The sequence below is a fragment of the Rhizobium sp. 57MFTsu3.2 genome (assembly GCF_012932765.1).
GTDB classification, from domain to species: Bacteria; Pseudomonadota; Alphaproteobacteria; order Rhizobiales; family Rhizobiaceae; genus Rhizobium; species Rhizobium altiplani.
Map to the genome: position 1 here is coordinate 1 of NZ_JDWI01000036.1, position 52,094 is coordinate 52,094.

The window sequence follows — 52,094 nt, forward strand, 5'->3', positions numbered from 1 at the left end:
GAGACTTACAGGCGTACAGAAGGACAAAGCGCAACAGTTTAATTTAGGAGATTGGCCATCACGGTGAGCAGGGACGTCACCGTGCTGAGCTGATGCTGTGAACTTGCAAGTGAAGAGCAGATGGTGCGATCGATCGATCCAAGACGCGTGACACTCCGTTAATTCCACTGGCCTTTTAAGGTCGTTACCGTGTTAGGAACGCGCGTTGCGGAAACCATCTTGGCCAGTGGTCATGTGCGACCACACACAAAGGCCGCACATATGGAAGCAAGCGATCCGATCAAAAATATCTGCAGAAAACACTTGCAACAGGGAGCCGTCCACATATGGAATTGCGCAATGCCCGCGATGCGTTACGTCAGGCTGCGACGAGCGCTGAGGACCGATTTGTATGCCTGAAAGGCGCCTGGTGCACAGCCACGCACGATAGCGGCTACTTCGTGACGATCGTCGAAAATCCCGCTTACTTCGGCGCTGCCTGCGATACGGCCGATATCGTCGTGACACCCGCTCGCCTCCGCACGACGGGGTGCCGGTCGGGCGCACTTTTGTTCACCGGCGAAACCTTGCGTCGCTTTGGTGCCGCTGAGGTAAGGATCGACGATCAAGGTAGCCCCGTCGAAACGACGGCCTATATACGAGGCTCGACCGCCCTTGGATCCGCCATCGGGCGTATAATTGGCGAAGCGGCACCTTTGACGGCGAGCCGCTTGCCTTCAATGATAGCGGCGAATGAGGCCGACAAGCTTGCCCTGGACCTTGACACGGTCAGGCCCGAAAATGCGCGTCTCGTAAGCCGGGTTTGCCGCCTCAAGTGCGATGGAGGCGCCTTTCCGGCGGAAGCGCTTGAGCGTCGCTTCCTCATCATCGACAAGCGCAACAACGATGTCGCCGGCATTGGCGGTGCTGCCGTTGCGGATGATTACCGTGTCGCCATCAAAGATGCCGGCCTCGATCATCGAGTCGCCCTTGACCTCAAGCGCATAGTGCTCGCCTGGGCCAAGCATGTCCGCCGGAACCGTGATGTCATGGGTATTGTTCTGAATTGCCGAAATCGGTACGCCGGCAGCAATCCGTCCCATGACCGGTACAGAGGCAGGACCGCCGTTGTCAGCCTGCGGCGCTGGCTTCGGCGCCACAACTGGCTGTGGTTTGCCGAGGCTGCCTTCGATAACGCTCGGCGAAAAACCGCGGCGGGGCTGCAGGCTCGGGTTATATGCCTCGGGCAGTTTGATGACTTCCAGAGCGCGGGCTCGATTCGGCAGTCGGCGAATGAAGCCCCGTTCCTCCAGCGCGGTAATCAGGCGGTGGATGCCTGACTTCGACGCGAGGTCCAAGGCATCCTTCATTTCATCAAAAGAAGGGGGGACACCGGACTCCTTCATTCGCTCGTGAATGAAGAGAAGAAGCTCCTGTTGCTTGCGCGTCAGCATCGAAGTTGAACCCCAGAGTCGTGAAACAAAGCCAGAACAGACACTATATGTTCCATATGTGTTCCGCAAGTACCTAAATTTTCGTAAAACTTGCCTGCAACTTGCTGAGTTTTTGCGTCTCATTTGACCGAAAGCGTAGAAGGGGGTTGCATTGTCCTGTTGCCCGGCGCACATCTTCGCAAATTCCGGAGAAGTTGCCATGAGCGAAGCACATCCGCTGGACCACATCGTGCTGCCGGTTCCAAATATCAGGCTCTCGCGCGAGCGTCTCGGAAAGCTGGGATTCACCGTCGCGCCCGACGCCCGGCACCCGTTTGGGACCGAGAATGCCTGCATATTCTTCGCCGACGAAACTTATCTGGAGCCTCTCGGGGTCGCCAATGCCGAACTGCATGAAGCTTCGGCGCAGAAAGGCAATGTCTTCACCGCGCGGGACCGTGCCTTTCGATTCCGATGTGGAGACGATGGGCTGTCTGCCGTGGTCTTTGCGACGGCAGATGCCGATCGCGACCATGCCCGGTTTCTGTCCGAAAAGATCAATGGCGGCGAGATGCTGCAGTTCGAGCGGCCGATGAAGATGCCCGATGGCTCGGAGGTGACGGCTGCATTTAAGCTCGCCTTTGCAGTTGACCTGCGCGCTCCAGATTTCTTTTTCTTCACATGCCAACGTGTCAACCCGCTGCCAGCCGACCGGAAAGCCCTGCAAGTGCATGCAAATGGGGTGGTTGGGATCGCAGAGATCGTGCTTGGGGCACCCGACCCCAAGGCGTTTGGACCATTCCTGCGCGCCGCCGCCCACAGCTTGGGAACGACCAATGAGGCCTTCGGTGTGAGTGTGACAACTCCGAATGCCAGAGTGAGTGTTCTCTCCCCGGATGGACTGGACGCCTACTTCGACATCCCTGCGCCTTCCGACGATCGCGGTCTGCGTGGTGTTGCCATCGTTTTCAAAGTAGGCGATCTCGCCGTGACAGAAGCGCAATTGGCTGCTAACGGGATGACCTATACGCGCAAGAACAATCGAATTCTGGTGAAGGCCGCGCCCGGACAGGGCGCTCTCTTCGCCTTCGAGGAGAAACGATGAGCCAGACAAATTCCGAAGTCGTGGTCGGCGAAGGCGCCGGCCGCGTCACCTTTTCGAATTCCGGCAAGCTGTCGCTGATTGCCGGGCCTTGTCAGATGGAGAGCCGTGAGCATGCCTTCATGGTCGCCGGTGTGCTGAAGGAACTCTGCGACAAGCTTGGTCTCGGCCTCGTCTACAAGTCCTCCTTTGACAAGGCGAACCGGACGTCGCTGTCAGCGCAGCGCGGTATCGGCCTCGAAACGGCGCTTGAAGTGTTCGCCGATCTCAAGAGGGAATACGGCTTTCCTGTCCTGACCGACATTCATACCGAAGAGCAGTGTGCCGAGGTGTCCACCGTCGTCGACATCCTGCAGATCCCAGCTTTCCTCAGCCGTCAGACCGACCTGCTCGTTGCCGCCGCCAAGACCGGCCGCGTCATCAACGTCAAGAAGGGGCAGTTCCTCGCGCCCTGGGACATGAAGAACGTCCTCAACAAGCTGAATTCGAGCGGAAATCCGAACATCTTGCTTTGCGAACGCGGTGCTTCCTTCGGCTACAATACGCTGGTCTCCGACATGCGATCGCTGCCTATCATGGCGGCGATGGGCGCCCCCGTGGTCTTCGACGCCACGCATTCGGTCCAGCAGCCGGGCGGGCAGGGCGGTTCGAGCGGAGGGCAGCGCGAGTTCGTGGAGACGCTCGCGCGTGCGGCGGTCGCCGTCGGCGTCGCTGGCGTATTCGTGGAAACCCACGAAGATCCTGACAATGCGCCTTCGGATGGTCCCAACATGGTCTATCTGCGGGATATGCCGCGGCTTCTCGAAAAGCTGCTGGCCTTCGATGCGATTGCCAAGGCGGGATAAATGGATGGACGTGCACGCCGTCAACCGGCGAGCGCCAACCTCGTCTTTGTGGGATATGCCGATCCTGCCGTCCTCTCCGTGCCTTCGAGAGCGAAGCGGGAGAGCAGGTGATTGAGGTGTAGCGCCTCGTTGCCAAGCTCGCGGCAGGCTGCGCTGGTTTCCTCCGCCATCGCGGCGTTTTGTTGGGTGACGCTGTCCATGGTGTTGACGGCGGCATTGACCTCGACGAGCGCGGTCGTCTGTTCCGAGGAAGAGCGCACGATCGCCTCGATCAGCGTCGTCACCTTCAGCACCTGCTGATCGATACTGTTCAAGGCTTCGCCGGTGCGGTTCACCAAGGCAACGCCGGTTGACACCTGACTGGACGAAGTCTCGACCAACTGCTTGATTTCCTTCGCCAGCTTGGCAGAGCGGCCGGCGAGGTCGCGCACTTCTTGCGCCACGACGGCAAAACCCTTTCCGGCCTCGCCGGCACGAGCGGCCTCAACACCAGCATTGAGCGCGAGCAAGTTGGTCTGGAAGGCGATCTCGTCGATGACGTTGATGATTTCGCCGATCTGCACGGATGATGCTTCGATCTTCTCCATCGCAGCTACGGCCTCGTGCACGACAGTTGCCGAATAGCTGGCGCTTTCCTTCGTCACCGTCATCATCGCGTTTGCTTCATGGGCGCGTTTCGACGAGTTTTTGACCGTAACCGTGATCTGATCTAGCGCCGAGGCTGCCTGCTCCAGCGATGCGGCCTGATGTTCCGTTCGCCGGGCCAGATCATCCGTGCTTGTTGCGATTTCGCTAGTGCCAGTCCTGACCGTAGTGGTTGCCGTCGCGATATCCCTCATTGTGCCGGAAAGCGTGCGGACGCTCGAATTGAACTGCTCGCGTAGCCTCTCGTAGTCCGGCGCGAACGCTTCGTTGAGCTGGACGGTGAGGTCGCCGCGGGAAAGACGGTCCAGGCCGCGGCTTAGGCTCACGATGATGCGTTCGCGGCCGGCATCCTCATCAGCCTTGGAGGCGGCCAGCGCCGCATCGCGCTGGGCTTGGGCCTGGCGCTCCGCATCCTGGTGTTCGCGGATTTTGTTCCGTTCTTGCGCCGATTCGCGAAACACGGTGACGGCGCGTGCCATTTCGCCAATTTCATCGACACGGTGGCTGAAGGGGACTTCCTTGGAATAGTCGCCGCCCGCTAGGATCGCCATGTAGTCGCGCATCGCCGAAAGTGGCACGATGGCGCGCCGGCGGAAGGCGTAGAGGCCGCCAAGAAGCAGGCAAAGCGAGACCGCCGCAGATGCAACCGTGATCGCCGAGAGAATGCTTGTCTGTTCGGCCGCGTCTTTTTCAGCCTTTGCCAGGAAGGCGTTCGCCATATCAACGAGCTCGTTGACCGCCGTTTCGTGGATATGAAAATTGGTCGCAAGCTTCTCGAAGGCTGTCGGGATGACCGCAGAGTCGTGGTTAAGGATGGCGGGCGCGAGTTCGTCCTGCATCACCTTCCAGAACGCATCGCCTTTGATGAGGACGTCGTTCAGAAGTTTTTCCTTGAGGTCTGCGCTGAGCGCGGTTGCCTGCCAATACTTGCGGCGATCCTCATAGGCGGGCTTCAGGACATTTTGAATGCGGTCGATGTTCTTTCCGGCGACCTCCGGGCGCTGCACCGCCTCGAGTGCAAGCATGTAGGATTCAACGACATAGAGGGGCGGCGGCAGAATATCGGCAACGAGATCCTTGCCGTAGACGATTTGCCGGTACATCTCGCCGTTCACGCGTAGCTTATTGAAGGCGTAGTTTTGTATGCCGATCGAAGCAATGAGCCCGGCGGCGACGACCACCGCGAAGATGGCAAGGCTTCGTGCAATATTGAGTTTCATCCTATGCCCCGTAAATAGTAAATAGTGAACGACGTCGTTTCTGAAACCATTGGAAATTTTCGAGCAGCAGCTATGGATCGTGACAGGCGGCTTGGCCGCATAAGGAAGCGCATCATGCAATAACGCCTGCCGAAGAAGGTGTTATTTCCTTTCGGCCGTTAACAAATATGATTGGTTACTGGTCGATAAATTTACAACCAGCTTGAAAGTCAAAATTTATATTTCCAAAACGTCAGGTTTTGAAAGTTGATAAGCGTTGTCTCCAACCAACGGCCGGGCGTGGCTTCAAAGGCCTGACATATTCACCCGTTAGGGCCGTGGCATGCCATCTGTCGTCAGTGTGGCATTGTAATTTGTGTGCCTTCGATTAAACAGGCTTCCAACGTTATCACCCACCGAGCAGGAAGAACCGATGACTGCAATTACCGACATTATCGCCCGCGAGATTCTCGACAGCCGTGGCAATCCGACCGTCGAAGTCGATGTCTATCTCGAAGACGGCAGCATGGGCCGTGCGGCGGTGCCGTCGGGCGCTTCCACCGGTGCTCACGAAGCTGTTGAAGTTCGCGATGGTGGCAATCGCTATCTCGGCAAGGGTGTTGAAAAGGCTGTCGAAGCCGCCAACACCGAAATCTTTGACGCGATCGGCGGCATTGATGCCGAAAACCAGATCCAGATCGACAACATCATGATCGAACTGGACGGCACGCCGAACAAGTCGCGCCTCGGCGCCAACGCCATCCTCGGCGTATCGCTCGCGGTTGCCAAGGCTGCTGCCCAGGCTGCCGGCCTGCCGCTCTACCGTTATGTCGGTGGCGCCAGCGCCCACCTGCTGCCGGTCCCGATGATGAACATCATCAACGGTGGCGCGCATGCCGACAACCCGATCGACTTCCAGGAGTTCATGATCCTGCCGGTCGGTGCCGATTCCATCCGCGAAGCCGTTCGCATGGGCTCGGAAGTATTCCACGTCCTCAAGAAGGAGCTGTCGGCTCAGGGCCACAACACCAACGTCGGCGATGAGGGTGGTTTCGCGCCGGGCCTGAAGAGCGCCCCTGAAGCCCTCGACTTCATCATGAAGTCGATCGAGAAAGCCGGCTACAAGCCGGGCGAAGACATCTACCTCGGCCTCGACTGCGCTGCGACCGAATTCTTCAAGGACGGCAAGTACGTTCTCGAAGGCGAAGGCCGCACGCTGGAATCGGGTGCCATGGCTGAATACCTTGCCCAGCTCGCCGCCCAGTATCCGATCATCTCCATCGAAGACGGTATGGCTGAAGACGATTGGGACGGCTGGAAGGCACTGACGGATCTGGCCGGCAAGAAGGTCCAGCTGGTCGGTGACGATCTATTCGTCACCAACTCGGCCCGCCTGCGTGATGGTATCCGCATGGGCGTTGCCAACTCGATCCTCGTCAAGGTCAACCAGATCGGCTCGCTGACGGAAACGCTCGACGCCGTCAACACTGCGCATAAGGCTGCCTACACCGCAGTCATGTCGCACCGTTCCGGTGAAACCGAAGATTCGACGATTGCCGATCTGGCGGTCGCCACCAACTGCGGTCAGATCAAGACCGGCTCGCTGTCGCGCTCGGATCGCCTGGCCAAGTACAACCAGCTGATCCGCATCGAAGAGGGCCTCGGCCCGCAGGCCCGCTACGCCGGCCGTTCGATCATCCGCGGCTGATCAATCGCGCCTGAATTGAGCGACTTGGACCCGCGTCTACGAAAGGCGCGGGTTTTTTCGTGCCTGATTTTTCATAGTCAACGGACAGTTAATCTCTGCCCGGTAGTCTTCAGCGCATCGAGGTAATGCGTTCGAGCGTGCGTTTATGTGGACAAAGCATCACAAGAAGAAAAAGATCGGTCGTTTCGTGGTTCCCGCGATGACGGTCGCGTTTCTCTCCTACTTCGGCTATCATTGCATTCATGGTGATTACGGTCTGCGGGCAACCGAGGGGTTCGAGCGCCAGCGGATAGCGCGCGAAAGGGAGTTGGCGGTTCTGAAAGGCAAGCGCGAGCATCTTGAAAAGCAGGTCGCGCTGCTGAGCGACGGTTCGATGGACAAGGACATGCTGGACGAGAAAGCGCGTCTTCAGCTTAATGTTTCTCGCGCTGACGAGATCGTCATATTCAATCACTATTCGAATTAACCGAAATTCAGTTAATCGAAATAAAGCGTTATTTATCAGTGCTTTAATGATGAATACGAGCCATGCATTTATGGCATTGCTGTGGCTAAATTTCTTCCCTATGGTGTGCGCCACCAAAGAACCGACAAACCCATAGGGAGGGTTGAATGGCGCCGCGAAAAACCGCGACCGTTTCCAGCCGTAAAACTAGCGCAAAGCCGGCAAACAAGGCCTCGAATGGTGGTCCTGTCGCTGATTTCACGCGCGACGAGGAGCTCAAGGCCTACCGCGAAATGCTGCTGATCCGCCGCTTCGAAGAGAAGGCCGGGCAGCTCTACGGCATGGGCTTCATTGGCGGTTTCTGTCACCTCTACATCGGTCAGGAAGCTGTCGTCGTCGGCATGCAGATGGCGCAGAAAGAAGGCGATCAGGTTATCACCGCCTATCGCGATCACGGCCATATGCTGGCGACCGGCATGAGCGCGCGTGGCGTCATGGCCGAACTGACCGGCCGCCGTAGCGGTTATTCGCGCGGCAAGGGCGGCTCGATGCACATGTTCTCGAAAGAGAAGCATTTTTACGGCGGTCACGGCATCGTCGGCGCCCAGGTTTCGCTTGGAACGGGTCTCGCTTTCGCCAATCGCTACCGCGGCAACGACAGCGTTTCCGTCGCTTACTTCGGTGACGGTGCTGCGAACCAGGGCCAGGTCTACGAGAGCTTCAACATGGCTGCTCTCTGGAAGCTCCCGATCATCTACATCGTCGAAAACAACCGTTACGCCATGGGCACCTCGACTGCCCGCGCGACCGCGCAGTCGAACTACTCCCTGCGTGGCTCCGGCTTCGGCATCCCCGGCATCCAGGTCGATGGCATGGATGTCCGCGCCGTAAAGGCCGCAGCCGACGAAGCCCTCGAGCATTGCCGCTCCGGCAAGGGTCCGATCATCCTCGAGATGCTGACCTACCGCTATCGCGGTCACTCGATGTCCGACCCGGCGAAGTACCGCACGAAGGAAGAAGTGCAGAAGATGCGCTCCGAGCAGGATCCGATCGAGCAGGTGCGAGCGCGCCTCCTTGAGAAGGGTTGGGCCTCGGAAGACGATCTGAAGGCGATCGACAAGGATGTCCGCGATGTCGTTGCCGACAGCGCCGACTTCGCCCAGTCCGATCCAGAGCCGGATGCATCCGAGCTCTACACTGACATTCTGCTCTAATCGGGGAGGGACGACCCATGCCAATCGATATTCTCATGCCCGCCCTCTCTCCGACGATGGAAGAAGGCACGCTTTCCAAATGGCTCAAGCAGGAAGGCGACACCGTCAAGTCTGGTGACGTGATCGCCGAAATCGAAACCGACAAGGCAACGATGGAAGTCGAAGCCGTCGATGAAGGCGTCATCGGCAAGCTCCTGGTTCCGGCCGGCACAGAAAATGTGAAGGTCAATGCCAAGATCGCGGTCCTGCTTCAGGACGGTGAATCGGCGTCCGACATCTCTGCCGCACCTGCCGCGCAGCCCGCACCTGCCGCTGTCGCTCCGCAGGCGGAAGAAAAGCCTGCTGCCGCTGCTGCTCCGGTTCCGGCGGAGCCGAAGGCTGCCGTGCCGAACGATCGGGAAATTCCGGCAGGTACGGAAATGGTCTCCATGACTGTTCGCGAAGCGCTTCGCGATGCCATGGCCGAAGAAATGCGCGCCGACGACAGCGTCTTCGTCATGGGCGAAGAAGTTGCCGAATACCAGGGCGCCTACAAGGTCACCCAGGGTCTTCTGCAGGAATTCGGCGCCCGCCGCGTCATCGACACCCCGATCACCGAGCACGGCTTTGCCGGCGTCGGCGTCGGTGCTGCCATGTCCGGTCTGAAGCCGATCGTCGAGTTCATGACCTTCAACTTCGCCATGCAGGCGATCGACCAGATCATCAACTCCGCCGCCAAGACGCTCTACATGTCCGGTGGCCAGATGGGTGCTCCGATCGTCTTCCGCGGCCCGAACGGTGCAGCTGCCCGCGTTGGTGCCCAGCACAGCCAGGACTACTCGGCATGGTACAGCCAGATCCCGGGCCTCAAGGTCGTCATGCCCTACACGGCATCCGACGCAAAGGGTCTGCTCAAGGCTGCCATCCGCGATCCGAACCCTGTTGTCTTCCTCGAGAACGAAATCCTCTACGGTCAGCATTTCGATGTGCCGAAGCTCGATAATTTCGTTCTCCCGATCGGCAAGGCTCGCATCCATCGTCCGGGCAGGGACGTCACGATCGTCTCCTTCGGCATCGGCATGACCTATGCCACCAAGGCCGTCGCGGAACTCGAAAAGATCGGCATCGATGCCGAGCTGATCGATCTGCGCACGCTGCGCCCGATGGACCTTCCGACCGTGATTGAATCGGTCAAGAAGACCGGCCGTCTGGTCACCGTCGAGGAAGGCTATCCGCAGAACTCGGTCGGCACCGAAATCGCTACCCGCGTCATGCAGCAGGCCTTTGACTACCTCGATGCGCCGGTTCTCACGATCGCCGGCAAGGACGTTCCGATGCCCTACGCCGCCAATCTCGAGAAGCTCGCACTGCCGAGCGTCGCCGAGGTCGTCGATGCCGTAAAGGCCGTTTGCTACAAGTAACATGGGGAGGGTATTTCGATGCCTATCAACATCACGATGCCTGCCCTCTCTCCGACGATGGAAGAAGGCAATCTGGCCAAGTGGCTCGTCAAGGAAGGCGACACGGTCAAGTCGGGCGACATCATTGCGGAAATCGAAACCGACAAGGCAACGATGGAAGTCGAAGCCGTCGATGAGGGCACGGTTGCCAAGATCGTCGTTCCTGCCGGCACGGAAGGCGTCAAGGTCAATGCCTTGATCGCCGTGCTTGCTGCCGATGGCGAAGATGTATCCGCTGCTGCAAGCGCTGCAGGCTCTGCCGCACCGGCGCCGAAGGCTGCTGAAGCCCCGAAGACGGAAGCAGCGCCGGCAGCACCGGCTCCGGCTGCTGCCGCACCGGTTCCGGCAGCGGCACCTGCAGCCGCTCCCGCGGGCGGAAATCGCACCTTCTCCTCGCCGCTTGCGCGTCGACTGGCCAAGGAATCCGGTATCGATCTCTCGGCCATATCAGGCTCCGGCCCTCACGGCCGCGTTGTCAAGAGCGATGTCGAGGCGGCCGTGTCAGGTCGTGGTGCAAAGGCTGCTCCGGCTGCTGCTGCTCCGCAGGCTGCCGCACCGGCTCCTGCTGCAGCCCCGAAGGGCGCATCGGACGAGAGCGTTCTCAAGCTGTTCGAACCGGGCTCTTACGAGCTCGTGCCGCATGATGGCATGCGCAAGGTCATCGCCAAGCGCCTCGTCGAGTCCAAGCAGACTGTGCCCCACTTCTACGTCACCGTGGATTGCGAGCTCGATGCACTGATGTCTCTGCGTGCCCAGCTGAACGATGCCGCTCCCCGCAAGGATGGTGCGCCGTCCTACAAGTTGTCGGTCAACGATATGGTCATCAAGGCTATGGCGCTGGCTCTGCGCGATGTTCCGGATGCGAACGTCTCCTGGACCGAAGCCAACATGGTCAAGCACAAGCACGCCGATGTCGGCGTTGCCGTCTCGATCCCTGGCGGCCTGATCACCCCGATCATCCGCAAGGCCGAGGAGAAGACCCTGTCGGCCATCTCCAACGAGATGCGTGATCTCGGCAAGCGCGCCAAGGATCGCAAGCTGAAGCCCGAAGAATACCAAGGCGGAACCAGCTCGGTCTCCAACATGGGCATGATGGGCGTCAAGCAGTTCGCAGCCGTCATCAACCCGCCGCATGCGACGATCCTCGCAGTCGGCGCAGGCGAGCAGCGCCCCGTCGTCAAGAACGGCCAGCTGGCTGTCGCAACCGTGATGACGGTCACGCTGTCGACCGACCATCGCTGCGTCGACGGCGCGCTTGGTGCGGAGCTGCTGCAGGCGTTCAAGGGCTACATCGAAAATCCGATGGGTATGCTCGTCTGAGACCGGAGCGGAGGCGGAAATGACGAAGACCGTTCTTTGCTATGGTGACTCGCTGACTTGGGGCTATGACGCCGACACGATCGGACGTCATGCCTACAAGGATCGTTGGCCAAGTGCGCTTCAGGCGGCACTCGGCAACGAAGTGCGGATCATCGCCGAAGGATTGAATGGGCGAACCACCGCCTTCGACGACCATCTCGCCGACTGCGACCGGAACGGCGCACGCATCCTTCCGACGATTCTGCAGAGCCATGCGCCGCTTGATCTCGTCATTTTGCTGCTTGGCACCAACGACATGAAGCCTGTCGTGGCGGGTTCGGCCTTTGCCGCCTGCCAGGGCATTGCCCGGCTGGTGCGTCTGATCCGCAATCATGCTTGGCCCTTCGAATTCGATGGGCCGGACATTCTGATCGTCGCGCCGCCGAAGGTGCGTGAGACGGCAAACGTGCCATTTGCGGCGTCGTTCGTCGGCGCCATCGAGGAGTCGGCGAAGCTTCCGACCCTTTATCGTGATCTCGCGGACGAACTCGGCTGCGGCTTCTTTGACGGCAATTCGGTGGCGAAGACGACACCGGTCGATGGCATTCACCTCGATGCGGACAATACCCGCGCTCTTGGGCGCGGCATGGAGTCGACTGTGCGGATGATGCTGGGGCTTTGAGCATGGGATCCTTCGCTTCGCTTCGTCCCGCGACGCGGGAGGATGCGACGGAGCTGGCTTTACTCACGGACATCGCTTCCCATGGTTTCGCCTCCTGGCTCTGGCTGGTGGAGCTTGGAAACGGTGGCGGCGATACGCCGATGGAGCGTGGACGGCAGAAGCTGCGTGGCGACCAGGGGCAAGGCAACTGGAGCGACGCCGTGATTGCCGAAGCCCATGGCGAGATCGCGGGAGCCGCGATCGGCTACGGTCTTGGCGAAGGCATACGGAATATCGAGGCGGATCGCCCGGCGCTGAAGCCGGTCATCGATCTGCAGAAAATGGTGTTGGGAAGCTGGTTTGTCGGAACGCTCGGTGTCTACAGCCATCTGCGTGGCATCGGGATCGGTCGAAGGCTTCTCATGGATCAGATTGAGCGTGCGGAAAATGCGCCGGTCAGCCTGATTACCGCAGGTTACAACGAGGCGGCTCTGTCGCTTTACAAGAAGAATGGATTTTCGGAGGCGGCGCGAACGAATGCCGTGGCCTTCTTCGAAAACGGCAGGAAACACGAGTGGGTGCTTCTCACCCGCGACGCCCGATAGCAAAGGCAGGGAAACATGGCTGAGAACTACGACGTCATCATCATCGGCTCCGGACCCGGGGGCTATGTCGCCGCTGTGCGCGCCACCCAGCTCGGTCTCAAGACCGCGATCGTCGAACGCGAGCATCTGGGCGGCATTTGCCTGAACTGGGGCTGCATTCCAACCAAGGCTCTGCTCCGCTCGGCCGAAATTCTCGACCATTCCAACCACCTGAAGGACTACGGTCTCGTGCTGGAAGGCAAGGTCAGCGCCGACGTGAAGGCGGTCGTTGCCCGCTCGCGCGCCGTCTCCGCACGCCTCAACGGAGGCGTCGGCTTCCTGATGAAGAAGAACAAGGTCGACGTGATCTGGGGCGAGGCCAAGATCACCAAGCCGGGTGAGATCGTCGTCGGCAAGTCGTCGAAGCCGGTCGTCGAGCCACAGCATCCCGTGCCGAAGGGCGTCAAGGGCGAGGGCACTTACACCGCCAAGCACATCATCGTTGCAACAGGTGCGCGTCCCCGCGCCCTGCCGGGCATCGAGCCGGACGGTAAGCTGATCTGGACCTATTTCGAAGCGCTGAAGCCGGATGTACTGCCGAAGTCGTTGATCGTCATGGGCTCGGGCGCGATCGGCATCGAATTCGCAAGCTTCTATCTGTCGATGGGCGTGGACGTGACGGTGGTCGAAGTCTTGCCTACCATCATGCCGGTCGAGGATGCGGAAGTTACTGCGATCGCCCGCAAGCAGATGGAAAAGCGCGGCATGAAGATCTTCACGAGCGCAAAGGTCGCGAAGGTCGAAAAATCCGCCAACAGCATCACCGCGCATGTCGAGACGTCGGATGGCAAGATACAGCAGATCACGGCGGATCGCATGATTTCGGCTGTCGGCGTGCAGGGCAACATCGAAAACCTCGGCCTTGAGGCTGTCGGCGTCAAGACGGATCGCGGCTGCGTCGTCATCGACGGTTACGGCAAGACCAACGTTCCTGGCATTTACGCGATCGGTGACGTCGCCGGCCCGCCGATGCTCGCTCACAAGGCGGAGCACGAAGGCGTCGTCTGCGTCGAGAAGATCGCCGGCCTGCCGAACGTTCATGCGACCGACAAGGGCAAGGTCCCGGGCTGCACCTACTGCAACCCGCAGGTTGCCTCCGTCGGTCTCACGGAAGCCAAGACCAAGGAATTGGGCCGCGACATCCGTGTCGGTCGCTTCTCGTTTGCCGCCAACGGCAAGGCGATCGCGCTTGGCGAAGATCAGGGTCTCTGCAAGGTCATCTTCGACAGGAAGACCGGCGAGCTGCTCGGCGCCCACATGGTTGGCGCTGAGGTCACCGAGCTCATCCAGGGCTTTGTCGTCGCAATGAACCTAGAGACCACGGAAGAGGAACTGATGCACACGATCTTCCCGCATCCGACGGTTTCCGAAACGATGAAGGAAGCGGTTCTGGATGCTTATGGTCGTGTCCTGAACGCTTGATCGTTTCTTCCCTATTGTCGAAGGTGGAAAAAGCAAAAGTCGATCATCATGTTTATGGTGTGTCGGCGCCATCATCGTGGTTCTGATCGCAAGGGCGATATCGTAAAGAGGCGAGGGCAGGATGGAAGGCGTAGGCTGGATCGCAGCGATCATCATCGGCGGCTTTGCGGGTTGGCTCGCGGGCAAGCTGATGGAGGTTCGCTACGGAGTATTGCTCAATATCGTGCTCGGCATCGTCGGCTCGGTGGTCGCAACCGCGATTCTGGCGCAATTTCATATAGAGGTGGCCGGCGGCAGGCTCGGTTACTTCGTCACGGGTTTTCTTGGTGCCTGCTTGCTGATATTCGTCGCGCGGCTCGTCCGCCGATAGATAGGGCTTTTGCCGCATGGAGCGGCGGAGATTTGAACTGCCATGGTAACCATTCTCGATACGATCAATCCTGATACCAAGCGTGTGCGGCATCCCGAAAAGGCCCATCGGCCTGACCAGGAGGTCCTGCGCAAGCCGGATTGGATCCGCGTCAAGGCGCCAACCTCCAAGGGATACGCAGAGACGCGCTCGATCGTGAAGGAGCACAAGCTCGTCACCGTCTGCGAAGAGGCTGGTTGCCCCAATATCGGCGAGTGCTGGGACAAGAAGCACGCGACCTTCATGATCATGGGCGAGATCTGTACCCGCGCTTGCGCCTTCTGCAACGTTGCGACCGGCAAGCCGAATGCGCTTGACATGGCCGAGCCGGAGAATGTCGCCAAGGCGGTGAAGGAGATGGGGCTCTCCCACGTCGTCATCACTTCGGTCGACCGCGATGATCTCGAAGACGGCGGCGCCGAGCATTTCGAGAAGGTGATCTGGGCGATCCGTGTTGCCTCGCCGACGACGACCATCGAAATCCTGACGCCCGACTTCCTGAAGAAGCCCGGTGCCCTGGAGCGCGTCGTTGCCGCAAAGCCCGACGTCTTCAATCACAACATGGAAACGGTTGCCGGCAACTACCTGACGGTTCGTCCGGGAGCTCGTTACTTCCACTCCATCCGCCTGCTGCAGCGCGTGAAGGAACTGGACCCCACCATGTTCACCAAATCGGGCATCATGGTCGGTCTCGGCGAGGAACGAAACGAAGTGCTGCAGCTGATGGACGACTTGCGGACCGCAGAGGTCGACTTCCTGACCATCGGCCAGTACCTGCAGCCAACCCGCAAGCACCACGCGGTGATGAGCTTTGTTACGCCTGACGAATTCAAGTCCTACGAGACGGTCGCCTATACCAAGGGCTTCCTGATGGTGGCTTCGAGCCCGCTGACGCGTTCGTCGCACCATGCCGGCGACGACTTCGCACGCCTGAAGGCCGCACGCGAGAAAAAGCTGCTGATCGCAGCGGAATAATCAACGATCGCTTGCATTTTTCAAAAGCGGCGGCGATCTTCCCGCGGCTTTTTGTTTGCGGAGGCGACGAGAATGCCGGCTTATATCGACGATATGCGCAAGGTTGCCGCACTGCTGCGCCAGTCCGAGCGCATCATGGTCATCGGCTGCTCCGGCGGCGGCAAGAGCACCTTGTCGCTAAAACTCAGCAGCAAGCTCGATCTTCCTTATTTTTCCATGGATAAAGAGTTCTTCTGGCTGCCGGGCTGGGTCAAGCGCCCGAAAGAGGAAGAGCGCCATCTGATCGGTAACGTCGTCGCCGGCGAACGGTGGCTCATGGACGGAACCGGCCCATCCACCTTCGATATTCGTGTCGCCCGCACGGAACTGGTCGTCTGGGTACGTATGCCGCGCTGGCTTTGTCTGTGGGGAATCTGCAAACGCGCGTTCCTCCATCTCGGAAGGACTCGGCCAGACATGGCGCCCGGATGCCTGGAGCGAGTGCCGGATCGGGAGTTTCTCACTTACATCTGGACGTTCGAGAAGCGGTTCGCGCCCCTGGTGATTGCTGCGCTCGACAAGCATGGCCCGAATGTTCCGGTTTTTCAGCTGAAAAGCCGGCGAGAGGTGAACCACCTTCTTGATCTTCTCGGCGCTCCTACTTAACTGCCGATCATGCCTCAGTTCGAAACGCATCACTCCGTCCCGCATTCCGCCGATCAGATGTTCGATCTCGTCGCCGACGTCGAGCATTATCCTCAGTTTCTTCCGCTCTGCGAGGCGCTGAGCATTCGCAGCCGCAAGGAGCGTGACGGCAAGGTTCTTCTGATCGCCGATATGACCGTCGGTTACAAGGCGATCCGCGAAACCTTCACGACGCAGGTGCTGTTGAACCGGGCCGAGCGCCTCATCGAGGTCAAGTATATTGATGGACCATTCCGCTATCTCGACAACCGCTGGCGTTTCGAGGAGACGGCAACAGGCTCCAACATCCACTTCTTCATCGACTACGAGTTCAAGAGCCGCATCCTGGGGGCGGTCATGGGGTCGATGTTCGATCGCGCCTTCCGCATGTTCTCGGAAGCCTTCGAAACGCGGGCGACGAAGATTTACGGCTGAGCCAATTCCTGGATCATACCAAGCGCGGTCCTGACCGTCGCAAGCCGCACCTCACCGCGACCGATGTCGCCGTAGAGCATCTTCCGATGAATAAGCCCGCCAGAGCGCGACTTGGCCGCGAGGTGGACGAGGCCGACCGGCTTCTCCACCGATCCGCCGCCTGGCCCGGCAACGCCCGTCACGGCGACGGCAATGGCGGCGCGGGAGCGGAAGAGGGCGCCGTGCACCATCTGCCGCGCCGTCTCCTCGGAGACCGCGCCGAAGCGGATCAGCGTTTCCTCCTGCACGCCAAGCATCTCCATTTTGGCGGTATTGGTGTAGGTGACGAAGCCTCTGTCCACGACAGAGGACGATCCTGAGATTTCCGTGAGCGCGCCAGCGACCAGTCCGCCGGTGCAGGATTCCGCGGTCGAAACCATCAGCCCAGCTGCCGTGAAATCGCGAATGATCGCTTCTGCTTGCACGATGATGTCGTTCGGGAAGGTGCTCATCTCATGTGCTCCGATAGACGACGGTTGCCGTGGCGATCGCGGCGATGCCCTCGCGCCGGCCGACAAAGCCGATCTTCTCGTTGGTCGTCGCCTTGACTGAGCAGCGGTCGATCGAGATGCCCAGGAACTCGGACAGATTGGCGCGCATCTCGTCGCGATGCGGCCCGACTTTCGGTGCTTCGGCGATCAGCGACACGTCGGCGTTCATGATGGCGCCGCCACGCTCGCGCACGATCTTTGCCGCATGTTCGATGAAGATGCGCGACGGCGCGCCCTTCCACTGCGGATCAGATGGCGGAAAATGATCGCCGATGTCGCCCGCTCCACAGGTCGCAAGCAGTGCGTCAGTCAACGCGTGGAGCGCTACGTCCGCGTCGGAGTGACCCTTGAGCTTCTGGTCATGCGGTATGAAGACGCCGCAGAGCGTTACGCCGTCGCCCGGCTCGAGCTGATGGACGTCGTAGCCGTTGCCGGTGCGCACATCGGGGAGCGCCTGTACTGAAAGTCTGCTGTCTGCCATTGCGATGTCCCGTTTGACCGTCAGTTTTACATTGTCCGCCAGACCCTCGACGATCCGCACCGGAATACCGGCCCATTCGGCAATGGCGGCGTCGTCGGTGAAATCGGTGAGATTTGCCACAACCGCCTTTTCGTGGGCGGCAAGGATGGGCTCGAAGGCGAAAGACTGCGGCGTTTGCGCTGCGTAGAGATGATCGCGGGAAACGGTGTCGAGGACCGTTCCATCATGATCTGCTCGCTTCAGTGTGTCGGCGACGGGCATGGCGGGGAGAATTGCCGGCACGCCCTCCGAGAGCAGGCCAGCGATGCGATCGAGAAGCGCATGATCGAAGAAGGGCCGCACTGCGTCGTGGATCAGAACATGCGAGATATTCTTGCCGCGCAAATGGCGTAGTCCCGCTAAGACGGATTGTTGGCGCGTAGCGCCGCCGTGAGCCGCATCGATCGGCGTGCCGGACTGGACCTGCCCGGCAGCTTTAGCAAACAGCGCCTCGTCGTCGGGGTGAATGACCACGACGATGTGGCGGGCAAGCTCCCAGCTGGCGAACTTCTCCAGTGTGTGAGTGATAACAGGCCTGCCGCCAATCGCCCGATACTGCTTCGGTCCCTCTTCGGAGGCGCCCGCGCGTTCGCCGCGGCCGGCCGCGACGACGACGATACCTATTGCTGGTTGCTTTTGATGCATTTGCGGCATAAATCCTCAAAGCGCGATTTTTACACCGGTGCTTAGCGGCTTGGCGCATCGAATTCCAGCATTTGCTCGAAAAATGTCAATTCGCGCACTGCCCTCTTGGCAAGCCATTCAAACCTGTCTAAAAATAGTGCACGCATTTCGCGTGCCTGAAAGATAATCAATTGTTGAGCTTCGACCTCGCATCACCTTTGCGGATTGGACCTGTGGAAGTCAGGAACCGTGTTGTGCTGGCGCCTATGTCTGGCGTGACGGACATGCCGTTCCGGCAACTGGCGTGGCGTCATGGCGCAGGGCTTGTGGTCACCGAAATGGTAGCAAGCCGCGAACTGGTCAACAGCACTGCCGAATCATGGGCACGCCTCGAAAGCGCGGGGTTTGAGCCCCACATGGTTCAGCTCGCTGGCCGTGAAGCCCATTGGATGGCGGAGGCCGCGAAGATCGCTGCCGACCATGGCGCCGACATCATCGATATCAACATGGGATGCCCCGCCAAGAAAGTGATTGGCGGTTACTCCGGCTCCGCCTTGATGCGCGATCCCGATCACGCCCTCAGCCTCATCGAGGCGACAGTCAAGGCCGTCAGCGTTCCCGTGACCCTGAAGATGCGGCTCGGTTGGGACGAGAATTCGATCAACGCGCCCGAGATCGCGCGCCGCGCCGAACAGGCTGGCGTTCAGCTTATTACGATCCATGGCCGCACGCGCATGCAGTTTTACGAGGGTCGGGCAGACTGGGATGCGATCCGCGCGGTTCGCGATGCCATTACCGTGCCCTTGGTTGCAAACGGCGATGTCGAAACCGTCGAGGATGCACATGAGATTCTGCGTCGCTCGGGAGCCGATGCCGTCATGATCGGTAGGGGCTGCCAGGGCAGGCCGTGGCACGCCGGCGTATTGGCTGGGCAACCGGCGCCCGAAGTGTGGGAAGTCCCCGACATTGCGACCGAGCACTACAGAATGATGCTCGAATTTTACGGTGAGGCAGTCGCCGTTCGCCATGCAAGGAAGCACCTTGGCTGGTATCTCGACCGTTTTGCGCCTGGTCTTGCAGCGCAGGAAAAGGCCGCGATCATGACGGCGCGGGAGCCCGACGACGTAGCTGCAAGGTTTTATAATGCATTTATGGCTATGGCATCGAACACGCAGACGCGGGAGGCTGCATGACGAATGACGTGCCATCGTCGATCGACAACGGCGTTAGCGCAGTTGCGATCGCTGTGCTCAACGCGATCCAGAATCCGGTCGTGATGGTCAACGAGGCTGGCCTCGTCGCCTTCGCAAATTGGGAAGCGGAAGCCTTCTTCGGTGCCAGCGCAGCCCACCTCGCGCGGTACAAGATCTCGACCTTTATCCCATTTGGCAGTCCGCTGCTGGCCTTGATCGACCAGGTTCGTGAACGGCGAGCACCGATCAACGAGTATCGCGTCGACTTGAGCTCGCCGCGCCTCGGACAGGACAAGCTTGTCGACTTGTATGTTGCCCCTGTCGTCAGCGATCCAGGCTCCGTCGTGATCGTGTTCCAAGAGCGGTCGATGGCGGACAAGATCGACCGGCAGCTGACGCATCGTGCGGCGGCCCGCTCGGTCACGGGGCTTGCCTCCATGCTGGCGCATGAGATCAAGAATCCGCTTTCCGGTATTCGCGGTGCAGCGCAGCTGCTAGAGCAATCGGTCGTCGACGACGACCGCGCATTGACGCGGCTGATCTGCGACGAAACGGACCGCATCGTCTCGCTCGTGGACCGCATGGAAGTCTTCTCGGACGAACGCCCCGTTGATCGGATGCCGGTCAATATCCACTCCGTTCTCGATCACGTGAAGGCCGTGGCGAAGGCGGGATTTGCGCGGCACCTCCGGATCACCGAGAACTACGACCCGTCGTTGCCGTCGGTCTACGCGAACCGCGATCAGCTTGTTCAGGTGTTCCTCAATCTCGTAAAGAATGCCGCCGAAGCCGTCGGCGATCGCCCGGATGGCGAGATCGTTTTGACGACGGCTTACCGCTCCGGCATTCGTCTGTCGGTCGCCGGCACGCGCGAAAAGATTTCGCTGCCGCTGGAATTTTGTGTTCAGGACAACGGTCCGGGCGTGCCGGCGGACCTTCTGCCGCATCTGTTTGATCCGTTCATTACGACCAAGACGAACGGCAGCGGCCTTGGCCTCGCGCTCGTCGCTAAGATTATTGGGGACCACGGCGGCATTATTGAATGCGACAGCCAGACCAACCGCACGACATTCCGCGTCTTGATGCCGGCCTCCAAGGACGCATCGGTGGACGACGCAACGACCATAACTCCCACAGGACCTACTCGATGACAGCAACGATCCTCGTCGCGGATGATGATGCGGCAATTCGTACCGTGCTTAATCAGGCTCTGAGCCGCGCCGGCTATGACGTGCGAATTACCTCCAACGCCGCCACGCTCTGGCGTTGGGTGTCGGCAGGCGAGGGCGATCTTGTCGTAACCGATGTCGTGATGCCGGATGAAAATGCGTTCGATCTCCTGCCGCGCATCAAGAAGGCCCGCCCGGATCTCCCCGTGCTTGTCATGAGCGCCCAGAACACCTTCATGACGGCGATCAAGGCTTCCGAAAAGGGCGCCTACGATTACCTGCCAAAACCATTCGACTTGACGGAACTGATCGGCATCATCGGCCGTGCGCTGGCCGAGCCGAAGCGCAGGCCAGCCAAGCTTGACGAGGACATGCAGGACGGAATGCCGCTTGTCGGCCGTTCGGCCGCGATGCAGGAAATCTATCGCGTCCTTGCGCGCCTGATGCAGACCGATCTGACGCTGATGATCACCGGCGAGTCCGGTACCGGCAAGGAACTGGTGGCGAGGGCGCTCCATGACTACGGCAAGCGCCGCAACGGGCCGTTTGTCGCGATCAACATGGCGGCGATCCCGCGCGATCTGATCGAATCCGAGCTCTTCGGCCACGAGAAGGGTGCGTTCACCGGCGCCCAGACGCGTTCGACCGGTCGCTTCGAGCAGGCCGAAGGCGGCACGCTTTTCCTCGACGAAATTGGTGATATGCCGATGGATGCCCAGACGCGCCTCCTGCGCGTCCTGCAGCAAGGCGAGTACACCACTGTCGGCGGCCGCACACCGATCCGCACCGACGTTCGGATCGTCGCGGCGACCAACAAGGATCTGAAGCAGGCGATCAATCAGGGACTTTTCCGCGAGGATCTCTACTATCGCCTAAACGTCGTTCCGCTGCGTCTGCCGCCGTTGCGTGATCGTGCGGAGGATATCCCGGATCTTGTGCGCCACTTCGTCCAGCAGGCGGAAAAGGAAGGCCTTGGCTCCAAGCGCTTCGATCAGGAGGCGCTCGATCTGATGAAAGCCTACGCCTGGCCGGGCAACGTGCGCGAGCTCGAGAACCTCATTCGCCGGTTGATGGCACTTTATCCACAGGATGTGATCACCCGCGAAATCATCGAAGCCGAGCTTCGGTCCGATGTGCCGGACAGCCCGATCGACAAGGGGCCGATCCGTAACGGCAACATGACTATCGCTCAGGCTGTCGAAGAAAACATGCGGACATACTTCGCCGGTTTCGGCGACGGCCTGCCGCCACCCGGGCTTTACGATCGTGTATTGACGGAAATGGAGTATCCGCTGATTCTAGCCGCGCTGACGGCGACACGCGGCAACCAGATCAAGGCGGCTGACCTTTTGGGGTTGAACCGCAATACGCTGCGCAAGAAGATCAGAGAGCTTGGCGTATCGGTGTACAGAAGCTCCCGCACTGCTTGACAATGTGACTGGCGACGTTGCATTTTCGCCACAATGCGTTGCTTAGAAGTCACGCATGGGGTTCGGGTTTTCGGAGCTGTCTAAGAGAGCAGCGGCACTTGCCGTTGCGTTGCGGAGGCAGGCTGGCGGCTTCCGCCCTGGTCCGCGGGAGCGGCGGAGGCGATTGCCTGCCGCCAGGAGAAATAAGCGAATGGAACAGGATGCAATGCCGCCTGCGGCGGAAGGCGAAGCTGTCACGGCCGTGACCGATCGCCGTGCCCTGTTTGCGCTGCCGGGCCTGATCCTTGCCGGTGGTGCGCTTCTCTGTGCCACGCTGACGCTCTTCGTTCTGCTCGGGCTGACCCCGATCGCGCCGACTTACCATGTCGTTGTCACCTCGGTTGTCGTGAACTCGTTTTTCGTGTTGGGTCTGATGGCCCTCATCGCACGCGAGGTCTCCCGCCTGCTCAAGGCGCGGAAACGCGGGCGAGCGGCGGCGCGCCTTCATATCCGCATCGTTGTGCTCTTCTCAATCGTCGCGATCACCCCGGCGATCCTTGTTGCGATTTTCGCCAGTATTACACTGAATGCCGGCCTCGACCGGTGGTTTGCGCTCCGCACGCAATCGATCGTCAGTTCCTCCCGAAACATCGGGCAGGCCTACATGATGGAGAATGCGAGCTACCTGCAGGGCCAGACTGTCTCGATGGCGAATGACCTCGAGCGCAACAGGGCTCTGTTCAATCTCGATCGCACCGGCTTTTCCGATTTGATGACGCGGCAGGCGCGGGGCCGCGGGCTGCTCGGTGCTTTCCTTGTCCAGTCTGACGGCTCGGTGATCACCCAGGCTGATATCAAGACCGAGAAGCCGTTGCCGGCAATTCCCCAGGATGCGTTGAACAAGGCCGCGGCCGGCCAGCCGACCTTGATTCCGCCGGGCATAACCAACCTGGTGGGCGCCATCATCAAGCTCGATGCGATTGACGGCGCGTTCCTCTACACGGTCCGCGCGGTCGATCCCAAGGTCATGGGCGCAATGCGTCTCATGGAGGAGAACGCCACAGAATACAAATCCATGGAGGCAGGGCGTTTCTCGCTGCAGATCGCCTTCGCGGTTCTCTACATCGGCTTTGCCCTTATCGTTTTGCTGGCCGCCATCTGGACGGCAATTGCCGTGGCTGACCGTATCGTGCGTCCGATCCGTCTGCTGATTACGGCGGCGGACAGCGTGGCCTCCGGCAACATGGATATTGTCGTGCCTGTCCATTCCGTGGACGGCGATGTTGCCAACCTCTCGCGGACCTTCAACAAGATGATCTCGGAAATTCGCACGCAGCGCGACGAGATCCTGGAGGCCAAGGATGAGGTGGACGACCGCCGTCGTTTCATTGAAGCGGTTCTATCCGGTGTGACCGCCGCGGTCATCGGTGTCGAGCACGATCGCAAGGTCACCATCGTCAACAGTTCCGCAGAAGCGCTTATGGCATTGCCGGCGTCGGACATGCTCGGCAAGCAACTCTCCGAGATCGCGCCCGAAGTCGACCAGGTCCTGACGGAAGCCGCCTCCCGCTATCGCGGCGATTTCCGCAAGCAGATTGCCCTCCTGCGAGCTGGCACCGTGCGGACGCTGAGCGTCCAGGTGACGCGCGAGGAAGTACGCGACATGAGCGAATCCTATGTCATCACGCTCGACGACATCACCGACCTCGTTATCGCACAGCGCTCGACGGCATGGGGCGACGTCGCCCGCCGCATCGCTCATGAAATCAAGAATCCGTTGACGCCGATTCAGTTGTCGGCAGAACGCATTCAGCGCCGCTACGGCAAACAGATCGACCAGGATGACCGCAGCGTCTTCGACCAGTGCACCGAGACCATCATCCGGCAAGTGGGTGACATTGGCCGCATGGTGGATGAGTTCTCGTCGTTTGCCCGGATGCCGAAGCCGATCAAGGAGCCGAGCGATCTCCGCAAGATCCTGCATGATGCGGTGTTCCTGCGCGAGATGGGCAACAGCCACGTGAGCTTCCAGCAGGAACTGGGCGACCAGCCGCTGGAAGGGCTGTTCGACAGCCGCATGCTCGGTCAGGCATTCGGCAATCTGATCAAGAATTCCGTGGAGGCGATTGAAGCCGTGCCGAGCGGAGAGCGCGACGAGCGCAAGATCCTCGTTCGTGCCTCGCTCGATCCGGCGCGGGATCGCTTCACCGTCGATGTGATCGACAACGGTCGCGGCCTGCCGGTCGAAAACCGCCACAGCATTCTGGAACCCTATACGACGATGCGCGAGAAGGGCACCGGACTTGGCCTGGCGATCGTAAAGAAGATTATTGAGGAACATGGTGGGCAGCTCGAATTGCATGATGCGCCCGCTGATTTCGACCAGGGAAGAGGGGCCATGATCCGCGTGCATCTGCCACGTCTGGAAACTGCGCCTTCTGCTCCGGCCGCAAGTGACAAGGAAAGTGTTTATGGCCTCTGATATTCTGGTCGTCGACGACGAGCACGACATCCGCGAGATCGTCTCCGGTATCCTGTCTGACGAAGGACATGAGACCCGTACGGCACATGACAGCGACAGTGCGCTGGCTGCGATCTCCGATCGTGCGCCGCGGCTGATCTTCCTCGACATCTGGATGCAGGGCAGCAAGCTCGACGGTCTGTCGCTTCTGGACGAGATCAAGACGCGCCACCCGGACATCCCTGTCGTCATGATCTCGGGTCACGGCAACATCGAGACGGCTGTTTCCGCCATCAAGCGGGGCGCGTTCGACTTCATCGAAAAGCCATTTAAGGCCGATCGACTGATCCTGATCGCGGAGCGCGCGCTAGAGAATTCGAAGCTGAAGCGCGAAGTATCCGAACTCAAGCGCAAGGCTGGCGATCCGGTCGAACTTATCGGTACCTCCGTTGCCGTCTCGCAGCTCCGCCAGACGATCGAGAAGGTATCGCCGACCAACAGCCGCATCATGATCTTTGGTTCTTCAGGTTCCGGCAAGGAGCTTGTGGCCCGTATGATCCACAAGAAGTCGACGCGCGCGAATGGTCCCTTCGTGGCACTGAATGCCGCCAATATCACGCCTGATCGCATGGAGATTGCGCTGTTCGGTACGGAAGGGTCGCCTGGCCAGGCGCGCAAGATCGGCGCACTGGAAGAGGCACACCGTGGCATTCTCTACCTCGACGAAGTCGGCGAAATGCCGCGCGAGACGCAGAACAAGATCCTCCGCGTTCTTGTCGATCAGCAGTTCGAGCGCGTGGGGGGCTCCAAGCGGGTGAAGGTCGATGTGCGCATCATCTCGTCAACGGCCTACAATCTCGAGACCCGCATCGCCGAGGGTTGGTTCCGCGAAGATCTCTATCATCGCCTTGCCGTGGTGCCCGTGCGCGTACCGGCACTCGCCGAACGGCGCGAAGACATTCCGTTCCTGGTCGATCAGCTGATGCGGCAGATTTCCGAACAGGCCGGCATCCGTCCCCGCCGCATTGGCGACGACGCGATGGCCGTGCTACAGGCCCATGATTGGCCGGGCAATATCCGCCAACTGCGCAACAACATCGAGCGGCTGATGATCCTTGCCCGTTCCGACGGTCCGGATGCGCCGATCACTGCCGAGATGCTGCCGACTGACCTTGGCGACATGTTGCCAAAGGTTTCGGCCAAGAACGACTATCACATCATGACGCTGCCGCTTCGCGAGGCACGAGAGATGTTCGAGAAGGACTACCTGATCGCGCAGATCAATCGCTTTGGCGGCAATATCTCGCGCACCGCGGAGTTTGTCGGCATGGAGCGCTCGGCGCTTCACCGCAAGTTGAAGTCGCTCGGCGTCTGAGACACGGGCGGCGCTGCGGCGCCGTCCTAATTCTCTCTGCTATAACTCCCGCACAGGTTCACCATGCCCAGAATAGCCTATGTGAACGGCCGCTATGTCACGCACTCGAATGCAATGGTCCATATCGAGGATAGAGGCTATCAGTTCGCGGATGGCGTCTATGAAGTCTGTGAAATCAGGCATGGCTATATCGTTGATCTTACACGCCATCTGAACAGGCTGGACCGATCGCTTGGTGAGTTGCGTATTGCCTGGCCAATGAGCCGCAACGCGCTGACCCGTGTTATTCGCGAAACGCTGCGGCGCAATCGCGTCCGCAACGGTCTCTTTTACCTGCAAATCACCCGTGGGGTTGCACGGCGCGATCATGTGTTTCCCGCAGAAGGAACGCTGCCCTCGCTGGTCATCACCGCCAAGAGCACCGATCCTTCGATCATCGCGAGGAAGAACGCGACAGGCATCAAGGCGATCACCGTGCCCGACAATCGCTGGGACCGTGTCGATATCAAGTCCGTCGGTCTCTTGCCGAACGCCATGGCGCGCCAGCACGCGAACGAAGCCGGTGCGCAGGAGGCGATCTTTGTGGACGCCGATGGCATGGTGAAAGAGGGAGCTGCGACCAATGTCTGGATCGTCGATCGCGACGGCACTCTCATTACGCGTCCGGCTGAACACGGCATTCTGCGCGGCATTACCCGCACGACGCTGATCGATGTCGGCGCCAAGCTGGGCCTGAAGATCGAGGAGCGGAAATTCTCGGTCGCGGAGATGCTTGCGGCGCGTGAGGTGTTCATCACGGCGGCCACGAGCATCTGCTTTCCGGTTGTGTCGATCGATGGCCAGCCGATCGCAAATGGCCATCCAGGCAGCGTCTCCCAGAAAATTAGGGAGGCCTTTTTCGACGTTGCGGAAAAGATTGCGATTTGATACCAAGACTTTCTGGGCAGATGGGATGAGGGTTGTCGGCTGCCTGCAGGCGAGGTTGATTAGTATTTCACCGGCGGAATGAAGCCGGCAATAAAGAAAGAAGCGGCGCGATGGCGGAACGTTCTCAGAATCTGCAGGACTTATTTCTCAATACTGTACGCAAACAAAAGATTTCACTGACAATCTTCTTGATCAATGGCGTGAAGCTGACCGGAGTTGTCACCTCGTTCGACAATTTTTGCGTTCTGCTTCGCCGTGACGGCCATTCGCAACTCGTGTATAAACACGCAATCTCGACCATCATGCCCGGCCAGCCGATGCAGATGTTCGAAAGCGAAGAAGCTGCTTCCTAACGGGACCTGCAATTATCTCGACACGCGATACCAAAAACGATTCGATCATCCCGGAAGCAGCCAAGCACCGGGATGATATGCGCGCGACCGTCGTCGTGCCCGTGCTCAAGCAGGGGCGCGCCGGACGCAGTGCGGGCGATGCTGCGCCTGTGGTCACCCGCACGCCCGAGAGCCGCCTGGAAGAGGCGACCGGTCTTGCGCAGGCGATCGACCTCGATGTGGTGAATGGCACGATCGTCACCGTCAGCGATCCGCGACCCGCAACATTGATGGGCACGGGCAAGATCGAAGAGATCAAGGCGACGTTGGATGCGAATGATTCCGGTCTCGTGATCGTCGACCATCCGCTGACACCGGTACAGCAGCGCAATCTCGAGAAGGAATGGAACGCCAAGGTCATCGACCGCACCGGCCTCATCCTCGAGATCTTCGGCCGTCGCGCTTCCACCAAGGAAGGCACGCTGCAGGTCGATCTAGCTCATCTGAACTATCAGAAGGGCCGTCTGGTTCGCAGCTGGACCCACCTTGAGCGTCAGCGCGGCGGTGGCGGCTTCATGGGTGGTCCTGGTGAAACCCAGATCGAAGCCGACCGTCGCTTGCTGCAGGACCGCATCGTCAAGCTCGAGCGTGAGCTGGAACAGGTAGTCCGCACCCGCCAGCTGCATCGCGCCAAGCGCAAGAAGGTGCCGCATCCGATCGTGGCGCTCGTCGGCTATACCAACGCCGGCAAGTCGACACTGTTCAACCGGATCACCGGGGCAGGCGTGCTGGCCGAAGATATGCTGTTCGCAACGCTCGATCCGACGCTGCGCCGAATGAAGTTGCCACATGGCCGCACGGTGATCCTCTCCGACACCGTCGGTTTCATCTCGGACCTTCCGACCCACCTCGTCGCCGCTTTCCGCGCTACGCTGGAGGAAGTGCTGGAAGCCGACTTGATCCTTCATGTCCGCGATATGTCCGACGTCGACAATCAGGCGCAGAGTGCCGACGTGCTCCGCATCCTGAAGGACCTCGGCATCGACGAGGAAGAGGGCGACAAGCGCATCATCGAAGTCTGGAACAAGATCGATCGCCTTGAGCCGGAAGCGCACGATGCCATCGTTCAGAAGGCGAGTGGTGCCGAGAACGTCGTCGCCCTATCCGCAATCAGCGGCGAGGGTATCGATACGCTGATGGGAGAGATCAGCCGCAGACTGTCAGGCGTGCTGACCGAAGCGACTGTGCGCTTGCCTGTCGACAAGTTGGCGCTGCTGCCTTGGCTCTACGATCATGCGATCGTCGATAACCGCGAGGACAACGAGGACGGGTCGATCACGCTCGATGTACGTCTCTCGGAAACCGAAGCGGTCGAACTGGAGCGCCGCCTGGGCAACGGGCCGAAAGTCGCGAAAGAGGATTGGGAACGCTAGAGCTCCCTGCAGGGGGCTTTGCATTATGCCCGGACTGGGCCTCACGCAGGTAAGGATGTCGGCTCAGCCCAGTTGCCGCTCGATAGCCTTCGCCGCCTGCCAGATTTCTTCCATCCGCTCCAGACTCGCCGCGTCCAAAGTTTCGCCTTCCGCGTCAAGAACGGCTTCGATATGACTGAAACGTCTACGAAATTTTGTATTCGTTCCGCGCAAGGAATCTTCCGGGTCAGCCTTTACATGCCTGCCGATATTGACCACGGCGAAGATGAGGTCGCCGAGCTCATCACTGACCTTTGCTTGATCGCCTTCCGCTAAGGCGACACGCAACTCGCCGATTTCCTCCTCGATTTTGTCGAGGATCGGTTCGGGCGCTGACCAATCGAAGCCCACCTTTGCAGCGCGTTCCTGCAGCTTCAGCGCCTCTGTCAGGGCAGGGAAGCTCCGCTGGACCGATCCGAGGAACCCCGCCTTGAAATCCTCGCTGACGCCGCGCTTGGCTCGCCGTTCGGCGCGCTCGCGCTTTTCTGCCTGCTTGATGTCGTCCCACTGCTTCTTCACCGCATCGGGCGTGTCGGCATCAGAACGGGCGAAGACATGCGGATGGCGGCGGATCATCTTGCGGGTGATTGCCTCAACGACGTCGCCAAAGGAAAATTCTCCCGCTTCCTCGGCCATGCGCGCATGAAACACGACCTGCAGCAGCAGGTCGCCCAACTCCTCGCAGAGGTCGTCCATGTCATTGCGCTCGATTGCGTCGGAGACTTCATAGGCCTCCTCGATCGTGTAGGGCTTTATCGTCTCGAACGTTTGGACGATGTCCCAGGGGCAGCCGGTTGCCGGATTGCGAAGCGCGGCCATGATCTCGATCAGGCGCGAAATGTCTTTTGAGGCTTCCATGGTCACTCAGTTCAGTGGAATATCGTTGTCGCTCTTCGACGCTTGGTAGCTTTCCGAGAGCGCATCGTACCGCGCCTTGATGCGCGCAGTCTGTGTTTTCAGTTCGGCCTTCAAATGCTCTTCTTCGGTCTCGACGAGATCGGCAATGGCAAAGCTGTTCCAGAATGCATTGCTGCGCCTGTAGCCACCCGGTTCCAGACCGAAAACCTCCTTCAGGATCTTCAGGTCGTGAGGAATGGCGAAGGCGTCGCGCGAATCCTCGTGGCTGAAGAAATAGTAGAAATTGTCGAACCCGGCCCAGGTGATCGCCGACATGCACATGGTGCAGGGTTCGTGCGTCGACAGAAAGATGAGATCCTTGGTGGCTGGCTTCTCGCCCAGTTCGTACAAGCGCTTCAGCGTGTGCACCTCGCCATGCCACAGCGGATTTTCAAGCTCGTTATTGGTCTCGGCGATGACGAGCGAGAGGTCGGACTTGCGCAGGATCGCAGCGCCGAACACCTTGTTGCCGGCAGCGACGCCGCGTTCGGTCATCGGCAGGATGTCCTGTTCCATGACGTTGAGCAGGCGGGCGGCGATGGTCTGGTCGGACATGGCTTTCTCCTTGGTGGCCGCACTCTACCGGTAGCGGCAGGCGAGGCAAATGCCGATTTCGACGGGGAGCGGGATTTGTCACAGCCTTTCTGCTGCGCTGCGGCAGACGCAGGTGTGTCCGCTGCGCCGCACCGGTGACTTTTACTCAAATCATTGAGAGAGCGAGTAAAAGAATACGTGCGCGCGCGGGCATTGGAATTTCTGTTTCTTCATTTGCCTGGGCAGAGAGTGCATATTCCGGCAACTTCGAAATGGATTGATGATGTCTCCCAAGACTGAACAACTGTCGGTATTCCCTGCCTTCTTTCGCGTCGAGGGCAGGATCGCGGCCGTCTTCGGCAATGGCGACGAGGCTTTCGCCAAGGTTCGCTTGCTGCTGAACACGCAGGCACGGGTTGTTGCCTATACCGATCATCCTGAGGCCGATTACCACGCCTATCTGATCGCCAATCGGATTGAGACGGTGCGCGCAGTTTTTGTGGACGAGCAAGTCCGTGGGGCAACACTCGTCTTTGCTGCGACCGGAGACGCGGCGCAGGATCGCGCTATCGTTGAGGCCGCGCGCGCCGAAAAGGTGCCCGCCAACGCCGTCGATCAGTCTGACTACTGCGATTTCTTCACGCCTGCTCTTGTCAATCGCGCGCCGGTCGCTGTCGCTATCGGCACCGAAGGCGCGGGACCGGTGCTCGCACAGATGATCCGTGCACAGGTCGATCAACTTCTTGCACCATCACTTGGGCGGCTGGCCGATCTTGCCATCGGCTATCGAAAGACCGTCGAGCATCTCGTCCCGAAGGGCGCTGCGCGCCGCCTGTTCTGGCGCCGCTTCTTCTCCGGCGCGGTCGCCGATGCTGTCGCCCGCGAGAACCTGCCGCAGGCTCGCCGTGCAGCCAACGGCCTGTTTCGGTCCGCTGAGAAGGTCGAGGGGCACATCTGGCTCGTCGGCGCCGGGCCGGGTGCTGCGGACCTGCTGACGCTGCGCGCCCAGCGCGTGATGATGGAGGCCGATGTCATCGTCTATGATGCCCTCGTGCCGCAGGAAATCGTCGACATGGGCCGCCGCGACGCCGAGCGCCTGTCGGTCGGCAAGCGCAAGGGATGCCATTCGAAGTCGCAGGAAGAGATCAACGATCTGCTCGTATATCTCGGTCGCGAAGGCAAGCGCGTGGTTCGCCTGAAGTCCGGCGATCCGCTGGTCTACGGCCGGGCAGGTGAGGAAATGGCGGCGCTGCGGGCTACGGGCATTTCCTATGAAGTGGTCCCCGGCATCACCTCGGCCTTCGCCGCCGCCGCCGATTTCGAGTTGCCGCTGACGTTGCGTGGCGTGGCATCCTCGCTGGTCTTCACGACCGGCCACGATCTGACGGGTGATGTCCTGCCGGATTGGGCAAGCCTCGCCGTCTCAGGCGCAACGATCGCCGTCTATATGGGGCGCACCGTCGCCGCTTCCGTCGCCGAGCGCCTGATGCAGGCTGGCCTTCCGGCAGAAACCACTGTCGCCGTCATCGAGAATGCCAGCCGTCCCAATCGCCGGCTGTTGCATGGGATTCTGCGGGATCTTCCTGATCTGCAGCACCGTGACGAGTTGACCGGCCCGGTTATGGTCATTATCGGCGATGCTGTAGCAGGCGCCAATTTGGAACTGTCGGAACCGCTCGTGCGCGAACTCGCCCGGTCCGAGGAATTTGCAAGGAGCTGAACATGGTGGACAAGGTCCTGACTGCCAACCGACTGACGGATGGCATCGCCGTCTGGCTGAACGCCAACGGCCAATGGGTGACCTCGCTGCAGGAAGCCCTTGTTGCTCGCCATACAGAAGCCGTCGATGCGCTGGAAGCAATTGGCAAGAAGTCCTATGCCGACAATCAGGTCGTGGACGTAGCCGTCGTCGAGGTTCAGGAGAGCAACGGCGTGCTGTGGCCGCTGCGCTTGCGCGAACGCATTCGTGCCCAGGGCCCAACCATGGAATACGCGCCGGGCTACAAGCCCGCCGACCCCGCATTCATCGCAGTCTGAGGAAGCAGATGTATCGTTACGACGAATTTGACCACGCTTTTGTCGCCGAGCGCGTCGAGCAGTTCCGCGACCAGGTGCAGCGCCGCCTTTCCGGTGAGCTTGCCGAAGACGCGTTCAAGCCGCTGCGCCTGATGAACGGCGTCTATCTGCAGCTTCACGCCTACATGCTGCGTATCGCGATTCCTTACGGGACGCTGAGCTCGCGCCAGGTGCGGATGCTCGCTCATATCGCGCGCAAGTACGACCGCGGCTACGGCCACTTCACGACCCGCCAGAACCTGCAGTTCAACTGGCCGAAGCTCTCCGAAATCCCGGATGCGCTGTCCGAGCTGGCATCCGTTGAGATGCACGCTCTGCAGACGTCGGGAAATTGCATTCGCAATGTTACTGCCGACCATTTTGCAGGTGCAGCCGCCGACGAAATCGCGGATCCGCGCCCCTACGCCGAGATCCTGCGCCAGTGGTCCTCGGTGCATCCGGAATTCTCGTTCCTGCCGCGCAAGTTCAAGATTGCCGTCACCGGTGCAGAACGTGACCGCGCCGCGATCCAGGTCCACGACATCGGCCTGCATCTGAAGAAGAACGAGAAGGGTGAAATCGGCTTTGCCGTATATGTCGGTGGGGGCCAGGGCCGCACGCCGATGATCGCCAAGCTGATCCGCGACTTCCTTCCGGAAGAGGACCTGCTGTCCTATACGACAGCCATCGTGCGCGTTTACAACCTGCATGGCCGTCGCGACAACAAATACAAGGCTCGCATCAAGATCCTCGTGCACGAAACAGGCGCGGAAGAGTTGGCGCGTCAGGTCGAGGGAGAGTTCGCGGAACTCAAGGAATCCGAGCTGAAGTTGCCGGAAGCTGATGTCGAAGCCATCGCCGCCTATTTTGCGCCGCCGGCCCTGCCGGATCGCGCCGAAGGCTGGGAAAATCTCGCTCGCTGGAAGAAGGCCGATCCGGCTTTCTCTCGCTGGGTGCAGCAGAACGTGCAGCCGCACAAGCATCCCGACTACGGCATGGTGACGATCTCCCTGAAGCCGATCGGCGGCATTCCGGGCGATGCATCGGATAGCCAGATGGATGCCATTGCCGATATCGCTGAGGAATATGCCTTCGACGAAATCCGCGTCAGCCACGAGCAGAACCTGATCCTGCCGCATGTGGCGCTCGCCGATCTCGAAGCGGTCTATCGCGGTCTCGTCGCCATCGGCCTCGCCGAGGCCAATGCCGGTCTGATCACCGATATCATTGCCTGTCCGGGGCTGGACTACTGCGCGCTCGCCAATGCGCGCTCCATTCCTGTTGCGCAGGAAATCTCCCGGCGCTTTGGCGATCCGGATCGGCAGGCTGAGATCGGCGAGCTGAAGATCAAGATCTCCGGCTGCATCAATGCCTGCGGCCATCACCATGTCGGCCATATCGGCCTGCTGGGCGTGGAGAAGAAGGGCGCTGAGCTCTACCAGATCACGCTTGGCGGTTCGGGCGACGAGCATACGTCGATCGGCGAGATCATCGGCCGCGGCTTCGAGCCCGACAAGGTGACCGACGCGATCGAAACGATCGTCAACACCTATCTGACAATCCGCAAGGAGCCGTCTGAGATCTTCCTCGAAACCTATCGCCGCGTTGGTCCTCAGCCGTTCAAGGACGCGCTGTATGGTTCGGCGGCAGAAGCGGCGTAAGGAGGGGACGATGACCAAGATCTGGAGAGAAACCGGCTTCGTAGAGAACGATCCCTGGGTGATCGAGACTGAAGAGGTGAAGGCAGGCGAGGGGCAGAAGCCCCTTCTCGGCCTGGACGAGCTGATCGCCAGGGCCGACGAGAGCAACGAGGTCGGCTTCGGCGTGCTGATCAAGCCGGCGGACGATATTCGCAAGCTCGAGCCCTACCTCTATCGGCTTGAGATCGTCGCTGTCGCCTTCCCGGCGTTCAACGATGGCCGGGCCTTCAGCCATGCATCCCTCCTGCGCGACCGCCTTGGATACACCAACGAACTGCGCGCCGTCGGCGACGTGCTGATCGACCAGATTCCGCTGATGCAGCGGGTCGGCATCGACAGCTTCGCTGTCACCAACGAGACTGCGATAAAGCGCCTCACGGAACATCGCCTGCCGGGAATTCCGCATCATTATCAACCGGCTGTGCGTGACGCGGACGCTGGCAAGGGCTATAGTTGGCGCCGTCAGGCGAAGCCGGCTGCATAAGCACCGGATCGCCGTCAAAGAATTGACGGAACGGTGCAATGAAGACTTTTGAAATCGCGGTGATCGGTGGCGGGCTTGCTGGCATGATCGCCGCCATCGCCTTGGCTCGCGGCGGACGCAACGTGGCTCTCGTTGCCCCGCCATCGCCGAGCCAGGACCGGCGCACGACCGCGCTCATGGATCAATCGATCCGTTTCCTCGACAGGTTGACGTTGTGGGAAAAGTTGCGGCCAGCGGCCGCGCCGCTTTCCACCATGCGCATCATCGACGGCACGAATCGCCTGCTGCGGGCGCCGATCACCACATTCCGTTCGGTCGAACTCGATCTTGAGGCCTTCGGCTACAATTTCCCGAACAAAGCCTTGATGGGGGTGCTGGAGGCCGCGATCGCCGGTGAGGGGAACATCACGCGCTTTACGTCGTTTGCCGACGTGATCGATATCGGCACCGAATCGGTGACGGTCACGCTTGCCGATGGCGAAATCCTGTCGGCGACGTTCGCGGTTGGCGCTGATGGGCGCAAGTCGAAGCTGCGCGAAACCGCCGGCATCGACGTTCGCACCTGGTCTTATCGGCAGTCGGCCATGGTGCTGAACTTCGAACACTCGCTGCCGCATGAGAATATCTCGACGGAGTTCCATACGGAAAGCGGACCCTTCACTCAGGTGCCGCTGCCCGCCAATCGCTCCAGCCTCGTTTGGGTCCAGAACCCATCGGATGCCGTCGCCCGCAATGAACTCTCGCTCGTTGAACTGAGCAATGTCGTCGAGGAGCGCATGCAGTCACTGCTCGGTAAGGTGACCGTCGAGGAAGGTGTGCAGCTCTGGCCTCTATCAGGCATGATGGCCCATCGCTCCGGCAAGGGGCGGATTGCCCTCATTGGCGAGGCATCGCATGTCTTCCCGCCGATCGGCGCGCAGGGGCTGAACCTCAGCCTGCGCGATGTCATGGCGCTTCAGGACATTCTTTGCACGCGACCCGAACTGCCGATCGCGGCTGATGCCGGCGACCGTTTCGATCGGAAGCGTCGCGCCGATATCATGAGCCGCACCGCGAGCGTCGATCTTCTTAATCGCTCGCTATTGTCCGATTTCCTGCCTGTTCAGATGATGCGCGCTGCCGGCCTGCACATTCTGTCGGCACTCCCCCCACTGCGCAGCATTGTCATGCGTGAGGGCATCGAGCCTGGTCGTTCGTTCCGCGATATTCCCGGCGCGATCAAGGAAAAGCTAAGCCGGAAGAAAGCCTGATTTGATCGCAATCAGGAAGAGCGAGACGGTCACGACGGAAAGCGCCGTCGTGATCAGGATCGTTGCCGAAGCGCGTTCCTTCCAGACGCCATATTGCTGCCCGATGACGAAGACGTTGGTTGCCGTCGGCAGGGCGGCAAGCAGTACCGCGGCATATATCCAGACCGGCTCGAAGCCACCGATGGCGGTCAGCGCGAGATAGACGACAATCGGGTGCACGATGAGCTTCGCCAGAACGATATAGCCGATTTCGGCCGGTATGCGCCTCGCCGGCCGAAGCGCCAGCGTGACGCCCATGGCAAACAAAGCGCAGGGGGCGGCAGCCTGCGCGAGATAGTCGACGAAATGCTGGAATGCGGCCGGCTGATCGATGTGAAAGCCGGCAGCAACGAAGCCGAACGCCGTCGACAGGATAAAGGGGTGGAAGGCCACTTTCCGAGTAATGTCGATCGCCAGCCGTCCCGCGGAACGCCGGTCATCGCCTGCCGCTGCCATCAGCGCCGGCGCGACGATAAAGTGCAGCGCGTTCTCGAGGCAGACGATCAGCGCGACCGGTATGGCCGCTGCTTGGCCGAGCGCCAGCAGAGCGAGGCCAGGCCCCATATAGCCGATGTTGCCGTAGGCGCCGGCAAACGACTGGATCGTGCAGTCGGCGAGCGAATTACCCCGGATCCAGCGACCGATCGCGAACAGTGCAATGAAGATCGAATAGGTTGCCGCGAGATCGGTGGCGATGAAGTCGATCCTTGTCAGATCTTCGAAGGGCGTGCGTGAGACGAGCTTGAAGAACAACGCCGGCAGCGCTGCATAGATGATGAAGGTGTTCATCCAGCCGAGCGCGTCGGCCGGCTGCTTCGTCACCTTGCCTGCGATATAGCCAATGAGGATCAGGCCGAAGAACGGCTGGAGCAGACTGACAATATCGAACAACGGCTATTCCAAATGCAACTTTCTTCGGGGTGATTTCGGCTTAGCCGATTTTCATCAGGATTGGAAAGGTCTGCTGGAACCAGATTGCGACGTCACTGACGAAACCGAACATGAAGGCGAGGCCGGTCAGGACGAGGAATACGCCCATGACTTTCTCGACCGTTCCGAGATGCCGGCGAAAGCGCGTCAGGAAGTTCATGAAGGCGCCGGAAAAGCCAGCGGCGATCCAGAACGGGATGGCAAGGCCGAGGGAATAGACGGCCAGCAGCCCAGCACCTGAGCCAACCGTCTCCCGCGAGGCCGCAACGCCAAGGATCGCACCGAGTACCGGACCGATGCAGGGTGTCCAGCCAAAAGCGAAAGCCAGGCCCATGATATAGGCACCGGTCAGCGTCGCGGGCTTGCCGCTGCCCTGGAAGCGCGCCTCGCGGGCCAGAATTCCAATCCGGAAGACTCCGAGGAAATTCAAACCCATGACGATGATGATCAGGCCGCCGATCTTTGCCAGGAGATCGAGATGCTGGCGAAGCGCCATGCCGATGCTGGATGCACCAGCGCCGAGCGCCACAAAAACGGTCGCGAAGCCGAGTGTGAAAAAAAGCGCCGAAAACAGCACGCCCCGCCGCGCGTCCGGCGCAACGGCAACGGCGCTGCCACCGCGAAACTGCTCGACGGAAATGCCGGCCATATAGCAGAGATAGGGGGGAACGAGAGGCAGGACGCAGGGCGACAGGAACGACAGCGCGCCGGCAAAAAGGGCGCTCAACAAGGAAATATCGGCAATCGACACTTAGGCACTCCGGCGGCAGGCAATGATGCGCGAAGTCCTATCGCAACCTAACCATCCGGGCCAATCACCTTTTTGCGCTTTCGTTGAAAAAGGAAGGCAGGACGCAGGATGCGGAACCGGTGATCGTGCGCCGCCGGGCGCACCATCATTGCCTTCCGCACTGCATGTTAGCGATCGCGGCAGACCGTCCTGTATTTGGTGATGTAGTGGTGATGGCTCTTTTTCTGGTAGGGCTGGTCCCAGCACACCTGTCGCGCATAACGCGGGCGATAATAATCATCGCCATCATCGTCGTACGCATAGCGCGGGCCGTGCCTATAGTAGCGCGGCGGAGGCGGATCGTCATAATGGCGTGGGCCGGAGCCGAACTCGAAGTATACGCCGTCCGCGAAAGCCGGTGAGGCTACGAGCAGCGTCGCTAGTCCGGCGGCTGCAACAACTAGCTTTCTCATGATCGGTCTCCATCTGTATCTGTCAACGCAACGCCTTCGGAGCGCTGATGGTTGGGCAGATTAGATGTGGCGAATGAATGCGCACTGAAGCCGGCGTTCATGTCCCAGTCATGCGGATGATCGCGCCGAATCATGATTCGGTTGAGTTTGGTCGGCGGCAGACGCAGCGAAAGCACCTGGAGTCAGCGGCGCGCCATTTCTGTCGTTGCCGTCACCGCTCAGTGATCCGTATCCGAGATATGGGGAATGTGCAGTACCTGCCCATCGAGCAGGAGCAGAAAATGATCTTCATCGAGTCGATTCACGATCTCGCCTTCCTCGGTCATATAGTCGGTCTTGGGCGAAGGCGCGTTTTGGCCAGAAATCCTGATCTGCTGAATGACGACATAGGTTTTTCCTCTGTCGTCCTGACACCGAAACCGCCTTTCCTCTTTATAGTTCGACATGGCTAGGCCTCCATAGCATCCAGACGAATCTTTGCTTCGATCGATGCGATTTCAAGGCCCGCCGGCTATTTCCGTCGATTAACGCGAAGAGATTGAAACGCTCCTTTCGAACGCGCTCAGGCTGTCCACCAAAAAACGCGTCTCGGCGGGTTTCAGACCGGAAGTATGCAGGGCCCGGTTGTTGGCGGCGAAGCCATCAACGAGATTAGCGGGACGCAGCATTCGCTACACGATTGCCGGCGTTCTGGGTCGCATTGACGGTATTGGCCGTATCGCGCCCAATGCCCTTGATCGTGTTTGCGCAAGAACTCAGTGCCATGAGCATGCATAGGGCGGCGGCAACTTTGGCGGTGATCGTCATTGGGTTGTTTCCTGGTTGCTGACGATAGTTAATGCTCGAGACCGCAAGTTGTTCAAAACGAACGACAATCGAAGGAGAAAAGCGGGGGAAGGGACCAAGAAAAGCCCGGCGGGATAGAAACCACCGGGCCTTTTTGACGAACCTACATAGGCGATGCTGGTCCGGCAGCGCGGATTTCAAACGCTGCAATCACACAACGAGCGGCGCGGCCAAAGGTTCCAAGAAAAACGCGTATGCCGAGACAGAAAGCTTGCGGCACGCCTTGGAACTTTTGAACGGCCGGGCCGTAGCAGGCGCACGCGATTACACGGTCTGGCCGTCGCTCTCTGCCGCCTCGTAGGTTTGCTGTTCAACAGCTTAGGAGAGTTGCAGAAGCCGCTGCGTGACGGCGCGCCCGAGGGCATCGAATTTCACGGTTCTCCTAGATAACGGAACGTCATTTCTTTTGTTCATAAAATTTATAGACAATATTCGGTCTAACAACAAAGGAGAGAGATCTATGTCGCTGCGATTGGTGGGTATTGCCGGTAGCTTTAACCGTCCGTCCAAGACCTATGCCCTGGTCGAGCATATTGCGGGGCTTGCTGCTGAAAACTACGGCTTTTCAAGCAAGATCTACGATCTGAAGGACGTCGGTCCGTCGCTGGGCACTGCGCTCTGGCGTCGCGACCTGGATGAACAGGCCAGCCAGGTTCTTGATGATATCGTCAAGGCGGATGTCCTGGTCATCGGCTCGCCGACCTACAAGGGCTCGTATCCCGGCCTGTTCAAGCACTTGATCGATCTAATCGAGCCGAGCGAACTGCGCTCGAAGCCCATCATCATTTCTGCCACCGGAGGCGGAGACCGCCATGCCCTGATTGTCGAGCATCAGCTGCGGCCGCTGTTCGGATTCTTCATGGCCCACACGTTGCCGACGGCCGTCTATGCCGCTGACCGCGATTTCGTCGACTACAAAATCGCTTCGGAGGCGCTGTCTGGCCGTATCGGTTCTGTCGTCGACGAACTGGCAGCCTTCTCTTTCGTCCCGTCGGCAAGGGCCTCGCTTCAGGCGGCCGAATGAGATTTGGAGGAATGGTGGCATGGACAGTGCGGAGAAACGGGCGATGGGGAGCGAGCTTTGGAGCGTCTTCGACTTTGCGCGTCGCTATCGGCTGACGATGCGCGAGCAAAATCGACTGCTGATGCTGTTCGGCCCCGTCGCCAGCGCCGCGGACCTGCTTTCGAATGCGAGGCGCAACCAGCTGATCTGAGGTGCGGCAAGGAGAAAACGATGATGCAGTCTCTTCTTCTTTGGTTCCGGTCGATGGTCCTCATCGGTCCTTCCCAACCGGCAGCCGCGCCACGGTGCGAGCCGCATGGCGACGGCGAACTGACGGCACGCGACTATGAAATCTACTATTGGAGCTCGTCTCCGGCGCCTTGGTACTGAGGGATCGTCATGGCCGTTTTCGATGCTCGCCATATTGCTCCGCGTAGCCGGCGTGCCGATGCCGCGGCGGATGTGGCCGCTTCCGCGGCGACGGTGTTCGCCTTCGGGTTCCTCTTCGCAATCACCCTCGGCGTTCTCTAGGAACAGATACTCCTTCACACGATGCGGATAAGGATTGATGATGGCGCCAGTACTAATTCTTCCCGGGCTCTTCGGATCAGAAGATGCGCACTGGCAAACCGCATGGCTGCGGGATCATCCCGAAAGTCGCCTCGTCCAGCAGGACAATTGGGATCATCCGCACCTCAGCGTCTGGCGGGTGAGGCTCGAGGCCGTGCTCGAAGATGCCGGTGAAGCCTATATCGTTGCTCACAGTCTTGGATGTCTGCTTGCGGCAAGCCTTGCCGGGCGGCCTTCTGCGGCGCGGGTGAGGGGAGCGCTGCTGGTGGCGCCGTGCGACCTGCTGGTGACCGAGAAGCTGCATCCCGGGCAGATTGCGTTTGGTACGATGCCGACGGCCGAGCTGCCGTTTCCGAGTATCGTCGTCGGCAGCCTGAACGATCACTATATGTCGCTCGATCGCCTGACACTGTTTGCCCGTCTCTGGGGCAGCGAGCTTCGCAATGCCGGTCTGGCCGGGCACGTCAATGTCGCCAGCGGCTATGGCCGGTGGCCGGGGGGCTACCGTGCCTTTGAAACCCTGAAAGCCAGAACGCGGCATCTTGATAAGATACCGCCGAAAAAGCCGTCTCTTGGTAAAGAGGCCTCGTCCGCGTGGTAGTCGATGTCATCGACGATGCCAACTGGTCGGCACGCGATCTTTGCGGCCATTAATCACCGGCATCGTGGCACAAGTGCTTGAACAGCGCCAGAAAACGACTACAGAATCGCCGGTCATTGAACACCAGCGCCATTTCCAACAAGGTCACTACTCATGAGCCTCCGCATCAACGATATTGCCCCTGATTTCACCGCCGACACCACGCAGGGTCCCATTCAGTTCCACGACTGGATTGGTGACGGCTGGGCGGTGCTCTTCTCGCATCCGAAGAACTTCACGCCGGTTTGCACGACCGAGCTTGGGGCGATGGCAGGGCTGGAGCCCGAATTCCGCAGCCGCGGCGCCAAGATCATCGGCATCTCTGTCGATCCGGTGGAAAGCCACAGCAAGTGGAAGAGCGATATCAAGACGGCGACCGGCTTCGATGTCGACTATCCATTGATCGGCGACAAGGACCTGAAGGTTGCCAAGCTCTACGACATGCTGCCGGCTGGAGCCGGAGAAACGTCGGAAGGCCGCACGCCAGCTGACAACGCAACCGTTCGTTCCGTCTTCATCATCGGCCCGGACAAGAAAATCAAGCTGATCCTCACCTACCCGATGACGACGGGGAGAAACTTCAACGAGATCCTCCGCGCGATCGACTCCATTCAGTTGACGGCAAAGCATCAGGTCGCGACGCCGGCGAACTGGCAGCAGGGCGATGACGTCATCATCACGGCTGCCGTCTCCAACGAGGACGCGGTAACGCGCTTCGGATCGTTTGACACGGTGCTGCCGTACCTGCGCAAGACCAAGCAGCCGCAGGCGTAGTCGGCGGGCACGGGCAGGCATAAGGCGGGACGACTTGATGGCACACGAGCGACAATTGCATCTCGGCGCCTTCATGCGCCCCGTCAGTCTGCATACCGGAGCCTGGCGCTATCCCGGCGCCTACCCGGACGCGAACTTCAACTTCAAGCACTTAAAGGAGTTTGCGCAAAGGCTGGAGGCGGCGAAGTTCGATGCCTTCTTCATGGCTGATCATCTGGCCGTGCTCAACATGCCTGTGGAGGCACTGAAGAGGAGCCAGACGGTAACCTCCTTCGAGCCGTTCACACTGCTGTCGGCGCTTGCCGCCGTCACCGATCGGATCGGGCTCGTTGCGACAGCCTCGACGACCTTCGACGAGCCCTATCACGTTGCGCGCCGCTTCGCCTCGCTTGACCATATCAGCGCCGGGCGCGCGGGCTGGAACATTGTGACGACGGCTAATCCCGACGCCGCGCTGAATTTTGGCCTCGATGAACATGTCGAACACGGCGAACGGTATCGCCACGCCCGCGAGTTTTACGACGTCGTCACCGGCCTCTGGGACAGTTTCGCCGACGACGCATTTACGCGCGACGTGGAAAGTGGCCAGTTTTTCGACCCGACCAAAATGCATGTCCTCAATCACAAGGGCGAGGAGCTCAGCGTGCGCGGTCCGCTCAATATTGCCCGCCCGCCTCAGGGATGGCCGGTGATCGTGCAGGCGGGGCAGTCAGAGCCGGGCCGCCAGCTTGCCGCCGAGACAGCCGAAGTCGTCTTCTGCTCGCCGCGCGATCTCCCGGCGGCGCAATCACTCTATGCCGATATCAAGGGGCGGATGGCCGCCGTCGGCCGCGATCCTGATAGCCTCAAGATCCTGCCGGCCGCCTTCATCGTCATTGGCGACAGCATTGAGGAGGCGCGCGCGAAACGGGCGCTGCTCGACAGCCTCGTTCACTATGACAGCGCCGTCGCTTCGCTCTCGATCGCCCTTGGTCATGATGCTTCCGGCTTCGATCCGGACGGGCCGCTGCCTGAGATACCCGAGACGAACGCCAGCAAGACCGGCCGCGCGCAAGTGCTGAAGTTCACCCAGGAAGAGCAGTTGACCGTTCGGCAGCTCGCGCAGCGCTATGGGGGCTACGCGGGCCTTGCGTTCGTAGGAACGCCGGAAACGATCGCCGATGAGATGGCGCAATGGCTGACGGCACGCGGCAGCGACGGTTTCAACATCGTCTTCCCCTACCTTCCCCAAGGTCTCGACGATGTCGTTGATCGGCTTGTACCCGAGCTGCAGCGACGAGGCATTTTCAGGAGGGATTACGAGGGTGCGACGCTACGTGAACACCTTGGCCTATCTCGGCCCGCCAACAGGTTTTTTGCAAGCCGCTGAGTCGCAACAACTGGCGGAGAAGCATCCTCTTACGGCAAGGAGAGGCAAGGGGGGAGGCCGGCCGCCGCGGATCAGATCCGGAAAAGATAAGCACCGAATCGAAGGCCGCGCGTTGGCTTCCCGTGTGCTCACTCACCCAAAGGAAGGGCATTCCAAGCCCGCTTGCACGGCGAGGTTGGTCCTATTAGCTTGAAGAGATAAAGAGCGAAGCGAAGGGAGCCAAACGCCGATGTCGACAGCGGTTGCCATTCTCGGTGGAATTGGGCTCTTTCTCCTCGGCATGACCGTCATGACCGACGGCCTCAAGGCATTGGCGGGATCGGCGTTACGGACCGCCTTGGGCGCGGCAGTCGCCACGCCGCTCTCCGGCGCTTTCTGGGGCGCTGTCGTCACCTTGCTCGTCCAGTCGTCGAGCGCGGTGACGATGACGACGATCGGTCTCGTCAACGCCGGGCTCTTGACCTTCCCGCAGGGGCTTGGGCTCGTTTTCGGCGCCAATGTCGGCACAACGGGAACGGGATGGCTGGTTGCGCTGATCGGCGTGAGAGTCTCGCTCTCACCCTACGCGCTGCCGATGATATTCATCGGAGCGCTGGCCAAGCTACTGAGCGGCGGGAGGATCGCGGCGGGGGGCAGTGCGCTTGCGGGTTTCGCGCTCATTCTTTACGGGCTGACGACGCTGCAGCAGGGCATGGGGGGGCTGGCGGAGACGTTGCATCCGTCCGATCTGCCCTCGGTGCTTGGTTCTCCGGGAGTTAGCTGGGGTGCGGGTTTGGCTGGCCTCATGATGCTGATCGGCGTTGGCTTGGCGATGACGGCGGTCATGCAGTCCTCGACGGCGGCGATCGCCGTGACCATTTCCGCCTTCTACGCCGGGGCAGTGAGCCTGGAGCAAGGCGCAGCACTGATCATCGGCCAGAATATCGGGACGGCGACGAGTTCCGCCTTAGCCGCGATCGGCGCCAGCACGACGGCCAAGCGCCTCGCCCTGGCCTATGTGCTGTTCAAGATGATCGCGGCGCTTATCGCGATCATCGCCTTTCCGTTCACGACTGTACTGATGAAACGCTTTTCCGCGTCGGTCGACGGGATGACGCAGCTTGCTGCCTATCACACGGCCTATAACGTCGTAGGGGTTGCGGTGCTGCTTCCGGCGACGCAATGGTTTACCCGCGTTGTCGAGCGTATGTTGCCGTCGAGGCAGACAGCCGTTCAGCGCGCGCTTGATCCAAGCGCCCTTGCCAGTCCGGTCATCGCGATCGAGACAGTCAGGCGCGTCCTGGCGGACGTCCTCGCGATGAACACTGCCTCGGTTTCTGCTGCGCTCTCAGGCCCGACGAGGCTTGCGACCGGAGGCGTTTCGACCGGCATTGTGCTGACGGAGATACGGGATTTTCTCTCCGAATTGAAGGAGCCGCCCGAGACTGAGGATGAGCGGTTGCGCATGACGAGCATGCTGCACGCGCTCGATCACGCTTCGCGCCTTGCGGACGTCCTGGAGGAGGGGGAGCTCCCCGGCCGGCCGGTCGAAGCCGTTCTCGAACGCCGCGCGACCGAGCTATGCGCACGTGTGATGATCGCGGCCGAAGCGATTGGTCGCTCGATCACTTCTGAAACCGCCCTCAGCGCGCAGGCCGCGGCTATCGGTTGGAGCGTGTCACCCGAGGTCGCCGCGACGCTTTCGGACGCCGAACGGGCGGCAAAAGAACTCAGCGCGCTGAAGCAGGACCATCGCGCGACAACTCTTGCCTCGGTTGCACTGGGAGAGCTGGTAGCTGCAAGTGCCTTCGCGCGGATCGACGCCGCTCGACGACTCGACCGAATCGCGCATCACACCTGGCGGTTGGCTGCCCATCTTCTCGGGCGCGGCGGGCATTAGCCATCAGGATACCCCTTTGCGGTCGGTCGTTCCGCAAGGCGGTGCAGCTGCTTGTGTAATCCCTTGATTGAGGTGATTAAAATCAATCGGGAACATGCTCCATGATGATTTGCGTGTGCAGCATCGGCGCCTCGGATCCGAAATAGCCTTCCAGCAGCGGCAGAAAATCGTCCGACAGATAGAATGCCGTCAACGCACGGTCGGCCAGCAGGCGGAAGTCGGCGTCGTCGCGACGCAGCGCTATTGCATAGGGTTCATGCGTAAAGAGCCGATCACCGATCTCGAGCGACGATGAATCGCGTGCCCTCTTGGCCAGGCTGATGAGTAGCACCTGATCGGCGATATAGGCGTCGATCTTGTGATCCTCCAGCGCCTTAAGCCCATCCTCGTGCGTTTCGAAATCGGAAAGCTTCGTCTTCGAGGCTTGGATGGCCAACGCCTCGCGCAGGGTCGTTCCAGTTGTTGTGCTTGCCCGCACCCCGATTACCCGTGTGGAGGGGACACGCTGGCTGACCGGGCGAACAGCGGGCTTCTCGAGAAAAAGAGTCTGCAGATAGTTAGGCGAATCTTTGCGGAGCAGCGCGGTCGCCCCCGTCAGAAAGATTGGCTGTGAGAAGTCAACGATTTCTCGCCTCTTCAAATTGACTGTGATCGCGCCGCAAAGCAGGTCGATCTGTCCGTTTTTCACTGCATCGAAGCCGTTGGCGAGCGTCATTTCAACGTATTCGCGCTTCAGTTGCGGAACCCGATACTCTATTTCGTCGGCGATCTTGCCACACAGGTCGATGGCATATCCCGTCGGATCGGCGCCCGATTTGACGGAGGAAAAGGGCGCCTCGTCGGTAATGTAGCCGATACGCACACTGCCGCGCTGGGTGACCGTATCGAGCGTCGCAGCGCCGGCCGCGATCGCGGAAAGCCACAGGGCAACATTCGCCAGCAGAAATCGTCTCATGCACTTTGCCATGGGCATGAACCTCACCACGAAAAAAACGGCGATCTAAAAGGCGTACGCGCAGATTATGGGCAGTCAGCCATTTGTCAACTCAGGGCACCTCGCTGTCGCGGGACGGAAAAGCCCCATCTTGCACTGCAGGTCGGGCGCCTGGATCAACATGTGAAGCCGTTGGCAGCCATTACAGCGGCGCGCGTGACGCCCACGTCGGCAGCCCACACGGTGCTGCTTTATGGATCAACTCCACGGCGCTATTTTGCGACAGGAGAGATCCGGGTTGGCATAGAGCCATTACGCGCGTTATGCCTTGTTGTGTTCCATCGCCAGTTCTGCCTCGAGGCTTTCCGCATCGCGGAAGATCGTGACAACCGCCAGAACGCGTCCGCCGTGCGTGAAGCGCAGGAGGCAGTCCTTCGCAGCAATGTCGCCCTCGATCTCGATCGCGTCCCATCTCTCGGCGTGTCCGACATAATTGATCGGGATGTCGTAATGCTGGCTCCAGAAAAACGGCACATCCGTGAACTCCTTCCGGCGTCCGAGCATGTTCAGCGCAGCGGTAGCACCCTGCCGCTCGGCCACGACCCAATGCTCAACTCTGATGTTCTCGCCGCTGTGGGGGTCGGGCCACCGCGCGATATCGCCGGCCGCATATATCCCCGGCGCGCTGGTCTCCAGATAGGCATCGACCAGGACACCCCGATCGATGGTAAGCCCCGCTCTTTCGGCGAGATCGACCCGCGGGCGCACGCCGATGCCGGCAACGACCAGGTCGGCAGTCAGCGTGCTGCCGCTCGTCAGCAAAACCTCGCTGGCGCCGATGCTCGCAGCGGTATCTTTCAAATGGAAGACGACACCATGTTCATCATGCAGGGCGCGGATGAAGTCGCCCATCTGGGGACCTAGCACCCGTTCCATCGGCCGTTCCTCAGGCGCCACGACATGCACTTCGACACCGCGGGTCCGAAGCGCGGCAGCGACCTCGAGGCCGATGAAGCTGGCGCCCAGCACGACAGCGCGCCGCGCCGCGCCGCTCTGCGCGATGATCGCGCGACTGTCGGCAAGCGAGCGCAGTGTGTGGACATGAGGCTGGTCGGCACCCGGTATGCTGAGGCGCACCGGTTCGGCGCCGGTCGCTAGCAGCAATTTGTCGAAGGCGACCCGGCCGCCATCGGCGAGCACGACCTTTCTGGCGCGGACATCAATGTCGGCAACCTTCGTTCCGAGGCGTACCTCGATGCCGTTCTTGGCATAAAAGCCCTCCGTGCGCAGTGGGATCCAGTCTTCGGGAGCCTTGCCCGCAAGATAGTCCTTCGAGAGGTTGGGGCGGTCGACCGGCAACGCCTCGTCGTCGCTGATCATGACGATGGCGCCCTGATATTGTTCGCGCCGCAGTCTTTCGGCTGCGGCAAAAGCCGCCGCGCCACCGCCGACGATGACGATTCTTCCCGGCAAGACCTCGGCATTGCTATCGCGCGAGGCTTGCGACGATTTCTTGCGTTTATCGCCAACGAAAATCCTATCGCCGCGCTGCTCGACTGACCAGCACGTGAGCGGCGACAGGGCCGGTGCGCGCAGGGCCTCTCCGGTTCGCAGGTCGAAGCAGGCATGATGCCAGGGGCAACGAACACTGTCGTCGACAACCAGGCCGTCGACCAGCGGTCCGCCATAGTGCGAACAGGTGGCGGCAACGGCAAATATCTCTGCTCCACGACGCACGAGAAGCACGGGCTCGCCGTCTTTGTGACCAACCAGCTTGCCTCCATCGGGAAGGTTGTCGAGTGCTATTCCGAGGGCGAGATCGGGTCCCTTCGGATCTGAGCGGCTATCGGTCATTTTCTCCTCCGTCAAAAGGCAGCTGCCGGTATCGCCTGCTGCGAGGAGGTTGCCCAGGCAGCTCCCTTAAATTCTCGGGCTATTCTGCCCTTTAGGTAAGTGAATATGGCTCGAAGTAAACGTCGCCAAATACATCTGGAGTCGCTTTCGCTGTTTCCAATGATGCCGCGTTCGGAACAGGTGGCCCGCTTGTTTCGCACCTTGACCCAGCGCAAGCTTGAGGACCCCAGGGAGGGCAGCGATTATCTACAAAGCTGTCCAGCGCGACATGGCGGTGGAGTTTTCGGACTCGCCATCAAATCGCTGCGCCTTGGGCGCCGCGCCAGTTCGTCGCGCGAGGGTGCAGCGAATTTCCTCGGATTGTGCTTGTCGAGCTTAAAATGAGGTTGTCTGGATAGAACGCAACCGCCTCGGGCAACGCTCTCCTTGTGACAGTCTAGGGGCGTCCAATACGATGCAAGTCACTGCGCTGCAGCGTTGTGCTGCAAAAGCGCGGAGCCTTCCATAATGAGATATCTACAGGAAAAACTGACATCCAAACGAAACGACGGCAATGGCCAATGGCATCGTTAGCATGGCGATGCTTTGCCAGTCGGTTTGATGTCCATAGTCTCGCGCTTCCGAGTTCATTCCAGCTACCCCCTCATGGAAGCAGCCTACCCGACTTAGTGGCCGTGTCGTCTCAAAATAAGTTTCTGGTTGTAATATTCGCGGCAGATCGAGACCGCGTTCGGCGCTCAGCCTAAACCTTTCTGACATCTTGCAATTTGAGGCTTTCAATGACGGGCTTCCGGTCCCTCAAAGGTATTGCCGCGTGCATCGCCGATGCAGATCGGCGTCGAGACACCATATGCGTCTCAGCTAGGGAGAGGCTAGTCATTGAGAGGCACCGTAGCGTTCTGCCTGGGATTGGAGCTCGACAGGGTTAACCCGTGTGCCCACTGCCGACACGTTTCTTGGTGTTATTCGCAGCGCGCGCAAGGCGTTCAGGATGACCGCAACATCGATTGCCTCCTGAAGGAGCGCGCCCTGGACTGGCGTGAGGTAGCCAAGGGCTGCGGCAACCATTCCGGCCATGGAAAGACCGATGCCCGCGAAGACGCTTTCGAGCGCGATCCCGCGTGATCGCTTAGCCACTTCTAGCCCCGAAACGAGCCGACCGAGGTCGTCAACCAGCAGAACAACGCTAGCAGCCTCGGCGGAGGCGGCCGCCCCCCGTGCTCCCATTGCTACGCCGATATCGGCGGCCGCCAATGCGGGAGCGTCGTTGACGCCGTCGCCCACCATCATCACCGGCCCGTTCTTGCGTTCGGTCAGCACCAGAAGAACTTTCTGGTCGGGCGTCAGGTCGGCGCGGACGGCATCAAGCCCGAGCCCTTCAGTAACGGCCTCGGCGACGGCGTGACGGTCGCCTGTGGCAAGCACAATCCGTCTAATGCCACTGCGGCGGATGCCGGAAAGGAAGCCTGCCGTTTCCCGGCGCAACGGGTCGGACAGGACCAGATTTCCCGCGAGCTGGCCGTCCACCGCGACCGCGACCAGCACAGAGCCCGCTTCGGATTCCTGATCCGGAGCCCGCGATCTGCCAATCTTGCTGATCACGAAATCTGTCCCGCCCACGACGACGGATCGGCCGTCCACCTGAGCCGCGACCCCGTCTCCTGGAACTTCCTCGATATGCGTCGGTATTGGCAGGGGCATGCCCTGCGCGCGTGCCGAGGCAACGATCGCCTGTGCCATGGGGTGCTTCGATGCCTGATCGGCTGCCGCAGCCAAGCGAAGCACTTCACCCGGCTGCAAGTCGGCATAAGTGTCGACCGACACAATCTGCGGACGGCCGTCCGTCAGTGTGCCGGTCTTGTCGAGGATCAATGTTTGGGCCTGCGTGAGTGCCTCGAGGGCCCTCGCGCCCTTGATCAGCACGCCAAAGTGCGTTGCCCTCGATAGGCCCGCGACCAGCGCGACCGGCACCGCAAGGATCAGAGGGCAGGGTGTGGCTACGACCAGCACGGCTACGGCCCGGATTGGGTCATCGGTCATCCACCACGCGGCAGCGGCAAGCGTGGCCGTAACGACGAGGAACAGGATCGAATAGCGATCTGCCAGTCGAGACATCGGCGCCTTCGACCGCTGCGCCTCCTCGACCAGACGGACGATTCCTGCATAGGTGCTCTCCGCAGCGCGGCGGCTTGCGCGCAGATCGAAGGCATCACCCACATTGGTCGAGCCGCTCATCGCCTCTTGCCCGTGCATCAGTCTCACAGGCATCGATTCACCTGTCATGGCTGACTGGTCGACGACCGCGCGCGCGCTCTCGACAGTTCCGTCGACAGGCGCGACGTCCCCTTGCCGAATGAGGAGAAGGTCGCCGGGTGCGATTTGGTTGAGCAACACCTCTTCCAACGCGCCGTCGCGGTATCGGGCGGCGGTGCGTGGAATACGTGAGAGGAGGTCTTGCATGTTACGGCGGGCACGGCCTTCGGCAAAGCTCTCGAGGAATGTGCCTCCAGTGTACATCAGCGCGACGACGGCCGCGGCGAGCGTCTCACCGAAGACAAGCGCGGCCGACATGGACAGAGCCGCCACGATGTCGAGGCCGACCTCGCCTCTCCAGAGGCTTCGGACAATCTCGATGATTAGGACGGCAAGGACAGGAACGACCCCCGCGACCCAGACCATCTCGGCGAGATCAACATTTCCGGCAAGCCTCAGGCTGGCCCCAACCGTAAGGCCGGTAAGGGCAACAGCCAGAATGGCAATCTTGAACCTGTCCCTGCCTTGCCCGCTCATCTCGCCTTCGGTTCACTGGTTTATGTTACCCCGACTCAGGGCGCCCGGAATTGTGCCCGAGCGTTTGTCGCAGTTCTCATCGCCGTTGATGAGGAGTGCGTCCAGGCCGACTTTAGGGGGCATTGAGGCGCCCTCCAAGTGTTCTTGACCACCAGCACACTCACTCGTCCAAGCATCATCCAGCCTGCTGTCACCACGGTCATGCCGACGAGGCATTCAGCGGCCGCGACGCGCCGAGGAGGCCATCTGTATGCGAGAGCCCCCAGATCGACAGTCGCCGGAGGTCACATAGCGGCTTCGACGTGCAGCCAAATGACACGCGGATGTAACCGAACTACAGAGGCTTCAAGCACATGTCGATCGCGGGTCGGGAGCAGCCGAAATCGAAGCCCTCCTGAAAATGCCGAGGCCGCGGCTATTGTCGCGGCCTGGCTGTAGAACAGAGAAGCGCAAGGCTCGACGGGGTTCTGAGGGGCCCTGAGTTAACCCTGCTCACAGAGGGACTGCGAACAAGTTTCAGAATAACCTATTGGGGCGAAGGGCAGGATGCCTCCGTTTGAGGGGGAGGGCTAGTCATTCGGTGGGAGGCGCAAAGGACGAGGCCCGCAGGGGTGTGCACGGACCTCGGAACACTATCACAGGAAGTGGCCGCATTTTCTGGCCGGGGTCATAAAAGCACAGCCGACCATCGATCGCACGTACGCCAATGTTGGTAACTGGCGCTACAGCTGGTAGGAACTGTTTCGAGAGTTCTGAGAGGCGTAGGCGTTGCGGCCGAGTTCACCCCTTGGGTGTCTCCCGATCAGGCAAGATCTTCGTCTGACAAGACTAGAAAGTGGTTTCCTGCACCAACCACCAGACAGGAAGAAATGCCAACGCGATCGCTGCCAGCCAGACCGAGGCGAACTTGATCAGGTACTGCCGTCTCGCTTTGGCTTCGTTCCACTCGTAGTACATCGCCAACTCCCAACTTTAGCCTGTTGTTACTGGAGCATTGCTTTAACGGCGAGTCGAGTGCGGAACTGCAACACTCGTGATCTCGCTTGGGGGGCGGTTTCCAAAATCGGGTCCGTGAACCCTATTCCTGACGCCGCGAGGTGGTTCGTCGCGCCTGGCGGCTACGGAATTTGCAGCAGTGGCGAACATCGCCCAGATGTCGTCTGAGAAGTCTCAATTTAGGCGCCAATCGCAGCGCCGCTCGCGCCTGGCAACTCGTAGCCATAGACTGACGAAAGGAATGCAGGCTTGTCTTTCCCAGTCACAGGCGGCAAAGGACGCATCGCATTCGAATTTTGTCCGAACGTTGCGAAATGACTCCCATCGGCGGGGCGGTGCCAAAATCAGTTGGGTACGATGTCCCATTTTTCGTCAGGGTTGAAGCGCGTCATTTTCGCGACCGCCGCGGCGGTGTTGGTGCCGAGATCGCGTTCGTAGACGACGCCCTTCTCGCTCACCAGGAACGTCTTCACTCCCGTCTCACCGTATTTGACGGGCCATCCGACGAGCGCGAACCCGACGATCATGTTGCCGTTGATTATGTAGCTGTAGTCGCCACCGGCTATGTTGGCGCCCTGGCCCTTCAGGATCCGAAAACGGTAGCCGAAATAGCCATCCCCGGCCTTCGCACGCTCGAGAGCNGCCTGTTCGACGAAGGCTCCGGCGGGACTGTCTGAGTCTCCCTGGTTGGGGGGCCAGTAAAGGCCGTCTGTCTTGCCAGGGCTACTTATAAGGTTCTGTGCATATTCGAGAACGCCGTCGCCGTCGTGATCGGCCGAAGCGTATTCTTGCTGCGCGTCGACGTAGTTGCGCATGGT

Annotated in this window: 51 protein-coding genes; 35 read left to right on the forward strand and 16 right to left on the reverse strand. The window is 60.3% G+C overall.

Features of this window, described 5'->3' with window-relative positions; all coding sequences use genetic code 11:
• Nucleotides 1-716: 716 nt before the first annotated feature.
• Entirely contained in the window at nt 717-1,433 is a 717-nt protein-coding gene (lexA, locus tag AF71_RS27155) for a transcriptional repressor LexA (protein ID WP_018858812.1), read from the reverse strand.
• A gap of 199 nt (nt 1,434-1,632) precedes the next feature.
• Between lexA and AF71_RS27160 the strand changes: the two genes are divergently transcribed.
• Nucleotides 1,633-2,517: a VOC family protein gene (locus AF71_RS27160; RefSeq protein ID WP_018858811.1), complete on the forward strand. Its 885-nt coding sequence runs from the start codon at nt 1,633-1,635 to the stop codon at nt 2,515-2,517.
• Nucleotides 2,514-3,359 carry a 3-deoxy-8-phosphooctulonate synthase gene (gene kdsA, locus AF71_RS27165; RefSeq protein ID WP_169683859.1) on the forward strand — a complete coding sequence of 282 codons (846 nt, stop codon included), beginning with the start codon at nt 2,514-2,516 and terminating at the stop codon, nt 3,357-3,359. The genes AF71_RS27160 and kdsA overlap by 4 nt, the downstream gene beginning before the upstream one ends.
• Nucleotides 3,360-3,379: 20 nt before the next feature.
• Here the strand turns inward: kdsA and AF71_RS27170 are convergent, their stop codons facing one another.
• Nucleotides 3,380-5,224: a HAMP domain-containing methyl-accepting chemotaxis protein gene (locus tag AF71_RS27170; protein WP_169683860.1), complete on the reverse strand. Its 1,845-nt coding sequence runs from the start codon at nt 5,222-5,224 to the stop codon at nt 3,380-3,382.
• A 412-nt stretch (nt 5,225-5,636) separates the two neighbouring features.
• On the opposite strand from AF71_RS27170, the gene eno reads away from it, so the two are divergent.
• From eno to AF71_RS27230, 12 genes are all read left to right on the forward strand, one after another.
• Complete coding sequence (gene eno / locus AF71_RS27175; protein ID WP_112659422.1) at nt 5,637-6,911, forward strand: phosphopyruvate hydratase; 1,275 nt, start codon at nt 5,637-5,639, stop codon at nt 6,909-6,911.
• Between the two features lie 145 nt (nt 6,912-7,056).
• Nucleotides 7,057-7,377, forward strand: coding sequence for a septum formation initiator family protein (locus AF71_RS27180; RefSeq protein ID WP_007532419.1), 321 nt, complete (start codon nt 7,057-7,059; stop codon nt 7,375-7,377).
• Between the two features lie 146 nt (nt 7,378-7,523).
• Nucleotides 7,524-8,570, forward strand: coding sequence for a pyruvate dehydrogenase (acetyl-transferring) E1 component subunit alpha (gene pdhA, locus AF71_RS27185; protein WP_018858807.1), 1,047 nt, complete (start codon nt 7,524-7,526; stop codon nt 8,568-8,570).
• A 17-nt stretch (nt 8,571-8,587) separates the two neighbouring features.
• A complete protein-coding gene (locus AF71_RS27190; RefSeq protein ID WP_169683861.1) occupies nt 8,588-9,970 on the forward strand; it encodes a pyruvate dehydrogenase complex E1 component subunit beta in 1,383 nt (460 codons plus the stop codon).
• A gap of 18 nt (nt 9,971-9,988) precedes the next feature.
• Nucleotides 9,989-11,329 (forward strand): pyruvate dehydrogenase complex dihydrolipoamide acetyltransferase, encoded by a 1,341-nt coding sequence (locus AF71_RS27195; RefSeq protein WP_169683862.1) that lies wholly within the window; start codon nt 9,989-9,991, stop codon nt 11,327-11,329.
• A gap of 19 nt (nt 11,330-11,348) precedes the next feature.
• A complete protein-coding gene (locus AF71_RS27200) occupies nt 11,349-11,990 on the forward strand; it encodes an SGNH/GDSL hydrolase family protein (RefSeq protein ID WP_018858804.1) in 642 nt (213 codons plus the stop codon).
• 2 nt (nt 11,991-11,992) lie between these two features.
• Nucleotides 11,993-12,574 carry a GNAT family N-acetyltransferase gene (locus tag AF71_RS27205; RefSeq protein WP_169683863.1) on the forward strand — a complete coding sequence of 194 codons (582 nt, stop codon included), beginning with the start codon at nt 11,993-11,995 and terminating at the stop codon, nt 12,572-12,574.
• A gap of 15 nt (nt 12,575-12,589) precedes the next feature.
• Entirely contained in the window at nt 12,590-14,035 is a 1,446-nt protein-coding gene (gene lpdA, locus AF71_RS27210; RefSeq protein WP_018858802.1) for a dihydrolipoyl dehydrogenase, read from the forward strand.
• Nucleotides 14,036-14,156: 121 nt separating this feature from the next.
• Nucleotides 14,157-14,405 (forward strand): GlsB/YeaQ/YmgE family stress response membrane protein, encoded by a 249-nt coding sequence (locus tag AF71_RS27215; protein ID WP_018858801.1) that lies wholly within the window; start codon nt 14,157-14,159, stop codon nt 14,403-14,405.
• A gap of 42 nt (nt 14,406-14,447) precedes the next feature.
• Nucleotides 14,448-15,419: a lipoyl synthase gene (gene lipA, locus AF71_RS27220; RefSeq protein ID WP_018858800.1), complete on the forward strand. Its 972-nt coding sequence runs from the start codon at nt 14,448-14,450 to the stop codon at nt 15,417-15,419.
• Nucleotides 15,420-15,491: 72 nt separating this feature from the next.
• Entirely contained in the window at nt 15,492-16,064 is a 573-nt protein-coding gene (locus AF71_RS27225; protein WP_026371999.1) for an ATPase AAA, read from the forward strand.
• 9 nt (nt 16,065-16,073) lie between these two features.
• Nucleotides 16,074-16,517, forward strand: coding sequence for a type II toxin-antitoxin system RatA family toxin (locus AF71_RS27230; protein ID WP_007790436.1), 444 nt, complete (start codon nt 16,074-16,076; stop codon nt 16,515-16,517).
• On the opposite strand, the gene AF71_RS27235 is transcribed toward AF71_RS27230, so the two are convergent.
• Together AF71_RS27235 and AF71_RS27240 are read right to left on the reverse strand one after the other, a co-directional pair.
• Nucleotides 16,508-17,008 (reverse strand): CinA family protein, encoded by a 501-nt coding sequence (locus AF71_RS27235; RefSeq protein WP_169683865.1) that lies wholly within the window; start codon nt 17,006-17,008, stop codon nt 16,508-16,510. The two genes, AF71_RS27230 and AF71_RS27235, sit on opposite strands and share 10 nt — an antisense overlap.
• A 1-nt stretch (nt 17,009) precedes the next feature.
• Nucleotides 17,010-18,221: a bifunctional 2-C-methyl-D-erythritol 4-phosphate cytidylyltransferase/2-C-methyl-D-erythritol 2,4-cyclodiphosphate synthase gene (locus tag AF71_RS27240; RefSeq protein WP_169683866.1), complete on the reverse strand. Its 1,212-nt coding sequence runs from the start codon at nt 18,219-18,221 to the stop codon at nt 17,010-17,012.
• Between the two features lie 146 nt (nt 18,222-18,367).
• Here AF71_RS27240 and dusB point away from each other — a divergent pair, with 146 nt between their 5' ends.
• From dusB to hflX, 8 genes are all read left to right on the forward strand, one after another.
• A complete protein-coding gene (gene dusB / locus AF71_RS27245; RefSeq protein ID WP_169683883.1) occupies nt 18,368-19,384 on the forward strand; it encodes a tRNA dihydrouridine synthase DusB in 1,017 nt (338 codons plus the stop codon).
• Nucleotides 19,381-20,535 carry a nitrogen regulation protein NR(II) gene (locus tag AF71_RS27250; RefSeq protein ID WP_169683867.1) on the forward strand — a complete coding sequence of 385 codons (1,155 nt, stop codon included), beginning with the start codon at nt 19,381-19,383 and terminating at the stop codon, nt 20,533-20,535. The genes dusB and AF71_RS27250 overlap by 4 nt, the downstream gene beginning before the upstream one ends.
• On the forward strand, nt 20,532-21,983 hold the full coding sequence (gene ntrC, locus AF71_RS27255) for a nitrogen regulation protein NR(I) (RefSeq protein ID WP_018858794.1): 1,452 nt from the start codon (nt 20,532-20,534) through the stop codon (nt 21,981-21,983). The genes AF71_RS27250 and ntrC overlap by 4 nt, the downstream gene beginning before the upstream one ends.
• Before the next feature lie 190 nt (nt 21,984-22,173).
• Nucleotides 22,174-24,444 (forward strand): PAS domain-containing sensor histidine kinase, encoded by a 2,271-nt coding sequence (locus AF71_RS27260; protein ID WP_169683868.1) that lies wholly within the window; start codon nt 22,174-22,176, stop codon nt 24,442-24,444.
• On the forward strand, nt 24,434-25,798 hold the full coding sequence (locus AF71_RS27265) for a sigma-54 dependent transcriptional regulator (RefSeq protein WP_062375417.1): 1,365 nt from the start codon (nt 24,434-24,436) through the stop codon (nt 25,796-25,798). Before AF71_RS27260 ends, AF71_RS27265 begins: the two co-directional genes overlap by 11 nt.
• A 63-nt stretch (nt 25,799-25,861) precedes the next feature.
• Complete coding sequence (locus AF71_RS27270; RefSeq protein ID WP_169683869.1) at nt 25,862-26,725, forward strand: D-amino-acid transaminase; 864 nt, start codon at nt 25,862-25,864, stop codon at nt 26,723-26,725.
• A 110-nt stretch (nt 26,726-26,835) separates the two neighbouring features.
• A complete protein-coding gene (gene hfq, locus AF71_RS27275; RefSeq protein ID WP_003539403.1) occupies nt 26,836-27,078 on the forward strand; it encodes an RNA chaperone Hfq in 243 nt (80 codons plus the stop codon).
• Between the two features lie 77 nt (nt 27,079-27,155).
• The gene (hflX, locus tag AF71_RS27280; protein ID WP_169683870.1) at nt 27,156-28,490 is read left to right on the forward strand and encodes a GTPase HflX; all 1,335 of its coding nucleotides are present in this window, start codon (nt 27,156-27,158) and stop codon (nt 28,488-28,490) included.
• A 63-nt stretch (nt 28,491-28,553) separates the two neighbouring features.
• Here hflX and mazG read toward each other — a convergent pair whose 3' ends face one another.
• Together mazG and AF71_RS27290 are read right to left on the reverse strand one after the other, a co-directional pair.
• Nucleotides 28,554-29,387, reverse strand: a complete 834-nt coding sequence (gene mazG / locus AF71_RS27285; RefSeq protein ID WP_018858789.1) for a nucleoside triphosphate pyrophosphohydrolase — start codon at nt 29,385-29,387, stop codon at nt 28,554-28,556.
• Nucleotides 29,388-29,393: 6 nt separating this feature from the next.
• Nucleotides 29,394-29,981 (reverse strand): nucleoside deaminase, encoded by a 588-nt coding sequence (locus AF71_RS27290; protein ID WP_018858788.1) that lies wholly within the window; start codon nt 29,979-29,981, stop codon nt 29,394-29,396.
• A gap of 262 nt (nt 29,982-30,243) precedes the next feature.
• On the opposite strand from AF71_RS27290, the gene cysG reads away from it, so the two are divergent.
• From cysG to AF71_RS27315, 5 genes are read left to right on the forward strand one after another with little or no spacing between them, the layout of a single operon-like run.
• Entirely contained in the window at nt 30,244-31,680 is a 1,437-nt protein-coding gene (cysG, locus tag AF71_RS27295) for a siroheme synthase CysG (protein WP_169683871.1), read from the forward strand.
• 2 nt (nt 31,681-31,682) lie between these two features.
• Complete coding sequence (locus AF71_RS27300) at nt 31,683-31,997, forward strand: DUF2849 domain-containing protein (RefSeq protein ID WP_018858786.1); 315 nt, start codon at nt 31,683-31,685, stop codon at nt 31,995-31,997.
• A gap of 8 nt (nt 31,998-32,005) precedes the next feature.
• On the forward strand, nt 32,006-33,676 hold the full coding sequence (locus tag AF71_RS27305; RefSeq protein ID WP_169683872.1) for a nitrite/sulfite reductase: 1,671 nt from the start codon (nt 32,006-32,008) through the stop codon (nt 33,674-33,676).
• A gap of 10 nt (nt 33,677-33,686) precedes the next feature.
• Nucleotides 33,687-34,199, forward strand: coding sequence for a DUF934 domain-containing protein (locus AF71_RS27310; RefSeq protein WP_018858784.1), 513 nt, complete (start codon nt 33,687-33,689; stop codon nt 34,197-34,199).
• Between the two features lie 38 nt (nt 34,200-34,237).
• On the forward strand, nt 34,238-35,449 hold the full coding sequence (locus AF71_RS27315; RefSeq protein ID WP_169683873.1) for a UbiH/UbiF family hydroxylase: 1,212 nt from the start codon (nt 34,238-34,240) through the stop codon (nt 35,447-35,449).
• Here AF71_RS27315 and AF71_RS27320 read toward each other — a convergent pair.
• The 5 genes from AF71_RS27320 to AF71_RS27340 form a co-directional block, all read right to left on the reverse strand.
• Nucleotides 35,429-36,379 carry an AEC family transporter gene (locus tag AF71_RS27320; RefSeq protein WP_169683875.1) on the reverse strand — a complete coding sequence of 317 codons (951 nt, stop codon included), beginning with the start codon at nt 36,377-36,379 and terminating at the stop codon, nt 35,429-35,431. The two genes, AF71_RS27315 and AF71_RS27320, sit on opposite strands and share 21 nt — an antisense overlap.
• A 40-nt stretch (nt 36,380-36,419) precedes the next feature.
• Nucleotides 36,420-37,169 (reverse strand): cytochrome c biogenesis CcdA family protein, encoded by a 750-nt coding sequence (locus AF71_RS27325; protein ID WP_112666929.1) that lies wholly within the window; start codon nt 37,167-37,169, stop codon nt 36,420-36,422.
• A gap of 167 nt (nt 37,170-37,336) precedes the next feature.
• Nucleotides 37,337-37,621 (reverse strand): hypothetical protein, encoded by a 285-nt coding sequence (locus AF71_RS27330; protein ID WP_169683876.1) that lies wholly within the window; start codon nt 37,619-37,621, stop codon nt 37,337-37,339.
• 218 nt (nt 37,622-37,839) lie between these two features.
• Entirely contained in the window at nt 37,840-38,067 is a 228-nt protein-coding gene (locus tag AF71_RS27335; RefSeq protein ID WP_018858778.1) for a hypothetical protein, read from the reverse strand.
• 205 nt (nt 38,068-38,272) lie between these two features.
• Nucleotides 38,273-38,428, reverse strand: coding sequence for a hypothetical protein (locus AF71_RS27340; RefSeq protein WP_018858777.1), 156 nt, complete (start codon nt 38,426-38,428; stop codon nt 38,273-38,275).
• A gap of 499 nt (nt 38,429-38,927) precedes the next feature.
• Here AF71_RS27340 and msuE point away from each other — a divergent pair, with 499 nt between their 5' ends.
• From msuE to AF71_RS27375, 8 genes are all read left to right on the forward strand, one after another.
• Nucleotides 38,928-39,491: an FMN reductase gene (gene msuE / locus AF71_RS27345; RefSeq protein WP_112659451.1), complete on the forward strand. Its 564-nt coding sequence runs from the start codon at nt 38,928-38,930 to the stop codon at nt 39,489-39,491.
• A gap of 19 nt (nt 39,492-39,510) precedes the next feature.
• Nucleotides 39,511-39,681 carry a hypothetical protein gene (locus AF71_RS27350; protein ID WP_018858775.1) on the forward strand — a complete coding sequence of 57 codons (171 nt, stop codon included), beginning with the start codon at nt 39,511-39,513 and terminating at the stop codon, nt 39,679-39,681.
• 20 nt (nt 39,682-39,701) lie between these two features.
• Nucleotides 39,702-39,860, forward strand: a complete 159-nt coding sequence (locus AF71_RS27355; RefSeq protein WP_169683877.1) for a hypothetical protein — start codon at nt 39,702-39,704, stop codon at nt 39,858-39,860.
• A 9-nt stretch (nt 39,861-39,869) separates the two neighbouring features.
• Entirely contained in the window at nt 39,870-40,001 is a 132-nt protein-coding gene (locus AF71_RS32180) for a hypothetical protein (protein ID WP_018858773.1), read from the forward strand.
• A gap of 40 nt (nt 40,002-40,041) precedes the next feature.
• A complete protein-coding gene (locus AF71_RS27360; RefSeq protein ID WP_026371995.1) occupies nt 40,042-40,641 on the forward strand; it encodes an alpha/beta hydrolase in 600 nt (199 codons plus the stop codon).
• 153 nt (nt 40,642-40,794) lie between these two features.
• Complete coding sequence (locus tag AF71_RS27365; protein WP_018858771.1) at nt 40,795-41,454, forward strand: peroxiredoxin; 660 nt, start codon at nt 40,795-40,797, stop codon at nt 41,452-41,454.
• 37 nt (nt 41,455-41,491) lie between these two features.
• Nucleotides 41,492-42,823, forward strand: a complete 1,332-nt coding sequence (locus AF71_RS27370; RefSeq protein ID WP_169683878.1) for an LLM class flavin-dependent oxidoreductase — start codon at nt 41,492-41,494, stop codon at nt 42,821-42,823.
• A 229-nt stretch (nt 42,824-43,052) separates the two neighbouring features.
• The gene (locus AF71_RS27375) at nt 43,053-44,702 is read left to right on the forward strand and encodes a Na/Pi symporter (protein WP_169683879.1); all 1,650 of its coding nucleotides are present in this window, start codon (nt 43,053-43,055) and stop codon (nt 44,700-44,702) included.
• 82 nt (nt 44,703-44,784) lie between these two features.
• On the opposite strand, the gene AF71_RS27380 is transcribed toward AF71_RS27375, so the two are convergent.
• From AF71_RS27380 to AF71_RS27395, 5 genes are all read right to left on the reverse strand, one after another.
• Nucleotides 44,785-45,669, reverse strand: coding sequence for an amino acid ABC transporter substrate-binding protein (locus tag AF71_RS27380; RefSeq protein WP_026371994.1), 885 nt, complete (start codon nt 45,667-45,669; stop codon nt 44,785-44,787).
• Nucleotides 45,670-45,957: 288 nt separating this feature from the next.
• The gene (locus tag AF71_RS27385) at nt 45,958-47,490 is read right to left on the reverse strand and encodes an FAD-dependent oxidoreductase (RefSeq protein WP_169683880.1); all 1,533 of its coding nucleotides are present in this window, start codon (nt 47,488-47,490) and stop codon (nt 45,958-45,960) included.
• An 876-nt stretch (nt 47,491-48,366) separates the two neighbouring features.
• The gene (locus AF71_RS27390; protein ID WP_169683881.1) at nt 48,367-50,280 is read right to left on the reverse strand and encodes a heavy metal translocating P-type ATPase; all 1,914 of its coding nucleotides are present in this window, start codon (nt 50,278-50,280) and stop codon (nt 48,367-48,369) included.
• An 828-nt stretch (nt 50,281-51,108) separates the two neighbouring features.
• Nucleotides 51,109-51,237, reverse strand: coding sequence for a hypothetical protein (locus AF71_RS32185; RefSeq protein ID WP_018858765.1), 129 nt, complete (start codon nt 51,235-51,237; stop codon nt 51,109-51,111).
• Between the two features lie 383 nt (nt 51,238-51,620).
• Nucleotides 51,621-52,094: DUF2950 family protein (locus AF71_RS27395; protein ID WP_169683882.1), on the reverse strand; the 474-nt coding region annotated here is incomplete at its 5' end.

Coding starts and splice junctions, on each gene's coding strand:
- lexA (WP_018858812.1), bottom strand. CDS start 1,433: ATGCTGACGCGCAAGCAACAGGAGCTTCTTCTCTTCATTCACGAGCGA.
- AF71_RS27160 (WP_018858811.1), top strand. CDS start 1,633: ATGAGCGAAGCACATCCGCTGGACCACATCGTGCTGCCGGTTCCAAAT.
- kdsA (WP_169683859.1), top strand. CDS start 2,514: ATGAGCCAGACAAATTCCGAAGTCGTGGTCGGCGAAGGCGCCGGCCGC.
- AF71_RS27170 (WP_169683860.1), bottom strand. CDS start 5,224: ATGAAACTCAATATTGCACGAAGCCTTGCCATCTTCGCGGTGGTCGTC.
- eno (WP_112659422.1), top strand. CDS start 5,637: ATGACTGCAATTACCGACATTATCGCCCGCGAGATTCTCGACAGCCGT.
- AF71_RS27180 (WP_007532419.1), top strand. CDS start 7,057: ATGTGGACAAAGCATCACAAGAAGAAAAAGATCGGTCGTTTCGTGGTT.
- pdhA (WP_018858807.1), top strand. CDS start 7,524: ATGGCGCCGCGAAAAACCGCGACCGTTTCCAGCCGTAAAACTAGCGCA.
- AF71_RS27190 (WP_169683861.1), top strand. CDS start 8,588: ATGCCAATCGATATTCTCATGCCCGCCCTCTCTCCGACGATGGAAGAA.
- AF71_RS27195 (WP_169683862.1), top strand. CDS start 9,989: ATGCCTATCAACATCACGATGCCTGCCCTCTCTCCGACGATGGAAGAA.
- AF71_RS27200 (WP_018858804.1), top strand. CDS start 11,349: ATGACGAAGACCGTTCTTTGCTATGGTGACTCGCTGACTTGGGGCTAT.
- AF71_RS27205 (WP_169683863.1), top strand. CDS start 11,993: ATGGGATCCTTCGCTTCGCTTCGTCCCGCGACGCGGGAGGATGCGACG.
- lpdA (WP_018858802.1), top strand. CDS start 12,590: ATGGCTGAGAACTACGACGTCATCATCATCGGCTCCGGACCCGGGGGC.
- AF71_RS27215 (WP_018858801.1), top strand. CDS start 14,157: ATGGAAGGCGTAGGCTGGATCGCAGCGATCATCATCGGCGGCTTTGCG.
- lipA (WP_018858800.1), top strand. CDS start 14,448: ATGGTAACCATTCTCGATACGATCAATCCTGATACCAAGCGTGTGCGG.
- AF71_RS27225 (WP_026371999.1), top strand. CDS start 15,492: ATGCCGGCTTATATCGACGATATGCGCAAGGTTGCCGCACTGCTGCGC.
- AF71_RS27230 (WP_007790436.1), top strand. CDS start 16,074: ATGCCTCAGTTCGAAACGCATCACTCCGTCCCGCATTCCGCCGATCAG.
- AF71_RS27235 (WP_169683865.1), bottom strand. CDS start 17,008: ATGAGCACCTTCCCGAACGACATCATCGTGCAAGCAGAAGCGATCATT.
- AF71_RS27240 (WP_169683866.1), bottom strand. CDS start 18,221: ATGCCGCAAATGCATCAAAAGCAACCAGCAATAGGTATCGTCGTCGTC.
- AF71_RS27250 (WP_169683867.1), top strand. CDS start 19,381: ATGACGAATGACGTGCCATCGTCGATCGACAACGGCGTTAGCGCAGTT.
- ntrC (WP_018858794.1), top strand. CDS start 20,532: ATGACAGCAACGATCCTCGTCGCGGATGATGATGCGGCAATTCGTACC.
- AF71_RS27260 (WP_169683868.1), top strand. CDS start 22,174: ATGGAACAGGATGCAATGCCGCCTGCGGCGGAAGGCGAAGCTGTCACG.
- AF71_RS27265 (WP_062375417.1), top strand. CDS start 24,434: ATGGCCTCTGATATTCTGGTCGTCGACGACGAGCACGACATCCGCGAG.
- AF71_RS27270 (WP_169683869.1), top strand. CDS start 25,862: ATGCCCAGAATAGCCTATGTGAACGGCCGCTATGTCACGCACTCGAAT.
- hfq (WP_003539403.1), top strand. CDS start 26,836: ATGGCGGAACGTTCTCAGAATCTGCAGGACTTATTTCTCAATACTGTA.
- hflX (WP_169683870.1), top strand. CDS start 27,156: ATGCGCGCGACCGTCGTCGTGCCCGTGCTCAAGCAGGGGCGCGCCGGA.
- mazG (WP_018858789.1), bottom strand. CDS start 29,387: ATGGAAGCCTCAAAAGACATTTCGCGCCTGATCGAGATCATGGCCGCG.
- AF71_RS27290 (WP_018858788.1), bottom strand. CDS start 29,981: ATGTCCGACCAGACCATCGCCGCCCGCCTGCTCAACGTCATGGAACAG.
- cysG (WP_169683871.1), top strand. CDS start 30,244: ATGTCTCCCAAGACTGAACAACTGTCGGTATTCCCTGCCTTCTTTCGC.
- AF71_RS27300 (WP_018858786.1), top strand. CDS start 31,683: ATGGTGGACAAGGTCCTGACTGCCAACCGACTGACGGATGGCATCGCC.
- AF71_RS27305 (WP_169683872.1), top strand. CDS start 32,006: ATGTATCGTTACGACGAATTTGACCACGCTTTTGTCGCCGAGCGCGTC.
- AF71_RS27310 (WP_018858784.1), top strand. CDS start 33,687: ATGACCAAGATCTGGAGAGAAACCGGCTTCGTAGAGAACGATCCCTGG.
- AF71_RS27315 (WP_169683873.1), top strand. CDS start 34,238: ATGAAGACTTTTGAAATCGCGGTGATCGGTGGCGGGCTTGCTGGCATG.
- AF71_RS27330 (WP_169683876.1), bottom strand. CDS start 37,621: ATGAGAAAGCTAGTTGTTGCAGCCGCCGGACTAGCGACGCTGCTCGTA.
- AF71_RS27335 (WP_018858778.1), bottom strand. CDS start 38,067: ATGTCGAACTATAAAGAGGAAAGGCGGTTTCGGTGTCAGGACGACAGA.
- AF71_RS27340 (WP_018858777.1), bottom strand. CDS start 38,428: ATGACGATCACCGCCAAAGTTGCCGCCGCCCTATGCATGCTCATGGCA.
- msuE (WP_112659451.1), top strand. CDS start 38,928: ATGTCGCTGCGATTGGTGGGTATTGCCGGTAGCTTTAACCGTCCGTCC.
- AF71_RS27350 (WP_018858775.1), top strand. CDS start 39,511: ATGGACAGTGCGGAGAAACGGGCGATGGGGAGCGAGCTTTGGAGCGTC.
- AF71_RS27355 (WP_169683877.1), top strand. CDS start 39,702: ATGATGCAGTCTCTTCTTCTTTGGTTCCGGTCGATGGTCCTCATCGGT.
- AF71_RS32180 (WP_018858773.1), top strand. CDS start 39,870: ATGGCCGTTTTCGATGCTCGCCATATTGCTCCGCGTAGCCGGCGTGCC.
- AF71_RS27360 (WP_026371995.1), top strand. CDS start 40,042: ATGGCGCCAGTACTAATTCTTCCCGGGCTCTTCGGATCAGAAGATGCG.
- AF71_RS27365 (WP_018858771.1), top strand. CDS start 40,795: ATGAGCCTCCGCATCAACGATATTGCCCCTGATTTCACCGCCGACACC.
- AF71_RS27370 (WP_169683878.1), top strand. CDS start 41,492: ATGGCACACGAGCGACAATTGCATCTCGGCGCCTTCATGCGCCCCGTC.
- AF71_RS27375 (WP_169683879.1), top strand. CDS start 43,053: ATGTCGACAGCGGTTGCCATTCTCGGTGGAATTGGGCTCTTTCTCCTC.
- AF71_RS27380 (WP_026371994.1), bottom strand. CDS start 45,669: ATGGCAAAGTGCATGAGACGATTTCTGCTGGCGAATGTTGCCCTGTGG.
- AF71_RS27385 (WP_169683880.1), bottom strand. CDS start 47,490: ATGACCGATAGCCGCTCAGATCCGAAGGGACCCGATCTCGCCCTCGGA.
- AF71_RS27390 (WP_169683881.1), bottom strand. CDS start 50,280: ATGAGCGGGCAAGGCAGGGACAGGTTCAAGATTGCCATTCTGGCTGTT.
- AF71_RS32185 (WP_018858765.1), bottom strand. CDS start 51,237: ATGTACTACGAGTGGAACGAAGCCAAAGCGAGACGGCAGTACCTGATC.